Origin of the sequence: Azospirillum sp. Sh1, from assembly GCF_008365135.1 — a bacterium.
GTDB classification, from domain to species: Bacteria; Pseudomonadota; Alphaproteobacteria; order Azospirillales; family Azospirillaceae; genus Azospirillum; species Azospirillum oryzae.
On the sequence record NZ_VTTK01000029.1, the window covers coordinates 1 to 55,159 of the forward strand.

Annotated in this window: 55 protein-coding genes, 1 tRNA gene and 1 riboswitch (1 of these 57 cut by a window edge); of the genes, 21 read left to right on the forward strand and 35 right to left on the reverse strand. The window is 67.7% G+C overall.

All coding sequences use genetic code 11. From position 1 onward, the window contains the following. Positions 1 to 175 precede the first annotated feature (175 nt). The 13 genes from FZ029_RS23785 to FZ029_RS23845 form a co-directional block, all read right to left on the reverse strand. Entirely contained in the window at positions 176 to 1,018 is an 843-nt protein-coding gene (locus FZ029_RS23785) for a MoxR family ATPase (protein ID WP_149272216.1), read from the reverse strand. 28 nt (positions 1,019 to 1,046) lie between these two features. Further along, on the reverse strand, positions 1,047 to 1,379 hold the full coding sequence (locus tag FZ029_RS23790) for a DHCW motif cupin fold protein (protein ID WP_149272217.1): 333 nt from the start codon (positions 1,377 to 1,379) through the stop codon (positions 1,047 to 1,049). Positions 1,380 to 1,453: 74 nt separating this feature from the next. Next, positions 1,454 to 4,138 carry an alanine--tRNA ligase gene (alaS, locus tag FZ029_RS23795; protein WP_149272218.1) on the reverse strand — a complete coding sequence of 895 codons (2,685 nt, stop codon included), beginning with the start codon at positions 4,136 to 4,138 and terminating at the stop codon, positions 1,454 to 1,456. Between the two features lie 142 nt (positions 4,139 to 4,280). After that, complete coding sequence (gene tatC, locus FZ029_RS23800; RefSeq protein WP_109073029.1) at positions 4,281 to 5,072, reverse strand: twin-arginine translocase subunit TatC; 792 nt, start codon at positions 5,070 to 5,072, stop codon at positions 4,281 to 4,283. Between the two features lie 15 nt (positions 5,073 to 5,087). Next, complete coding sequence (gene tatB, locus FZ029_RS33975) at positions 5,088 to 5,618, reverse strand: Sec-independent protein translocase protein TatB (RefSeq protein WP_149272219.1); 531 nt, start codon at positions 5,616 to 5,618, stop codon at positions 5,088 to 5,090. A 75-nt stretch (positions 5,619 to 5,693) separates the two neighbouring features. Further along, on the reverse strand, positions 5,694 to 5,948 hold the full coding sequence (locus FZ029_RS23810) for a twin-arginine translocase TatA/TatE family subunit (RefSeq protein WP_149272220.1): 255 nt from the start codon (positions 5,946 to 5,948) through the stop codon (positions 5,694 to 5,696). A 160-nt stretch (positions 5,949 to 6,108) separates the two neighbouring features. Then, positions 6,109 to 6,726 carry an SMC-Scp complex subunit ScpB gene (gene scpB / locus FZ029_RS23815; protein WP_149272221.1) on the reverse strand — a complete coding sequence of 206 codons (618 nt, stop codon included), beginning with the start codon at positions 6,724 to 6,726 and terminating at the stop codon, positions 6,109 to 6,111. Beyond that, a complete protein-coding gene (locus tag FZ029_RS23820; protein WP_149272222.1) occupies positions 6,719 to 7,549 on the reverse strand; it encodes a ScpA family protein in 831 nt (276 codons plus the stop codon). The genes scpB and FZ029_RS23820 overlap by 8 nt, the downstream gene beginning before the upstream one ends. Positions 7,550 to 7,559: 10 nt before the next feature. After that, positions 7,560 to 8,237, reverse strand: a complete 678-nt coding sequence (locus FZ029_RS23825; RefSeq protein ID WP_149272223.1) for a site-2 protease family protein — start codon at positions 8,235 to 8,237, stop codon at positions 7,560 to 7,562. A 16-nt stretch (positions 8,238 to 8,253) separates the two neighbouring features. Continuing rightward, positions 8,254 to 9,339, reverse strand: a complete 1,086-nt coding sequence (nagZ, locus tag FZ029_RS23830; protein ID WP_348771136.1) for a beta-N-acetylhexosaminidase — start codon at positions 9,337 to 9,339, stop codon at positions 8,254 to 8,256. After that, the gene (locus FZ029_RS23835; RefSeq protein WP_188052034.1) at positions 9,320 to 10,393 is read right to left on the reverse strand and encodes an SPOR domain-containing protein; all 1,074 of its coding nucleotides are present in this window, start codon (positions 10,391 to 10,393) and stop codon (positions 9,320 to 9,322) included. Before FZ029_RS23835 ends, nagZ begins: the two co-directional genes overlap by 20 nt. Next, positions 10,390 to 12,150: an arginine--tRNA ligase gene (gene argS / locus FZ029_RS23840; protein ID WP_149272225.1), complete on the reverse strand. Its 1,761-nt coding sequence runs from the start codon at positions 12,148 to 12,150 to the stop codon at positions 10,390 to 10,392. Before argS ends, FZ029_RS23835 begins: the two co-directional genes overlap by 4 nt. Positions 12,151 to 12,193: 43 nt before the next feature. Then, positions 12,194 to 13,405 (reverse strand): deoxyguanosinetriphosphate triphosphohydrolase, encoded by a 1,212-nt coding sequence (locus FZ029_RS23845; protein WP_149272226.1) that lies wholly within the window; start codon positions 13,403 to 13,405, stop codon positions 12,194 to 12,196. A gap of 192 nt (positions 13,406 to 13,597) precedes the next feature. On the opposite strand from FZ029_RS23845, the gene erpA reads away from it, so the two are divergent. From erpA to pepN, 10 genes are all read left to right on the forward strand, one after another. After that, a complete protein-coding gene (gene erpA / locus FZ029_RS23850) occupies positions 13,598 to 13,954 on the forward strand; it encodes an iron-sulfur cluster insertion protein ErpA (RefSeq protein WP_149272227.1) in 357 nt (118 codons plus the stop codon). A 49-nt stretch (positions 13,955 to 14,003) separates the two neighbouring features. After that, a complete protein-coding gene (gene xth, locus FZ029_RS23855; RefSeq protein ID WP_149272228.1) occupies positions 14,004 to 14,777 on the forward strand; it encodes an exodeoxyribonuclease III in 774 nt (257 codons plus the stop codon). Positions 14,778 to 14,897: 120 nt separating this feature from the next. Beyond that, complete coding sequence (locus FZ029_RS23860; RefSeq protein ID WP_149272229.1) at positions 14,898 to 15,470, forward strand: hypothetical protein; 573 nt, start codon at positions 14,898 to 14,900, stop codon at positions 15,468 to 15,470. Positions 15,471 to 15,541: 71 nt separating this feature from the next. Next, positions 15,542 to 15,631, forward strand: a tRNA-Ser gene (locus FZ029_RS23865). A 500-nt stretch (positions 15,632 to 16,131) separates the two neighbouring features. Continuing rightward, entirely contained in the window at positions 16,132 to 16,830 is a 699-nt protein-coding gene (locus FZ029_RS23875) for a hypothetical protein (protein WP_149272231.1), read from the forward strand. Further along, complete coding sequence (locus tag FZ029_RS23880; RefSeq protein ID WP_149272232.1) at positions 16,827 to 17,441, forward strand: hypothetical protein; 615 nt, start codon at positions 16,827 to 16,829, stop codon at positions 17,439 to 17,441. Before FZ029_RS23875 ends, FZ029_RS23880 begins: the two co-directional genes overlap by 4 nt. Continuing rightward, positions 17,438 to 18,076, forward strand: a complete 639-nt coding sequence (locus tag FZ029_RS23885; protein WP_149272233.1) for a hypothetical protein — start codon at positions 17,438 to 17,440, stop codon at positions 18,074 to 18,076. The genes FZ029_RS23880 and FZ029_RS23885 overlap by 4 nt, the downstream gene beginning before the upstream one ends. A gap of 166 nt (positions 18,077 to 18,242) precedes the next feature. Further along, positions 18,243 to 18,683: a hypothetical protein gene (locus FZ029_RS23890; RefSeq protein ID WP_149272234.1), complete on the forward strand. Its 441-nt coding sequence runs from the start codon at positions 18,243 to 18,245 to the stop codon at positions 18,681 to 18,683. Between the two features lie 25 nt (positions 18,684 to 18,708). Further along, on the forward strand, positions 18,709 to 19,326 hold the full coding sequence (locus FZ029_RS23895) for a hypothetical protein (protein WP_149272235.1): 618 nt from the start codon (positions 18,709 to 18,711) through the stop codon (positions 19,324 to 19,326). A 138-nt stretch (positions 19,327 to 19,464) separates the two neighbouring features. Next, positions 19,465 to 22,122 (forward strand): aminopeptidase N, encoded by a 2,658-nt coding sequence (gene pepN, locus FZ029_RS23900; protein WP_149272236.1) that lies wholly within the window; start codon positions 19,465 to 19,467, stop codon positions 22,120 to 22,122. Positions 22,123 to 22,239: 117 nt separating this feature from the next. Here the strand turns inward: pepN and FZ029_RS23905 are convergent, their stop codons facing one another. From FZ029_RS23905 to FZ029_RS23915, 3 genes are all read right to left on the reverse strand, one after another. Continuing rightward, positions 22,240 to 22,620 carry a cytochrome c family protein gene (locus FZ029_RS23905; RefSeq protein WP_149200032.1) on the reverse strand — a complete coding sequence of 127 codons (381 nt, stop codon included), beginning with the start codon at positions 22,618 to 22,620 and terminating at the stop codon, positions 22,240 to 22,242. Between the two features lie 130 nt (positions 22,621 to 22,750). Then, positions 22,751 to 23,467 carry a carbon monoxide dehydrogenase subunit G gene (locus tag FZ029_RS23910; protein WP_149272237.1) on the reverse strand — a complete coding sequence of 239 codons (717 nt, stop codon included), beginning with the start codon at positions 23,465 to 23,467 and terminating at the stop codon, positions 22,751 to 22,753. 168 nt (positions 23,468 to 23,635) lie between these two features. Beyond that, a complete protein-coding gene (locus FZ029_RS23915; RefSeq protein WP_149272238.1) occupies positions 23,636 to 24,094 on the reverse strand; it encodes a hypothetical protein in 459 nt (152 codons plus the stop codon). A gap of 187 nt (positions 24,095 to 24,281) precedes the next feature. Between FZ029_RS23915 and folK the strand changes: the two genes are divergently transcribed. The 3 genes from folK (at position 24,282) to FZ029_RS33120 (ending at position 25,776) form a co-directional block, all read left to right on the forward strand. Further along, entirely contained in the window at positions 24,282 to 24,815 is a 534-nt protein-coding gene (folK, locus tag FZ029_RS23920; RefSeq protein WP_149272239.1) for a 2-amino-4-hydroxy-6-hydroxymethyldihydropteridine diphosphokinase, read from the forward strand. Between the two features lie 98 nt (positions 24,816 to 24,913). Beyond that, a complete protein-coding gene (locus FZ029_RS23925; RefSeq protein ID WP_247892466.1) occupies positions 24,914 to 25,321 on the forward strand; it encodes a dihydroneopterin aldolase in 408 nt (135 codons plus the stop codon). A gap of 296 nt (positions 25,322 to 25,617) precedes the next feature. Next, a complete protein-coding gene (locus FZ029_RS33120) occupies positions 25,618 to 25,776 on the forward strand; it encodes a hypothetical protein (protein WP_188052035.1) in 159 nt (52 codons plus the stop codon). A gap of 121 nt (positions 25,777 to 25,897) precedes the next feature. Here FZ029_RS33120 and FZ029_RS23930 read toward each other — a convergent pair whose 3' ends face one another. The 5 genes from FZ029_RS23930 to FZ029_RS23950 form a co-directional block, all read right to left on the reverse strand. Next, positions 25,898 to 26,278 carry a response regulator gene (locus FZ029_RS23930; protein WP_149272240.1) on the reverse strand — a complete coding sequence of 127 codons (381 nt, stop codon included), beginning with the start codon at positions 26,276 to 26,278 and terminating at the stop codon, positions 25,898 to 25,900. A gap of 16 nt (positions 26,279 to 26,294) precedes the next feature. After that, positions 26,295 to 29,408: an efflux RND transporter permease subunit gene (locus FZ029_RS23935; protein ID WP_149272241.1), complete on the reverse strand. Its 3,114-nt coding sequence runs from the start codon at positions 29,406 to 29,408 to the stop codon at positions 26,295 to 26,297. Positions 29,409 to 29,412: 4 nt separating this feature from the next. Next, positions 29,413 to 30,555 (reverse strand): efflux RND transporter periplasmic adaptor subunit, encoded by a 1,143-nt coding sequence (locus FZ029_RS23940; RefSeq protein WP_149272242.1) that lies wholly within the window; start codon positions 30,553 to 30,555, stop codon positions 29,413 to 29,415. A 103-nt stretch (positions 30,556 to 30,658) separates the two neighbouring features. Further along, positions 30,659 to 31,006, reverse strand: coding sequence for a hypothetical protein (locus FZ029_RS23945; protein WP_149200039.1), 348 nt, complete (start codon positions 31,004 to 31,006; stop codon positions 30,659 to 30,661). A 227-nt stretch (positions 31,007 to 31,233) separates the two neighbouring features. Next, entirely contained in the window at positions 31,234 to 32,088 is an 855-nt protein-coding gene (locus FZ029_RS23950; RefSeq protein WP_247892467.1) for a glycosyltransferase, read from the reverse strand. Positions 32,089 to 32,500: 412 nt separating this feature from the next. On the opposite strand from FZ029_RS23950, the gene FZ029_RS23955 reads away from it, so the two are divergent. Then, complete coding sequence (locus FZ029_RS23955; protein ID WP_149272243.1) at positions 32,501 to 33,127, forward strand: ATP-dependent Clp protease proteolytic subunit; 627 nt, start codon at positions 32,501 to 32,503, stop codon at positions 33,125 to 33,127. Positions 33,128 to 33,236: 109 nt separating this feature from the next. On the opposite strand, the gene FZ029_RS23960 is transcribed toward FZ029_RS23955, so the two are convergent. From FZ029_RS23960 to FZ029_RS23970, 3 genes are all read right to left on the reverse strand, one after another. Continuing rightward, positions 33,237 to 33,533 carry a hypothetical protein gene (locus FZ029_RS23960; RefSeq protein WP_149272244.1) on the reverse strand — a complete coding sequence of 99 codons (297 nt, stop codon included), beginning with the start codon at positions 33,531 to 33,533 and terminating at the stop codon, positions 33,237 to 33,239. Positions 33,534 to 33,586: 53 nt separating this feature from the next. Next, positions 33,587 to 34,030 (reverse strand): aspartate 1-decarboxylase, encoded by a 444-nt coding sequence (gene panD / locus FZ029_RS23965; protein WP_149200044.1) that lies wholly within the window; start codon positions 34,028 to 34,030, stop codon positions 33,587 to 33,589. Positions 34,031 to 34,127: 97 nt separating this feature from the next. Further along, entirely contained in the window at positions 34,128 to 35,321 is a 1,194-nt protein-coding gene (locus tag FZ029_RS23970; protein WP_149272245.1) for an OpgC domain-containing protein, read from the reverse strand. Positions 35,322 to 35,883: 562 nt separating this feature from the next. On the opposite strand from FZ029_RS23970, the gene FZ029_RS23975 reads away from it, so the two are divergent. The 3 genes from FZ029_RS23975 (at position 35,884) to FZ029_RS23985 (ending at position 38,707) form a co-directional block, all read left to right on the forward strand. After that, positions 35,884 to 36,723, forward strand: coding sequence for a cytochrome c oxidase assembly protein (locus FZ029_RS23975; protein ID WP_149272246.1), 840 nt, complete (start codon positions 35,884 to 35,886; stop codon positions 36,721 to 36,723). A 4-nt stretch (positions 36,724 to 36,727) separates the two neighbouring features. Further along, positions 36,728 to 37,897, forward strand: a complete 1,170-nt coding sequence (locus tag FZ029_RS23980) for a c-type cytochrome (RefSeq protein ID WP_149272247.1) — start codon at positions 36,728 to 36,730, stop codon at positions 37,895 to 37,897. Positions 37,898 to 38,038: 141 nt separating this feature from the next. Beyond that, positions 38,039 to 38,707 (forward strand): peptidoglycan-binding domain-containing protein, encoded by a 669-nt coding sequence (locus FZ029_RS23985; protein WP_149272248.1) that lies wholly within the window; start codon positions 38,039 to 38,041, stop codon positions 38,705 to 38,707. Positions 38,708 to 38,823: 116 nt separating this feature from the next. Here the strand turns inward: FZ029_RS23985 and FZ029_RS23990 are convergent, their stop codons facing one another. Genes FZ029_RS23990 through coxB form a run of 3 tightly spaced genes read right to left on the reverse strand, consistent with a single transcriptional unit; the run spans position 38,824 to position 42,764 of the window. After that, positions 38,824 to 39,186 (reverse strand): hypothetical protein, encoded by a 363-nt coding sequence (locus FZ029_RS23990; RefSeq protein ID WP_149272249.1) that lies wholly within the window; start codon positions 39,184 to 39,186, stop codon positions 38,824 to 38,826. A 12-nt stretch (positions 39,187 to 39,198) separates the two neighbouring features. Continuing rightward, the gene (ctaD, locus tag FZ029_RS23995; RefSeq protein ID WP_149272250.1) at positions 39,199 to 41,748 is read right to left on the reverse strand and encodes a cytochrome c oxidase subunit I; all 2,550 of its coding nucleotides are present in this window, start codon (positions 41,746 to 41,748) and stop codon (positions 39,199 to 39,201) included. Continuing rightward, the gene (gene coxB, locus FZ029_RS24000) at positions 41,745 to 42,764 is read right to left on the reverse strand and encodes a cytochrome c oxidase subunit II (protein WP_149272251.1); all 1,020 of its coding nucleotides are present in this window, start codon (positions 42,762 to 42,764) and stop codon (positions 41,745 to 41,747) included. The genes ctaD and coxB overlap by 4 nt, the downstream gene beginning before the upstream one ends. A 196-nt stretch (positions 42,765 to 42,960) precedes the next feature. On the opposite strand from coxB, the gene FZ029_RS24005 reads away from it, so the two are divergent. Both FZ029_RS24005 and FZ029_RS24010 read left to right on the forward strand, forming a co-directional pair. Beyond that, complete coding sequence (locus FZ029_RS24005) at positions 42,961 to 43,827, forward strand: TIGR02587 family membrane protein (protein WP_149272252.1); 867 nt, start codon at positions 42,961 to 42,963, stop codon at positions 43,825 to 43,827. 30 nt (positions 43,828 to 43,857) lie between these two features. Then, positions 43,858 to 44,304: a TIGR02588 family protein gene (locus FZ029_RS24010; RefSeq protein WP_149272253.1), complete on the forward strand. Its 447-nt coding sequence runs from the start codon at positions 43,858 to 43,860 to the stop codon at positions 44,302 to 44,304. Between the two features lie 16 nt (positions 44,305 to 44,320). On the opposite strand, the gene FZ029_RS24015 is transcribed toward FZ029_RS24010, so the two are convergent. The 8 genes from FZ029_RS24015 to FZ029_RS24050 all read right to left on the reverse strand — a co-directional run bounded on the left by FZ029_RS24015 (position 44,321) and on the right by FZ029_RS24050 (position 53,818). Continuing rightward, on the reverse strand, positions 44,321 to 46,162 hold the full coding sequence (locus FZ029_RS24015) for a chloride channel protein (protein WP_149272254.1): 1,842 nt from the start codon (positions 46,160 to 46,162) through the stop codon (positions 44,321 to 44,323). 61 nt (positions 46,163 to 46,223) lie between these two features. Further along, positions 46,224 to 47,540, reverse strand: a complete 1,317-nt coding sequence (locus FZ029_RS24020) for a hypothetical protein (protein WP_149272255.1) — start codon at positions 47,538 to 47,540, stop codon at positions 46,224 to 46,226. A gap of 127 nt (positions 47,541 to 47,667) precedes the next feature. After that, positions 47,668 to 48,369, reverse strand: a complete 702-nt coding sequence (locus tag FZ029_RS24025) for an ABC transporter ATP-binding protein (protein ID WP_149272256.1) — start codon at positions 48,367 to 48,369, stop codon at positions 47,668 to 47,670. Then, positions 48,366 to 50,081, reverse strand: coding sequence for an ATP-binding cassette domain-containing protein (locus tag FZ029_RS24030; RefSeq protein ID WP_149272257.1), 1,716 nt, complete (start codon positions 50,079 to 50,081; stop codon positions 48,366 to 48,368). The genes FZ029_RS24025 and FZ029_RS24030 overlap by 4 nt, the downstream gene beginning before the upstream one ends. After that, positions 50,074 to 50,946 carry a branched-chain amino acid ABC transporter permease gene (locus FZ029_RS24035; protein WP_149272258.1) on the reverse strand — a complete coding sequence of 291 codons (873 nt, stop codon included), beginning with the start codon at positions 50,944 to 50,946 and terminating at the stop codon, positions 50,074 to 50,076. The genes FZ029_RS24030 and FZ029_RS24035 overlap by 8 nt, the downstream gene beginning before the upstream one ends. A gap of 4 nt (positions 50,947 to 50,950) precedes the next feature. After that, positions 50,951 to 52,087 (reverse strand): ABC transporter substrate-binding protein, encoded by a 1,137-nt coding sequence (locus tag FZ029_RS24040; protein WP_149272259.1) that lies wholly within the window; start codon positions 52,085 to 52,087, stop codon positions 50,951 to 50,953. A 71-nt stretch (positions 52,088 to 52,158) separates the two neighbouring features. After that, positions 52,159 to 52,274, reverse strand: a riboswitch (TPP riboswitch). 33 nt (positions 52,275 to 52,307) lie between these two features. Then, a complete protein-coding gene (locus FZ029_RS24045) occupies positions 52,308 to 53,222 on the reverse strand; it encodes a DMT family transporter (protein WP_149272260.1) in 915 nt (304 codons plus the stop codon). Positions 53,223 to 53,485: 263 nt separating this feature from the next. Next, positions 53,486 to 53,818, reverse strand: a complete 333-nt coding sequence (locus FZ029_RS24050) for a (2Fe-2S) ferredoxin domain-containing protein (RefSeq protein WP_149272261.1) — start codon at positions 53,816 to 53,818, stop codon at positions 53,486 to 53,488. 186 nt (positions 53,819 to 54,004) lie between these two features. Here FZ029_RS24050 and FZ029_RS24055 point away from each other — a divergent pair, with 186 nt between their 5' ends. Both FZ029_RS24055 and FZ029_RS24060 read left to right on the forward strand, forming a co-directional pair. Then, positions 54,005 to 55,144, forward strand: a complete 1,140-nt coding sequence (locus FZ029_RS24055; RefSeq protein WP_149272262.1) for an ABC transporter permease — start codon at positions 54,005 to 54,007, stop codon at positions 55,142 to 55,144. Positions 55,145 to 55,147: 3 nt separating this feature from the next. Beyond that, positions 55,148 to 55,159, forward strand: partial view of an ABC transporter permease gene (locus tag FZ029_RS24060; protein WP_149272263.1) — the 5' portion only. It continues 963 nt past the right edge of the window; the window shows 12 of its 975 coding nt (coding positions 1–12); its start codon is at positions 55,148 to 55,150; its stop codon lies off the right edge, out of view.

The window sequence follows — 55,159 nt, forward strand, 5'->3', positions numbered from 1 at the left end:
CAGCGCAATTCGTCACGCCCGACCCGTCTATCGCTTCCCTCTCATGTTAGCGCCTATGCCCCATCCCTCCCCCGCTTCGCGGGAGAGGGTGCCTTATGAGAAGTGGCGGCAGTCCCCTCTCCCGCGTGAGCGGGGGAGGGTTAGGGAGGGGGCAACCGCCTCATGAACTCCTGAACTACCGCCCCCGCTTGGCCAGAAACGCCAGCCGCTCCAGCGTGTGCACGTCCTGCTCGTTCTTCAGCAGCGCGCCGCACAGCGGCGGGATCAGCGTACGGGCATCCTTGGCGCGCAAGGTCTCGGGATCGACGTCCTCGACCATCAGCAGCTTGATCCAGTCCAGCAGTTCCGACGTGGACGGCTTCTTCTTCAGGCCCGGAACCTCGCGCAGGTCGTAGAACAGGTTCAGCGCCTCGCGCAGCAGGGCGGACTTCAAGCCTGGATAATGGACCTCGACGATGCGTTCCATCGTCTCGCGCTCGGGGAAGCGGATGTAGTGGAAGAAGCAGCGGCGCAGGAAAGCGTCCGGCAGCTCCTTCTCGTTGTTGGAGGTGATGATGACGATGGGGCGCTTCGCCGCCTTGACCGTCTGGCGGGTCTCATAAACGTGGAACTCCATGCGATCGAGTTCCAGCAGCAGGTCGTTGGGGAACTCGATGTCGGCCTTGTCGATCTCGTCGATCAGCAGGACCGGAGACTCCGGCGCCTCGAAGGCTTCCCACAGCTTGCCGCGGACGATGTAGTTGGCGATGTCGTGGACCTTCGCCTCGCCCAACTGGCTGTCGCGCAGGCGGCTGACCGCGTCATACTCGTAAAGTCCCTGCTGAGCCTTGGTGGTCGACTTCACATGCCAGGACAAGAGCGGCTTGTTCAGCGCGCGGGCGATCTCCACCGCCAGCACGGTCTTGCCGGTGCCGGGTTCGCCCTTCACCAGAAGCGGCCGCTCCAGCGTGATGGCGGCATTGACCGCCACCATCAGGTCGTCGGTGGCGACATAGCGGTCGGTTCCGGTGAAGCGCATGGATGGGCTCCCTCAAAGCGAGAAGGTTTCAGTCCACGATAAACAGGGTGGCACCGGTTTCGGTCGAGGACCGATGCGGATGGTCGCCGAAATCCGACACCTGATAGCTCATGCTGGCGGTCAGGACGAAGCGGCGGCCATCCTTCAACTCGGTGATCAGTTCGCCGCTGACGACGAACAGCACATGGCCGCGGTCGCACCAATGGTCGGCGAGATAGCCCGGCGTGTATTCGACCAGCCGCACCCGCAGATCCCCGGCGTGGAAGCTGCGCCACAGCGCCTTGCCGGTTTCCCCCGGATGTTCGGTGACCGGGACAGCGGCCCAGTCGGTCACGGTGAAGGGAAGAGTCGGGAGTTCCATCGCCGGACCTTATGAAAACGGCACGAACAGAAAAACGGCCCCCGGAGCGAACCGGGGGCCGGGTTTCGGTACGATCAGGAGGCCGTCTTGGCCGCGATCGCCTTTTCGATGGCCTCGATCGCAGCAGGGGCCAGCGAGGCGTCGGGGCCGCCGGCCTGCGCCATGTCCGGCCGGCCGCCGCCGCCCTTGCCGCCCAGCGCCTCGGCGCCGACGCGGACCAGATCGACGGCGCTCAAAGACCCGGTCAGGTCGTCGGTCACGCCGATGACGATGGAAGCCTTGCCCTCGTTCGACGCGATCAGCACCACGACGCCGGAACCGACCTGCTTCTTCAGCTCGTCGGCCATCGGCTTCAGGTCCTTGGCCGGCAGTCCTTCGACCACGCGGGCCGCGACCTTGACGCCGGCGACATCCTTTGCCTCGTTGCCGCCGTCGGCCTTGGCACCGCCGCCCCCCATCGCTCCACTAAGGGCAACCTGACGGCGCAGATCGGCCAGTTCGCGCTCCATCTTGCGGCGCTCCTCGACCAGGACCGCCACGCGGGCGGGGACCTCGTCGGGCTTGACCTTCAGGACGCTCGCCGTCTCGGTCAGCAGATGGTCACGCTCGGACAGCCACGCCTTGGCCCCGGTGCCGGTCAGCGCCTCGATGCGGCGGACGCCGGCGGCAACCGCCCCTTCCGAGACGATCTTGAACACACCGATGTCGCCGGTGCGGCGGACATGGGTGCCGCCGCACAGCTCGATCGAGTAATCGCGGTCCATCTCGCCATGCGGACCGCCCATGGAGACGACGCGGACCTCGTCGCCGTACTTCTCGCCGAAAAGGGCCATGGCGCCCTGGGCGCGGGCCTCGTCCGGGGACATCAGGCGGGTGATGACCTCGCTGTTGGCCAGCACGCGGCGGTTCACCTCGTCCTCGATGGCGGCGATGTCGGCGGCGGACAGGCCGGTCGGCTGGCTGATGTCGAAGCGCAGACGCTCCGGCGCCACCAGCGAGCCCTTCTGGGTGACATGGTCGCCCAGGCGATGGCGCAGCGCCTCGTGCAACAGGTGGGTGGCGGAGTGGTTGGCGCGGATGGCGGCGCGGCGCTCGCTGTCCACGCGCAGTTCCACCACGTCGCCAACCTTGAGCGTGCCCTTGGTGACGGTGCCGACATGGGCCCACACGGCGCCCAGCTTCTTCAGCGTGTCGGAAACCGCGACCTCGGCCCCGTTGGCGGAGAAGATCACGCCGGCATCGCCGACCTGACCGCCCGATTCGCCATAAAAGGGCGTCTGGTTGACGACGACCATCACCTGATCGCCGATGGTGGCGGCCTCGACGCGGGCATCGCCCTTGACGATGGCGGTCACCTTGCCCTCGGCCACTTCGGTGTCGTAGCCGAAGAACTCGGTGGCGCCCAGCTCGTCCTTGATCTCGTACCACAGCTTCTCGGTGCCGACCTCGCCCGAGCCGGCCCAGGATTCGCGGGCCTTGCGGCGCTGCTCGTCCATCGCCGCCTTGAAGCCGGCCTCGTCGACGCCACGGCCCTGGCCGCGCAAAACGTCCTGGGTCAGGTCGAGCGGGAAGCCGTAGGTGTCGTACAGCTTGAAGGCGACGTCGCCGGCCAGCGGCTGGCCTTCGCCCAGATGGCCGACCTCGTCCTCCAGCAGGCGCAGGCCGCGCTCCAACGTCTGCTTGAAGCGGGTCTCCTCCAGCTTCAGCGTCTCGACGATCAGGGCGCGGGCGCGGTTCAGCTCCGGATAGGCGTCGCCCATCTGCTGGATCAGCGCCGGGACCAGACGGTGCATCAGCGGCTCGCGCGCGCCGATCATGTGGGCGTGGCGCATGGCGCGGCGCATGATGCGGCGCAGCACGTAACCACGGCCCTCGTTCGACGGCAGCACGCCGTCGGCGATCAGGAAGGAGGTGGAGCGCAGATGGTCGGCGATGACGCGGTGCGACACGGCATGCGCACCGTCCGGCGAGGTCTTGGTCGCCTCGGCCGACGCCATGATCAGCGCCCGCATCAGGTCGATGTCGTAATTGTCGTGCTTGCCCTGCAGCACGGCGGCCAGACGCTCCAGCCCCATGCCGGTGTCGATCGACGGCTTGGGCAGTGGCACCAGATTGTCCGGACCCAGCTGTTCATACTGCATGAACACGAGGTTCCAGATCTCGATGAAGCGGTCGCCATCCTCGTCCGGGCTGCCCGGCGGGCCGCCGGCGATGGACGGGCCGTGATCGAAGAAGATCTCGGAGCACGGGCCGCAGGGGCCGGTGTCGCCCATGCGCCAGAAATTGTCGTCGGTCGGGATGCGGATGATGCGGTCGTCCGACAGGCCGGCGACCTTGCGCCAGATCGCCGCCGCATCCTCGTCGGAGGTGTGGACCGTCACCAGCAGCTTGTCGGCCGGCAGACCATATTCCTTGGTGATCAGGTTCCAGGCGAACGCGATGGCGTCGTCCTTGAAATAATCGCCGAAGGAGAAGTTCCCCAGCATCTCGAAGAAGGTGTGGTGCCGCGCGGTGTAGCCGACATTGTCCAGGTCGTTGTGCTTGCCGCCGGCGCGCACGCATTTCTGCGAGGTGACAGCGCGCTTGTACGGCCGCGTCTCGGCACCGGTGAAGACGTTCTTGAACTGGACCATGCCGGCGTTGGTGAACATCAGCGTCGGGTCGTTGCGCGGCACGAGCGGCGACGAGTCGACTTTCTGATGGCCCTGCTTGGCGAAGAAATCCAGGAACGTGCGACGGATGTCGTTGGCGGTCTGCATACGGTCAAGGCTCCGGGTGCGCGGCTGCGGCCTTCCATTGGCCGAACCGTGCTTTTAGCGCGAGAATGGCGGCATGTCCACGACGGACGGATTATTACCCTGCGTCACGGCAGACAAAAGGGGCTTAAGACTGCCCGGCCGACTATTGGGCTTCCGTCTCGGCCCGCGCCTTTTCGATCCGGCGGCCGATGATGATCGCGATTTCGTAGAGCGCGATCAGCGGCAGCGCCAGACTGACCTGGCTGATGACGTCCGGCGGGGTCAGCACAGCCGCGGCGATGAAGGCGCCGACGATGGCATAGCGCCGTTTCGACGCCAGCGCGTCGGTGCTGATGATGCCGACGCGGACCAGCAGGGTCAGCAGGACCGGCAGTTGGAAGGCGATGCCGAAGGCGAAGATCAGCGACATCACCAGATGCAGGTATTCGCCGACGCGCGCTTCGAACTCGATGGGCAGGGCGTTGCCGTCGCCGCCGGGATGGAACTCGAATCCCAGGAAGAAGCGCCAGGCCATCGGGAAGATGAAGTAATAGACGATGCCGGCGCCGGTCAGGAACATCACCGGCGTCGCCACCAGGAAGGGCAGGAAGGCCTTGCGCTCGTGCTTGTACAGCCCCGGCGCCACGAACATCCAGATCTGGCTGGCGATGATCGGGAAGGAGATGAAGCAGCCGGCCCAGAACGCCACCTTCACATAGGTGAAGAAGGCTTCCGTCAGGCCGGTGTAGATCATCCGCCGCCCCTGCCCCGCCAGCAGGTCGGCCAGCGGCTGGACCAGGAAGTTGTAGATTTTGTCAGACACCGCATAACACAGCAGGAAGGCGATCAGGATTGCACCGATCGACCACATCAGCCGGTTCCGCAGCTCGATCAGGTGATCGATCAGCGGCATCTTGCTGTCTTCGAGTTCGTCCTGCTGGGTTTCGCCGGTCATGGCCCGTCTTTATCTTCAGGTCTGCTTGTCGGTCGGCTGGGCGGACGCCACGGCATCCGGCCGCGGGGCCGGAGCGGGCTGCGGCGCCGGTGCCGGAACCGGTTGCGGCGGCTCGGCACTAATAGGCGTAGTGGTGATCGGAGAGGGGGCAGCCGAAGGAGCCACGCTGTCGGTCACCGCCGGAGCAGCCGGAGCAGGCGCCTGGGGCAGATCCGGCTCCGGGGTGCTGCCGTGATGGCCGTTCAGCCCGACATCGAAGCTCTTGGGATCGAAAGCCTTGCCCACCTCCCCCTTCGGGTCGATGGTGTCCTCCATCATCTTCTTTATGTTCAGGTCGCGGGTCTTCAGCGCTTCCTTGCGAAGCTCGTCCAACTCGGTTTCCCGCATCATGTCGTCGATGTGGGTCTGGAACTCGCGCGCGACGCCTCTGGCCTTACGCACCCATTTGCCGAGCGTGAAGATCGCCTTGGGCAAATCCTTGGGCCCGATGACCACAAGGGCGATGACGGCGATCACCATCAGTTCGGACCAAGCGATGTCGAACATGTTCTTCCGGCTTCACGAATGCGGTGGGCAGGGTCGGCGCGCGGCGTTCCGAAAGGGCGCCCGCGCGCCCGCCGGTCAGCTGCGGACCGCCTCGTCCTTCTTGGCCGCGGTATCGGCCGTGTTGGCCGGCTGGTTCGGGATGGTCTTGGCGTTTGCACCAGGGGCGTTCACGCCGGATGCGGCATCGTCGCTGTCGTCCTGCAGGCCCGCCTTGAAGGACTTCACGCCCTTGGCGAGATCGCCCATCACCTTCGGCAACTTTCCAGCGCCGAACAGCAGAAGAACGATCAGAAGAACGATGATCCAGTGCCAGATGCTGAAAGAACCCATGGCGCGCCTATCACGTTTGAACGGCCTTAGCGGCGGGGCGGCACTATGGCAGAAAGGCCGTTGGGCCGCAACGTTCGCCCCACCATCCTTAAACGGTTGTCATTGAGCATTCACGGGAATTCGCTCGGCAGCTCCCTAAAAACGCGGGTACGGCCGGAAGTCACGCGTCGTCGTCGGTCCCCAGTGCGCTGTCGTCGCCGGTGGTCCCCAGCCCAAGCAGCACCGGGCGGCTGTCGAGCAGGCCGGCGGCGCGCAGGTCGTCGACGCTGGGCAGGTCGCGCAAGCTTTCCAGCCCGAAATGATCGAGGAAATGGTCGGTGGTGATCCAGGTCAGCGGCCGGCCCGGCGTCTCCCGCCGCTTGCCCGGCCGGATCCAGCCATGTTCCATCAGCAGGTCCAGCGTGCCCTTGCTGGTCGCCACGCCGCGGATGGATTCGATCTCGGCCCTGGTCACCGGCTGGTGATAGGCGATGATCGCCAGCGTTTCGATGGCCGCGCGGGAAAGCTTGCGCGACACCTCCTCCTCCCGCCGCAACTCCGGTGCCAGATCGACCGCCGTGCGGAAGGCCCAGCCGCCGCCGGTGCGCACCAGATTGACCCCGCGCGGGGCGTAATGGGCGCGCAGTTCCTCCAGCAGCGGGCCGACCTCCGGCCCGATCCGTCCGGCCAGCGTCTCCTCGTCCAGCGGCTCGGCGGAGGCGAACAGCAACGCCTCCAGCAGGCGCAGCCTGCCGATGCGGGCCTCCGCCTCGTGGGCGTCGGTGACTTCCTTAATCATGCGAATGCGCTTCTTCCGAAATGTCGCCGTCCTGCGGGTTTTTGGCGCGCCCGCGGACATAGAGCGGGGCGAAGGCGCCCTCCTGGCGCAACTCCACCCGGCCGGCCTTGGCCAGTTCCAGCGTCGCCGCGAAATGGGCGGCCAGGGCGGAGCGGGTCAGCAGCCCGCCGCCCTCCCCGCCGGGCAGGAAGCTTGCCAGCGTCGCCCAGTCCGGCATGCGGCCCAGCAGCGACGACAGGCGCTGCACCGCCTCCTCCATCGAATAGAGGCGGATCGGGGCGATGTGGAGGATGCCGGCGTCCTTGCGGGCGCGCTGCTGGCCATAGGCGCGCAGCAGGTCGAACAGCGTGACCTCGTAGACCGACTTGCGCTGCAGGTCCAAATCCTCCGGCGCGCCGCGCGGGTGGACGTCGATGCCAAGGCGCGGACGGGCGAACAGCTTCTCCGCCGCCCCCTTCATCGCCTCCAGCCTTTGAAGTTGGAAGGCAAGCGCCGCCGCCATGTCCTCGCCGGACGGCTCCTCCCCCTCCGGTTCGGGCAGCAGCAGGCGCGACTTCAGATAGGCCAGCCACGCCGCCATCACCAGATAGTCGGCCGCCAGTTCCAGCCGCACCTTCCGCGCCTCCGCCACGAAGGCGAGGTACTGGTCGGCCAGCTCAAGGATGGAGATGCGCGTCAGGTCGACCTTCTGGTCGCGCCCCAGCGCCAGCAGCATGTCGAGCGGTCCCTCGAAGCCGTCCAGCACCAGCAGAAGCTGCTCCGACGGCGATGCCTCCGCGGCGGCAGGAGTTTCGCCCACACGCTCGGCCACCAGATCAGCCATATGATCGCTTTCAGTCGTTGCCGGTCAGGATGCGGATGAAGTCGATCACCGCGTCCACGGGCGGGCCCAGCACCCAATGCATGACGCTGAGGTCCATGCCGATCTGCCGCCCCAGCATCGGCAGCAGGAAGAAGGCCGCCATCAGGATCAGCAGTCCGAAGCGCTCCAGCTTCGCCAGCGGCACCGCCAGGAAGTCCGGCAGGATGCCGACCGCGACCCGCCCGCCGTCCAGCGGCGGCAGCGGGATCAGGTTGAACACCATCAGGATGACGTTGACCAGCACCGACACCTCGGCGGCGGAGCGGATCCACAGCTCGATATAGCTGTTCTCCGGATTGACCAGCCGCCAGATCACCGCCGACGCCACCGCCAGCAGGAAGTTGGTCCCCGGACCGGCCAGCGCCACCCAGACCATGTCGCGGCGCGGATGGTCCAGCCGGGCGAAGTTGACCGGCACCGGCTTGGCCCAGCCGAAGACGAATCCGGTGGTGAAATACATCAGCGCCGGCAGCAGGATCGTCCCGAACGGGTCGATGTGGCGGATCGGGTTGAAGGTGACGCGCCCCAGCCGATAGGCGGTGTCGTCGCCCAGTCTCCAGGCGACGAAGCCGTGCGCCGCCTCGTGAAAGGTGATGGCGAGGATGGCCGGCAGGGCCACGGCCGTCACCTGGAAGATCCATTCCTCCATCGTCCGCTCCCGTCCGTCAGACTTGGGCCGTGCCGAGAAGCTCGGCCAGCCGGGTCGTCAATGCCGCGATGTCCGCCGGTTCCGGCGCGTGGCGCATCGCCTCGGCCCGCGCCCAGCGCTCGGCCGCCGCGCCGCTCAGCCTCGGCACGGCATCGACCAGAGACCGCATCTCGGCCAGATCGCCGTTGCAGTGGAGCACGACATCCATGCCGGCCGCCAGCACCGCTTCCGCCCGCGCCCTCGGGTCGCCCTGCAGCGCGTTCATAGACAGATCGTCGCTGAACAACAGCCCGCCGAAGCCGATCGACGGCCCCCGCACCACCTCGCGCACCACGATGGCGGAGGTGCTGGCCGGAGCGGTCGGGTCGATCGCCTTCAGCACAACATGGGCCACCATCGCCAGCGGCAGGTCGGCCAGGGCGCGGAAGGGGGCGAAGTCGGTGGCTTCCAGGGTGGCGCGATCGGCCTCCACGACCGGCAGCTCGGCATGGCTGTCGGCGAAGGCGCGTCCGTGGCCGGGGATATGCTTGATCACCGGCAACACACCGCCGGCCAGCAGCCCGTCGGCGGTGGCGCGGGCCAGCGCGATCACAAGGGCGGGGTCGCGCGAGAAGGCGCGGTCGCCGATGATGTCATGCGCGCCCTCCACCGGCACGTCGCAGACCGGCGCGCAATCCACCGTGATGCCGACCTCCGCCAGCATGTGGGCGAGCAGCCGGCCGTTGATCCAAGCGGCCTCTCGGGCGGCCTTTTGGGCGCCTTCGCGCCCGGCGGCGTCGCGCGCGGCAAGCGTGCCGAACACGCCCATCGGCGGGTGGGCCGGCCAGTGCGGCGGGCGCATGCGCGCGACCCGGCCGCCCTCCTGGTCGATCAGGACCGGGGCATCGGGCCGGCCGACGCTGGCGCGCAGATCGTCCACCAGCCGGCGCATCTGGTCGCGGCTGTCGCAGTTGCGGCGAAACAGGATGAAACCGAGCGGATCGGCATCGCGGAAGAAGGCGGCCTCGTCGGGCGTCACCTCCAGACCGGCGCAGCCGAAGACGACCGCACGCGGACGGGCAAGCGGGGTGGAACTCACCGATTCAGGGACGGACAACCACACACCCCACATTTTGCGCGCGCAGCTGGGTGCAGGCCGACTTGGCCCGCGCCTCGTCGGCGCCGGCGCCCTGCACCCGATAGAAGATGCCTTTCTCGCCGAGATCGACCTTGGCGACCTGCATCGACAGACCGCCGAGCGCGTCGGGATGACGACCGGCGAGACGGCGCCATTCGGCCGCGGCCTCGCCCTCGCTGCGCACCGACGCCAGCTGGACGCGCCAGCCGCCGCTGCCGCCAGCCGCCGGAGCGGGAGCCGCCGCGGACTTTACCGGCTGCGGCGCCGCCTTTGCCGATGCGGCCGGCAGGGAGGCGGCCTCCAGCTTGGCGATCAGCTGTCCCATCGACGGGGCGGCGTTCTGCTGCGCCGGCGGTGCGGCCGGCGGCGCAGGGGGCTTGGCGGCGGAGGCGACCTGCTGCTGGGGAGCCGGGGCCGGCTTGGCCGGAGCGGCCGGGGGCTGCTGCGGTTTGGCGGCGACACTGGCCGGAGCCTGGACGGAAGGCACCTGCGCCGCCGGAACCTGGGCGGCCGGCGCCGCCGTTGCAGGCAGGCCGGGTGCCGGCTCCGGAGCGGCCAGCGGAGCCGCCGCCGCGACCGCCGCGGCAAGGTTGTCGCGCGGAACGGTGGCGGTGGAGCCCGGCGGCAGCTGGGCCACCGACGGCACCGACGGCAGCGGCACGACGGCCGGCATCTGCGGCGTCACCACCGGACGCGGCAGCGGCACCTCCGGCGGCGGCAGCAGCCGTTCCACCTGATTGCCGCGCCCGCCGTCATGGTCGCGCAGCCGCTCATAGGCCAGGATGTCCTGGTGCGGCACCTCCATCCCGCCGGGCTGGTCGGGACGCGACTTGGCCGGGGTGGCATCGGCGCTCAACAGCGGCGGGCCGTCGCCGGACAGCCGGTCGTGCCCGCGCAAGGCCACCACCGCCGTACCGGCGAAGGCAACGACGCCGACCACGGCAAAGCCGAGCGCCAGCAGCCCGCGCTTGCTCGCGGCCTGTCGGGGCGGCATCCCATAGGGGTCGGCCGCGTAGTTGACGTCGCCGTCGTACCTCATGAACGCAGTTCCTCCACAGGTTCGACACCCATCACCTTGAGACCCGACGCGATGACCGTCGCCACCGCGGCGATCAGCGCCAGACGGGCCGTCGTCAGCTCCGCATCGCCGTCGATCAGGAAGCGCAGCGAGGCATCGTCGCGGCCCCGGTTCCACAGCGCGTGGAAGTCGCTGGCGAGATCGTAGAGGAAGAAGGCGATGCGGTGCGGCTCATGCGCCTCGGCCGCCGCCTCGACCACGCGCGGCCAGGTGGCCATGCGCTTGGCCAGCGCCATCTCCTCTTCCGCGTCCAGCCGGGCGAGGTTCGCCGAGGCCGCAAGCGCCGCCGGCGACTGGTCCAGCTGCGGCAGCGCCGTCACGGCATGGCGCAGCACCGAGCGGCAGCGGGCGTGGGCGTACTGCACGTAGAAGACCGGATTGTCCTTCGACTGCTCCGTCACCTTGGCGAAGTCGAAATCCAGCGTCTGGTCGTTGCGCCGGGTCAGCATGATGAAGCGGACGACGTCCCGGCCGACCTGGTCGATGACGTCACGCAACGTCACGAAGGTGCCGGCGCGCTTGGACATCTTCACCGGCTGGCCGTTCTGCATCAGATGAACCAGCTGGCAGAGCTTGACGTCCAGCGAGGCCTTGCCCTCGGTCACGGCGGTGGTCGCCGACTGCATGCGCTTGACGTAGCCGCCATGGTCGGCGCCCCACACGTCGATCAGGCTGCCGAAGCCGCGCTTGTACTTGTCGAAGTGATAGGCGATGTCGTTCGAGAAGTAGGTGAAGGACCCGTCCGACTTCTTCAGCGGCCGGTCGACGTCGTCGCCGAAGTCGGTCGACTTGAACAGGGTCTGCGGGCGCGGCTCCCAATCGTCGGGCTTCTTGCCCTTCGGCGGCTCCAGCACGCCGGTGTAGATCAGGCCGCGCTCCTCCAGCGCCGTCAGCGCCTTGTCGACCGCACCGGCGGTGACCAGCGCGCGCTCGCTGCTGTAGACGTCCATGGTGACGCCGAGGACGCCGAGATCCTCCTTGATCCAGCCCATGATCATGGCGATGGCGAAGTCGCGGCAGGCCGGCAGCCATTCGGACTCGTCGGTACCGACCCAGCGGTTGCCGTCGCGCTCGGCCAGGGCCTGACCGACCTCCTTCAGATACTCGCCGGGATAGAGGCCGGCCGGGATTTCGCCCACCTCCTCGCCCAGCGCCTCGCGGTAGCGGATGAAGGTGGACCGCCCCAGCACGTCGACCTGGGCGCCGGCATCGTTGATGTAATATTCGCGGGTGACGGCGTAGCCGGCCTTTTCCAGCAGCGACGCCAGCGCATCGCCGAACACCGCGCCGCGGCCATGGGCGGCATGCAGCGGGCCGGTCGGGTTGGCCGACACATATTCCACATTGACCGGCGTCCGGCCGCCCAGCTCGCTGTCGCCATAGGCGGTGCCGGCGTTGAGCACGTCGCGGATGCGGTCGCGCCAGACGTCCGGCGTCAGGCGCAGGTTGACGAAGCCCGGACCGGCGATCTCGACCGACGCCACGTCGGCGCGGCCCTTCAGCTTGGCGACCAGCAGCTCCGCCAGCGCGCGCGGCGCCATTTTCGCCGGCTTCGCCAGGATCATGGCGGCGTTGGTGGACAGGTCGCCATGCGAGGCCTCGCGCGGCGGCTCGACCGTCAGACGGCTGCTGTCCAGCCCGGCGGGGATGGCACCCTCCGCGGCCAGTTCTTCCAGCAGCTTGCGAATATCGGTCTCGAAGGCCTTGAAAATATTCATCGTCTCAGGTCGTCTTTTCAGGAGGTCACAGGAGCCTCACGGCTCAGGTCTTCACATGCAGGTCGAACAGCCGGTCATGTTCGGCCAGCGCGTAGCGGTCGGTCATGCCGGCGATATAGTCGGCCACATGGCGGGCGCGCACCGCAAGGTCGGCGTCGCCGCCATGCTTGGCGCCAACCTTGGCGATATCGCGCTGCCATTCGGTCGGCAGGGTGTTGGGCTCGTCCATGAACAGCTCGAACAGGGCGCGCACCACGCGCTTGCACTTGCTCATCTCGCGGTTCACGCGGTAGTGCCGGTACATGCGCTGGCGCAGGAAGGCGCGCAACGGCCGCTGCGCCTCCAGCATCCCATCGGAGAAGCTGACCATCGCCAGCGGCAGGGCGCGCAGCTCGGCGGCGCTGCCCGGCTTGTGCTCCGCCAGCCGCCGCCGCGTCTCCGTCACCAGATCGACCACCATGGCGTTGATCATCCGCCGCACCGTCTCGTGGATCAGGCGGGAGCGTTCCAGCCCCGGATAGCGGTCGCAGACCTCGCGGATGATCGGGCCGACCAGCGGCAGTTCCGCCACCTCCTCGACCGTGAACAGGCCGGCACGCAGCCCGTCGTCGATGTCGTGGTTGTTGTAGGCGATGTCGTCGGCCAGTGCCGCCACCTGCGCCTCGGCGCCCGGATTGGTGTGCAGTTCCAGATCCCACTCGCCCTGGAAGGCGGCGATCGTCGTCGGCAGACGGTGGCCGGAAAGCAGCGGCAGCAGCGGGCCGTTGTGCTTGACCACGCCCTCCACCGCTTCCCAGGTCAGGTTCAGCCCGTCGAACTCGGCATAGCGCCGTTCCAGCCGCGTCAGGATGCGCAGGGTCTGGTCGTTGTGGGCGAAGCCGCCGAACGGCTCCATGCAGGCGTTCAGCGCCTCTTCGCCGGCATGGCCGAAGGGGGTGTGGCCAAGGTCGTGGGCCAGCGCCACCGCCTCCGCCAGATCCTCGTTCAGGCAGAGCGTGCGGCTGATCGAGCGCGCGATCTGCGCCACCTCCAGGCTGTGGGTCAGCCGGGTGCGGTAATAGTCGCCCTCGTGATAGACGAAGACCTGCGTCTTGTGCTTCAGCCGGCGGAAGGCCCCGGAATGCACGATGCGGTCGCGGTCGCGCTGAAAGCACGAGCGCGTCGGGCTTTCAGGCTCCGCCGCCAGCCGCCCGCGCGTGTCCGCCGGGTTGCAGGCATAGGGAGCCAGCCGATCGTGGGAACAGTCCGCCGTCATGGGGCGGACACTACCGGCGGGGAAACGCAGGCGCAACGGCGAAGGCGTGCTATGCCCCGCCCCCCGGCGCTGGCGGCGGACAAGCGTGCCAGAAGCGCAACGGTTTGGCGCAATGGAGCCCATACTTTGACGAAGCCTCCGATCCCCCTTACATTTGTGGCAACTTCCGCACCGCACCAGAGGGGCCATCCCATGCCCGACACCGCACTGCCCACAGAAACCCGCGTCCTCGGCGTCAGTGAAAGCGCCGCCAGGCGCGTCGCCTTCCTGATCGCGCAGGAGGGCAATCCCAACCTGATGCTGCGCCTGACCGTCTCCGGCGGCGGCTGTTCCGGCTTCCAGTACGGCTTCACCTTCGACGAGACCACGTCCGACGAGGACCATGTCTTCGAGAAGGACGGCACCAAGGTGGTCACCGACGACGCCTCGCTCGACCTGCTGGCCGGCGCGACGCTGGATTATGTCGAGGACCTGATGGGCGCCGCCTTCCAGATCAAGAACCCGAACGCCACCGCGTCCTGCGGCTGCGGCAACTCATTCGCGGTCTAAGGCCGCCGTCCGACCTCACAAGACCAAGAAAAGAAGGCAGGCCTTTTTCGTGAAGATCGCCACCTGGAACGTCAACTCGGCGAAGGCCCGCCTTCCGCTGATCACCGACTGGCTGCGCGCGGCGTCCCCGGACGTCGTGCTCTTCCAGGAAATCAAATGCGAGACCGCCGCCTTCCCCACCGCGGCCTTCGAGGATCTCGGCTACCACGTCAATGCCGTCGGGCAGAAAGCCTACAATGGCGTCGCCTTGCTGTCCAAGGCCCCGGCGGAGGACGTGCTGACCCGCCTGCCCGGCGAGCCGGAGGACGAGCAGGCCCGCTATGTCGAGGCCACCGTGTCGGGCGTTCGCATCGCCTCGCTCTACCTGCCCAACGGCAACCCTGTGCCGGGCGAGAAATTCGCCTACAAGCTGCGCTGGATGGACCGGCTGTACGAGCATGCCCGGACCCTGCTGGCGCAGGAAATCCCGGTGGTTCTGGGCGGCGACTACAACATCATCCCCGAGGCGCGCGACGTCTACTCGCCGCAGGCCTTCGCCGGCGACGCGCTGTTCCGCCCGGAATCGCGGGCCAAGTTCCGCGCCCTGCTGAATCTCGGCCTGACCGAGGCGTACCGCGCCCTGCATGACGACGACCGCGCCTATACCTTCTGGGATTATCAGGCCGGCGGCTGGCCGCGCGACAACGGCCTGCGCATCGACCATTTCCTGCTGTCGCCGCAGGCCGCCGACCGTCTGGCCGGCTGCACCATCGACCGCGGCCCGCGCGGCCTGGAAAAGGCCTCCGATCACACCCCGGTCATCCTGGATCTGCGCGACGCCTGACCACAGCCGTGGAATCCGCGTAACAAAAAAGCATTTTGTTAAAACTTTCGCTTCTAGGATGACTGCGCGTCCCGGACGACAACCGGGCGGGCGCGGTCATCGGGGGAGCGACGGGCAGGCATGGCGTGGGGGCGCGACAACGGCCGGGAACGGGTGAAGTCTCTGCTGGCGGCATTGGAGCGTCAGGCGACCGAGGCCTCGCAGCTTGCCGAGCGCGCCCAGCGCGACATGGGCGACGACCGCTTCGCCTCCTTCCTCGACTTCCGCCGCAAGGTGGAGGAGATCCGCGCCCTGTTCGCCCTGACCGAGGAGCATCTGCACGGCGTCGACGAGTCGCGCCTGTCCGACCTGCGCGCCGAGTTCGAGCGGATGGATCTGCTGCTGACCCGCATGCTGGTGCGGGCGATGCGCAATTACTTCTCCGGCATGCGCGAGGATCAGGTCCTTCCCATCGGCGCCCGCGAACTGTTCGAGCCGGAACTGCGCAGCATCGACCAGACCCGCACCCGCCTGCTGAGCCCCCGCTACGCCGACCGCGTGGCGCCGGACATTCTCGACGATCTGGACGCCACGGCGGAGTTGATCCGCAAGACGATAGCCCGCGCCCCCAGCCTGCCCGACTTCTCCGACAGCCCCAGCCCGCCCAAACCGACCCGCCGCCTGCGCACCCTGGGCCGCCCGATCCGGAATTGAGGGGTAAATCGCGGCAGCCTTCGCGCGACACTTGACCCACCGCCACGCATTCGCTACTCCCGTGGGCCGAAGGATGGGTGGCCGAGTGGTTTAAGGCTCCAGTCTTGAAAACTGGCGTAGGTGCAAGCCTACCGTGGGTTCGAATCCCACCCCATCCGCCAACACCACGAAAAAGCAAAAACCGACTTTTCGCCGCACGGCGGCGTTAGTTGTGGTTCGCTACGGCCGCAGGACGAATTTGCCCGTCGACAGTGATCTTGCTCCCATCGCATTCACATTCCAGCTACAGAAGAAGGGAGTAAAATCTTGACGTCAACCTCGCAAAAGGAATATATGCTTATCCGGTAATCCTACCGGACGAGGCATCCATGCACCAACCCCCAGTGCGTAGCCGCCAAACCTCCAACCTCAGTGACCGCGCCGGCAACGGCCTACCCAACAATCCGAAGGACATTCTCTGGGTGAAGGAGGCACTCCGCCGCCTTGGCCGCTACAATCACAGCAGCGCACCCAATCCATACATTGACCGCTCGTTGAACGAGGCGATCTTGAACTATCAGCGGGATCGTGGATTACGTCGCGACGGCGTCTTAATACCTGGCGGAGAGACCGAATGCGCGCTGTGCGTTGAACTCGCCCGCTTGTTCGGGAGGGCCCGCCGATGAGTCCCATCTACAATCTGTACGGCGTTTCAGACGACGAGTTCAATCAATCGGCGGAAGACAGCGCCAAAGAATTCATGGACATCGCGGAGGGGCTTTTTGATCTGTTTGGATATGACACCGCCGCTGACAACCTGCGCCGCTACCGGTCGGGCGAAGGTGGAACGGAGTCCTATTCGGCGGAGGAGATGATCAAACATCCAGCCTACGACGACGCCATCGACCACAACCGCACCATGTTCGAAAGCAGGACCTTTACAGGAAGCACTGATAATAAAGATGCAAAGAAAGCATTATTTGGATTGGAAGACGGAAAGACCATCAGTTTCCAAGATGATTGGGACAGAAACATAAACTCGTTCAATACATACAATTTCAGTCGACCCTCAACCTATTTTGCTTTTGGTCGTAGCGGCGTTCGGTCGGAGGGAGACTTCACGGCCACCCGGAATGGCGACAACCTGACGATCTCCGGCAACGTGCTCAACCGACTGGGCGATAATAAGAGCGATACCGAGAAGTTCGACTTCAATCCAGGACAAATCGGCAGTTCCGAAGCGCGCATCCTTGAAAGAGCGGGAACGGCGAAACCGTTTGATATGGATTACCGGCGGCGGCAGAGTGTCGAAGCACAAGCGCGGTACGAGCCTGATGGAACGATCACCCTGCTGAAGACCCTTTGGGGAATTCTCGAATGAAGCTGTGGGGCGGCCGGCGGCGGCTGGCGATCGGCCTTCCGGTCGCCCTTCTCCTTGTCCTTGTCTATGCGCCGATCGAGCGTTATCGCCCCTCCTGTGGGGGGCGGATCATCCGTTATTACTTCGATGGCCCGATGCGTGAGGTGTTTGTCGATAATATGGCGGAGGCGATGGCGCGACACGGCTTTCCCTACGTCCGATTAGGGAACGAGCTGTTTATCCGGTTGTTCGATCCTGACGACTTTATCATCAACACCGATTGGAGGGTCGCCCAGTCCATTGGCTTTGGCTATGGTCCGGGCACCACCCGCATCAGCCCCCCGCCGGTGCTGACGGCGTTGATGGGCAAGGCCAAGCAAATTATTGAACAAGATCAATCATTTTCTGAAAAGGAGAAGAAGCTGAAAACAACTGTGCTATTCGATGGCGACTGCGAACTGATTAGAGCGGCGGCCATCCGGATCGAGGACATGGCACCGGCAGATCTGCTTCGCTATGTCCCCAAGTCACCACTCCCGCCACAATGCACGCCCTACAACATGCAGGGGTGGCGTCGGGACTGTGGCGCGGTGGTCCGGGGCGACACAGTCATTACGCCGGCTTCCCGGTGAACGGACTGAATCCTTCGGTGAAACGGTGGGGCGGCCGGCGGTGGCTGGTGGTCGTCGGATTTCCGGTCGCCCTTGTCCTTACGCTGATCTATGCGCCGATCGAGCGCTATCGGCCCTCTTGTGGAGGCTGGAAAGTCCGCCATTACTTCGATGGACCGATGCGGCAGGTGTTCGTCGACAAAATGACGGAGGCAATGGCGGAGGATGGCTTTCCCCATATTCGTGTTGGGGATAGCGTCTTCATCAGATTTCATGATGTTGATGACTTTATCATCAACAATGACTGGAAAATCGCCGAGGCGATTGGTCTGGGTTACGGTCCAGGCAATAGCAGGTTTACTCCCCCACCCATCCTTATAGATATCATGGATAAGGCACGACAGGCAGTGGAAGGTGACCCGTCACTTTCTGAGACAAAAAAGAAAAGGGAGGCGAATTTTCTTTTCAGAGATGACTGCGAACTGATTAGAGCCGCAGCGATCCGGATCGAGGATATGGCGCCAGAAGATCTCCTTCGCTATGTCCCCAAGTCACCACTCCCGCCGCAATGCACGCCCTACAACATGCGGGGGTGGCGCAGGGACTGTGGCGCGGTGGTCCGCGGCAACACGGTCATTACGCCGGCGTCGCGTTGACTGGACAGAAGATCGGAAAAGCGCGGCAAGACGTTTGAATTCCGTTTTCCTCAGCCCTCTCCCAACCTTGCCGCCAAACCGCATACCTTCATATGACCCCCGCCCTTTTGCGCCTCCCCGATTGCTCTGCTAGCGTCCAATCCGGGTTACGGAAGGGGTGCGGATCATGGGGCTCATCAGCTTTCTGAAAAAGGCGGCAGCCGGTCATACCGACCGGCAGAAGCAGGCGCGGTACGACCGTGCGAACGCGCGGGCCAACGAGTACATGGAGGTGGCGCAGTGGTATGCCGAGGAAGGCGACGGCAACCCGCGCATCCTGCAGAATTATCAGGAACTTGCGGCGCTGTCCTTCCGTCAGGGCCATGCGGCGGTGCTGGTCGGCTACCGCAACGACATTACGCGCAAGCTGGGCCATGCCGCCCACATCGGCACCCGGCAGAATCCGTGGATCTCCGCCTTCCTGCGGCCGGACGACGGCACCGTCTATTGCGCCTATGTGCTGCTGCGTGACGACAACCAGCAATTCGCGCTGATGAAGGCCTATTGGTTCCTGTCCGGCAACGAGACGGAGGCCGGGTTCAAGCGGTCCGTGACCGGCGTCATCTGATCCATTCCGCAGGAAAGTCGCGCACATGCCGAACATCGCCGATCTGGTCGCGAACCCGGAAAGCTTCCTCAAGAACAACCTGATCTGGATCCAGTATCAGTCCTACCAGCCCAACTACCGCGTCGGCGGCGTCAAGAGCTTCAGCCTCAGCGACGACGGCATGACCTGCTCCCGCAAGGGCACCGGCATCATCTCGCAATTCTCGACCAAGAACGTCGATGTCTGGTCGGTGCGCTACGACCAGGGCAACCGGCCGGGCAGCTGGAACGCCTATTGGCTGCCCTACGACCAGGATTTCAAGCATCTCGTCGTGCTGGAGGATGACGCCGACGTGATGTTCACGCCGACGATGGACGGCTGTTCGTTCGGTTTCAGCGATCATGGCGGCGGCACCTACTCCGCCTCCCACGGCAATCTCCAGACCGCCCAGGGACGGATCGACGAAGCCGGGCTGCGCCAGGGCATGCGCATGCACGCCACCACCCTGCACAAGTCGCAATACATGAATGTGCCGGGCACCGACGGGGTCAAGGTCACGCTGGTGGGCGTGCGCAACGGCAAGAAATGGCGCTTCTTCTATCAGCAATACATCGACCAGATGGGCGCCTTCACCCTGCTGAAGGTCGCGCAGGTCACGAGGTAGGGCATTCCGGGGGCGCGCCGCGCCCCTCCCCCATTCCCACTCAAGACAGCCCGGTCCCGCCTTGCTACAGTCCTTGTCCCTCGGACCTGTCCCGAACGGCTTGATCCGCAAGACAGACACAGACCAGAGACAAGGCACATGGACAAAGGCACGCCGAAGGCCATCCGGCTTCAGGACTATCGCCCGCCGGCGCATCTGATCGACACGGTCGACCTGTTCGTCGATCTGGGCGAGGATGTCACCACCGTCCGCGCGGTGCTGGCGATCCGCCGCAACCCGGCCCGCCCCGATGCCGCGACGGAGCCGCTGTCGCTCGACGGGCAGAGGCTGGATCTGGTGTCGGTGGCGCTGGACGGCCGGACTCTGGGGCCGGATGAATTCACCGTCACCCCCGATCACCTGATCGTGCTGGAGGTGCCGGACGGCTTCACCCTGGAAACCATCGTCCGCATCAAGCCGCAGGAGAACACGGCGCTGGAAGGGCTCTACAAGTCCTCCGGCAACTTCTGCACGCAATGCGAGGCGGAGGGCTTCCGCAAGATCACCTATTTCGCCGACAGGCCGGACGTGATGGCGCGCTACAGCACCACCATCACCGCGGACAAGGCGCGCTATCCGGTGCTGCTGTCCAACGGCAATCTCGCCGATTCGGGCGATCTGGAGGGCGGGCGCCATTGGGCGCGCTGGGAGGATCCCTTCCCCAAGCCCTGCTACCTGTTCGCGCTGGTCGCCGGCAAGCTCGTCCATGGCGAGGACCATTTCCGCACCGCGTCCGGCCGCGACGTCACCCTGCGCATCTATGTGGAGCCGGGGAACGAGGACAAGATCGACCACGCCATGCGCTCGCTCATCAAGTCGATGCGCTGGGATGAGGAGGTCTATGGTCTGGAATACGACCTCGACATCTTCAACATCGTCGCGGTCGGCGACTTCAACATGGGGGCGATGGAAAACAAGTCGCTCAACGTCTTCAACACCAAATACATCCTGGCCAAGCCGGAGACCGCGACCGACACCGATTTCCTCAACATCGAGGCGGTGGTCGCGCACGAGTATTTCCACAACTGGACCGGCAACCGCGTCACCTGCCGCGACTGGTTCCAGCTGTCGCTGAAGGAAGGGCTGACCGTCTTCCGCGACCAGGAATTCTCGTCCGACATGCATTCCCGCGCGGTGAAGCGCATCGCCGACGTCCAGGGGCTGCGAACCGTGCAGTTCCAGGAGGATGCCGGCGCCATGGCCCATCCGGTGCGCCCGGACAGCTATGTCGAGATCAACAACTTCTACACCCCCACCGTCTACAACAAGGGTGCGGAAGTCATCCGCATGATCCACACCCTGCTGGGGCCGGAAAAATACCGCAAGGGAACCGACCTCTATTTCCAGCGTCATGACGGGCAGGCCGTGACCTGCGACGATTTCGTCGCCGCCATGGCCGATGCCAGCGGCGTCGACCTGACCCAGTTCCAGCTTTGGTACCGCCAGTCCGGCACGCCGGAGCTGGACATCGCCGGCAGCCACGATTCGGCGGCGAAGACCTATACCCTGACGGTGAAGCAGACGGTGCCGCCGACGCCGGGCCAGCCGACCAAGCAGCCGATGCACATCCCGCTGGTGGTCGGACTGCTCGGCCCCGACGGCCAGGATCTGCCGCTGCGTCTGGAGGGCGAGGAAAGCGCCGCCGGCACCAGCCGGATCCTGCACGTCACGGCGGAAAGCCAGAGCTTCACCTTCCGCGACATCCCCGCCCGGCCGGTGCCGTCGCTGCTGCGCGGCTTCTCGGCCCCGGTGAAGCTGAAGACCGACCTGACCGACGCCGACCTCACCTTCCTGATGGCGCATGACAGCGACGCCTTCAACCGGTGGGAGGCCGGGCAGATTCTCGGCACCCGTATCCTGCTGAACCTCGTCGCCGACCAGCAGGCCGGGCGTGATCTCGTGCTGCCGGAGGGCTATGCCGACGCCTTCGCCAGGATCCTGGACGACGCGCAGCGCGACCCCGCCTTCGCCGCCCAGGCGCTGGTGCTGCCGACGGAGGCCTATCTCGGCACCCAGATGGCGGTGGTCGATCCCGACGCCATCCATGCGGTGCGGGAATACGCCCGCAAGACGCTGGCCGGGCGCCTGCGGCCCGAGTTCCTCGACCTCTACCGCCGCAACAGCAGCCAGGAACCCTTCTCCGTCGATGCCGAGGCCATCGGCAAGCGGGCGCTGAAGAACCTGTGCCTTGCCTATCTGATGGCGTTGGAGGACGCGGAGGCGCTGGATCTGTGCCTGACGCAGTACCGCGGCGCCCAGGGCATGACCGACGAGATTGCGGCGCTGCAGTTCCTGTCCAACGCCGCCTCGCCGGAAGGAGAGAAGGCGCTGGCCGACTTCTACGAGCGCTGGAAGGGCGAGGCGCTGGTGGTCGACAAGTGGTTCAGCGTGCAGGCGATGTCGCACCGCGCCGACACGCTGGATCGCGTCACCGCCCTGCTCGGCCATCCGGCTTTCGAGATCCGGAACCCGAACAAGGTCTATGCGCTGATCGGCGGCTTCGCCAACGGCAACCCGGTCCGCTTCCATGACGCGACTGGCGCCGGCTATCGCTTCCTGGCCGATCAGGTCCTGCGTCTGGACCCGATGAACCCGCAGGTTGCGGCCCGTCTGATGGGGCCCTTCTCCCGCCTGCGGCGCTATGACGCGGCCCGTCAGGGGCTGATGAAAGCGGAGTTGCAGCGGATCGTCGCGACGCCGGGCCTGTCCCCGGACGTCTACGAGGTCGCGAGCAAGAGCCTGGAGGCCGCCGGCTGAGACTCGGGACCGAAGGACCGGTCACATAAACAAAGGGCCGGCGGCATCGCCACCGGCCCTTTCGCCGTCCGTGATCTTGGCCGCTGTCCCCCTACCGCCGGGCGGGGGGATGCGGTCTTACTTCTGCTCGGACAGGAAGGCGATCAGGTCGGCGCGCTTGGCGTCGTCCTTCAGGCCGGCGAAGGCCATCGTGCCGCCCGGGACAATTTCCTTCGGCGCCTTGATGTAGGCGTCCAGGTTCTCGGCGGTCCAGACCAGGCCGCCGGCGCCCTTTTCCTTCATCGGGGCCGAGTACTTGAAGCCTTCGACCGAGCCGGCCGGACGGCCGACGACGCCGAACAGCGACGGGCCGACCTTGTTCTTGCCCTGCTCTGCGGTGTGGCAGGCCATGCAGACCTTGAAGACTTCCTTGCCGGCCGCGGCATCGGCCGCCTGGGCGGCACCGGCACCCATCACGACCGCGGCGATGGCGGCAACGCCCATCAACAGCTTCTTCATTCTTCGGCTTCCCTTCCGATGGATCCACCGGCCGACGGCGCCGGCCGGAATCGCGCGGCAGCATACACATTCCGCAAGGGGCTCGAACCCCCTTTGATGCCGCCGTACGACCAATGAACAATTTGCCGCGCTAATTCATCCAGGCAAGCGCTGCGAACAGAACCACAACCACAAGAATTGCCGCCCACGGCACGTAGAAATTGCCGGCTCCGCCCCCCTTGCCGCGTCCGACCGGCAGCGGCAGCGGGATCTCCGGCGGCGGTTCCGCCACGCGGGTGGCGGGCTTCGTCGCAGGCTCGGAATAGACCGCGGGCCGGACGGCAGGCTGGGGCGCGGGGGCGGCACCGGCCGCCTCGCCCGCCACCGGTTCCGCCGCCGGTTCCGCCGCAAGGGCCGCCTCCACAGGTGCCGGGCCGACGATCCGGGTGAAGCGGGCGAAGAACTCCTCCGCCATCTTGCGGGCGGTGGCGTCGACCAGCCGGGAGCCGATCTGCGCCAGCTTGCCGCCGACCTGGGCCTTGGCGGTGTAGGTCAGCAGCGTGGCGCCGCCATCGTCGGCCAGCGTCACGGTGGCGCCGCCCTTGCCGAAGCCGGCGGCACCGCCAGACCCTTCGCCGGTGATGGTGTAGCCGTTGGGCGGGTCCAGGTCGGACAGGGTGACCTTGCCGGCGAATTTCGCGCTGACCGGGCCGACCTTGGCGACGACCTTGGCCGTCATCTCGGTGTCGGACTGCCGGACGACCTCCTCGCAGCCGGGGATGCACTGCCGCAGGATCTCCGGATCGTTCAGCGCCGCCCACACCGCGTCGCGGCTGGCCTCGATCCGGTGGCTTCCGCTCATATCCATGGTTCGTGGTTCCTCCAACCCTGTTGGCAACCCTGTTGGCAACCCAGATGCGGCCCTTTGCGGGCGTCTCCCGCCCCGGCTTGCGGCCGGGGTTACGGTCGAGGATATGGCATTACCGGGCGCTGCGACAGCCCCGGCCGCCTCATCTCAAAGTCTTACTGCGGGCCCTCACCCGCGCGGCGCCATGCAGTTGCTGACGATCGGCGTGCAGGCGGACAGCGAGGCGCCGGCCGGGTAGCTGACCTGCTCCACCGTGCCGCGCGTGCCGATCACCACCGTCGCCTCGCAACCGGTCGAGGTGCTGCCGCCGACCGGCACCCCGAAGCCGAGCCCGAGCCCCACCCCGCCGCTGCCGCCGAAGCTGCCGGCACCGATGCCGATGCTGCTGCCGGGGCTGTAGGCCACCGCCGGACGGGCGACATAGGTATAGTATTCGCGCCCCGCCGCCGTCGCCTGACGGTCCGGCACGCCGGCGCAGGCCAGCAGGTCGGCCTTGGGCATGCCGACCATGGCGGTCTGGGCGCGGCGCGCAATCTCCGGATCGGGGCCGGTGGCACAGCCGGCAAGGAGGACGGCCGTGCCGCCGAGAAGGATCATCGCAGCGCCCGCGGTCCTTGCCTTACCCATGTCTCGTCCTCCACCAGAATATCGTGTCATCGCCGGGTTCTTCTCAACCGGTTGATACAGTGCTGAAACCCCGCCGCCGCCCGTCCGTTCCCCGAAGGGTCGCTGCGGCCCGGAAGTGACGGACGGGCCTGGATTTGCTAGGAGTTCCCTCCACTGCCCATACCAGCATATCGGAACCGCCGACGCCATGGCCGAGCTTACGCCACCCCTTTCGCCCTCATCGACCTCCGCCGTGACGGTGTATCTCGCGCTCGGCGGCAACATGGGCGACCGCGCCGCCAATCTTGCCGAGGCGATCCGGCGGCTGGGCGAGGCGGTGGAGATCGACGCGCAGTCCGCCCTGTACGAGACGGCGCCGATGTACGTGACCGACCAGCCGGCCTTCCTGAACATGGCGGTGCGCGGCACCACCCGCCTCGGCCCATTGGGTCTGCTGCGCTTCCTGAAGGAGATCGAGGCGACGCTGGGACGCGATCTCGGCGGCCTGCGCTTCGGTCCGCGCCCCATCGACGTCGACATCCTGCTCTATGCCGACCGCGTGGTGGCGGAGCCTGATCTGGAAATCCCCCACCCCCGCATGGCGGAGCGCGCCTTCGTCCTCTGCCCGCTGGCCGACATCGCGGCCGACATCATCCACCCGGTGCTGAACCGGCGGATCGACGCCCTGCGCGACGAGGTTCCCGGCCGCGAGACCGTCGTCCGCATCGCCGACAGGCTTTGACGGGTGGCTCCCGAGTGCGGTGGCATGCGGCCGCCGCACCGCTTATAGTGCCGGCCTGAACGCAACGCCGGCGCCCGTCCGCCGGCCGGGAGAGTGTGTTGTCGGACGATAGCGTGAAACGGACCATGCTGGTCCAGCCGGGCGGCGCGCCGCTCACCTACACCATTCTGGTGCGCGGGTTCGCCGCCGCGGTGGATCTTGCCGGCCGCACCGACCGGCCGGACGTCCGCTTCGACCTGACGCTGACCGTCACCCATCCCGGTCCCGGCTTTCCCGACGACATCGCCGCGGTGATGTCTTACGAGGACATCGTCGAAGACTTGCGTCGTCTTTGTGCCGAATCCAACGTATCGGGCGCCGAATACTTGGCAGACCGTGCCGCCGATCTCTGCCTGTCCCATGCCAAAGTGCGCCGCGTCCAGGTCGACGTCACCATTCCCGCGGCCGACTCGGACGATTCTTCGGCCGGCGCCAGCCTGACGCGCGGCCGGCCCGGATTGGCCTGACCACGTCCGTGGCCGCCGCGCGGCTGATCATTACTGCATTGAACAAAGATATAGCGCCTGTTGACAAAAGGACGGGTGACAATACCACCTGGTCTGAGTTATGGTCGCCATATTGTATTTTAGACCCACAATCCGGACCGGACGGGGTATATCCCCGGCGCCGATCCGGATACCGAAAGCCGAGACGAGAGCGCAGCAGGGATTAGGCCAATCGCCATTGCCGGCTTCGACCGTCCGCCGATCCCCCTTCCGGGACGGCAACGGCCCCCGGAAGCCGGACTCCAAGGGAGGGACGCATGGACCGCAGCACGACGCCGACCCTTTCCGAACTGCTCGAAGATCCGATCGTGATCGCCGTGATGACGCGCGATGGGATCAGCCCCGACAGCGTCCAGCAGCTTTTCGAACGCCTTCGCCGGAGCCGCCGAGTACAGGAAGAACGGCTCGCCGCCTGACCTGCGGGCAACCTGACCCTGGCATTGAATAAGGCCCGGTCAGGCCAATCGGCTGGAACACCACAAAACGAAGCGCCGCCTTCCACCGGAGGGCGGCGCTTCGCAATTCGGGGAGAGAGGGTCACCCCTCCAGAACCTCGCGCACGACTTCCATCACCTCCGCCGGGGTGAAGGGCTTGCGCAGGGTGCGGTGCGCGCCCAGCGCCTCCGCCACTGGCAGCACATCCAGCGAGGCGCGGGCGCCGCCGCCGGAAATCGCGATGATCTTCAGCGACGGCGCGCCGCGCCGCAGCTCCATGATCGTCGCCAGCCCTTCCTGGTTCGGCATGAAGATGTCGGTGATGACCAGATCGACGGGGTCGCCGGCCGGGCGGTCGCGGAACCGCAACATCCCCTCCACCCCGTCGCGGGCACCGACCGCCTCATGGCCGGCCATCGTCAGCGTGCGCAGCAGCACCGCGCGGGCGACGTCGTCGTCATCGATGATCAGCACGTTGGCCATGGCGCCGGTCCCCTCCTCACTCCGCCGGATGGGGCACGCCGTGGGCTGAGCCTCCATCCGCACCCTGCTCCGCAGCCTCATCCTGCATCGGCTTCTTGCGGGCGAGATAGCTGTAGACCGTCGGCACGACGAACAGGGTCAGCAGCGTGCCCAGCGTCATGCCGCCGACGATGACGGCGCCGATGGCCTGCCGGCTTTCCGCACCGGCCCCCTTGGCATAGGCCAGCGGCACGGCACCCAGCACCATGGCGCCGGTGGTCATCAGGATCGGGCGCAGGCGCAGCACGGCCGCCTCCTCCACCGCCTTGCGGATGTCGGTCCCGGCACGCTGGAGCTGGTTGGCGAACTCCACGATCAGGATGCCGTGCTTGGTGATGAGGCCGACCAGGGTGACGAGGCCGATCTGGCTGTAGACGTTCATCGTCCCGCCGCTGAACTGCAGGGCGGCCAGCGCGCCGGTCATCGACAGCGGCACCGTCAGCATGATGACGAAGGGGTCGATGAAGCTTTCGAACTGCGCCGCCAGCACCAGATAGATGAAGGCCAGCGCCAACACGAACACGAAATACAGCCCGGTCGCCGATTCGCGGAATTCGCGGCTCTGGCCGGCATAGTCGGTCTGCGCGGTGGCCGGCAGCACCTTGTTCGCCGCCGCCTGCATCACCGCCAGCGCCTCGCCCAGCGAGGTCCCCGGCGCCAGCGTCGCAGTGATGGTGGCGGAGCGCAGCTTGTTGAAGTGGTTCAACTCCTTCGGCGCCACCCGCTCCTCGACCTTCACCAGATTGGCGAGCGAGATCATCTGCCCCGGCCCGCCCGTCGCGCTGGTGCCGCCGCGGACATAGATGCCGGCGATGTCGTCCGGGTTGCGGCGGTCGACATTGGCGACCTGGACGATCACGTCATACTGCTTGCCGTCCTTCTTGAATCGCGTCACCTGCCGGCCGCCCAGCAGCGTTTCCAGCGTGCGGCCGACGGTGTCGACATCCACCCCCAGATCGGCCGACTTGTCGCGGTCCAGCGACACCCGCAATTCCGGCTTGTTCAGCTTCAGGTCGGTGTCGAGGTTGGTCAGGCCGGGGAAGTTGCGCGCCTCCGCCATCATGGCGTTGACCATCGTCTGCAGTTCCTCGAACGGCAGCGAGGTCTGGATGACGAAGTTGACCGGCTTGTCGATCGGGCTCTGCCCCAGCGAGGGCGGGTTGGTGACGAAGCCCAAAATGCCGGGAATGCCGAACATCTTGGGGAACAGCTGGGCGGTGATCGCCTGCTGCTTCACGTCGCGCTCGTCCCAGTCGATCAGGCGGACGAAGGCGATGCCCTGGTTCACCACGGGGAAGCCGACGACGACGAAGAACTTCTCCAGCACCGGGATCTGGCGGAACAGCGCCTCCATGCGCTGGGCGTAGCCCATGGTGTAGTCGAGCGTCGAGCCTTCCGGCGCGATGGCGATGCCGACGATGGTGCCGCGGTCCTCAACCGGCGACAGCTCCGACTTCAGCCCGGTGAACAGCACATAGCTGGCCGCCGCGACGCCCAGCCCGATCAGCAGCACCAGCGGCCGCGCCCGCAAGGACAGGCGCAGCAGCCGGCGGTAGCCGTTGGTCATCCCCTCCAGAAGACGCTCGATGGCGCGGTACAGCAGGCCGTGCTTGGTCTCGTGCTTCAGCAGCTTGGAGCACATCATCGGCGACAGCGTCAGCGCCACGAAGCCCGACACGATGACGGCTCCGGCCAGCGTCAGCGCGAATTCGGTGAACAGCCGCCCGGTGCGGCCCGTCATGAAGCCGATGGGCGCGTACACCGCCGCCAGCGTGATGGTCATGGCGATGACGGCGAAGCCGATCTCGCGCGATCCCTTCAGCGCCGCCTGGAAGGGGTTCATCCCCTCTTCCACGTAACGGAAGATGTTCTCCAGCATGACGATGGCGTCGTCGACGACGAGGCCGATGGCCAGCACCATCGACAGCAGGGTCAGCGTGTTGATGGAGAAGCCGAAGGCGTACATCAGGGCGAAGCCGCCGATCAGCGACACCGGGATGGTCACCAACGGCACCAGCGTCGCCCGCAGCGAGCGCAGGAAGAAGAAGATGACCAGCACGACCAGGATGATCGCTTCGAAGATCGTGTGGAACACCGCGTCGATCGACTTGGCGATGAAGACGGAGCTGTCGTAACCGACATCCACCCCCATGCCCTCGGGCACCGCCGCGCGGATCTTAGGCAGCGCCTCGTTGACCGCCTTCGACACGTCCAGGGGATTGGCGGTGGATTGCTTCACCACGCCAATGGCGACGGCGCCGCGGCCGTTGAAGCGGGCGCTGACCCGCTCGTCCAGTGCACCAAGTTCCGCCCGGCCGACTTCGCGCAGCCGGACCAGATAGCCCGAATCGTCGCGCAGGATGATGTTCTCGAACTCGGCCGGGGTTCGCAGGTCGGTTTCCGACACCACGGTGAACTCGCGCGCCACGCTTTCGACGCGGCCGGCCGGGATCTCGACGTTCTGCTTGCGCAGCGCATTCTCGACATCCTGCGGCGTCACCCGGTAGGCGGCCATCCGCTGCGGGTCGAGCCACAACCGCATGGCGAAGCGGCGCTCGCCGAAGATGCGGACCTGCGCCACGCCGGGCAGGTTCTGCAGCCGGTCCTTGACGTAGCGGTCGGCGAAGTCCGTCACCTCCAGCGGCGAATGCCGGTCGGAGGAGAAGGCCAGATAGATGATCGGCTGTGCGTCGGCCTCCACCTTGGCGATGACCGGCTCGTCGATCTCCGACGGCAGGGCGGCGCGGACGCGGCCCACCCGGTCGCGCACGTCGCTGGCGGCGACATCGACGTTGCGGTCCAGCCGGAAGCGCAGGGTGATCTGCGACTTCTCCGCCCGGCTGATCGAGGACATCACGTCGATGCCCTCGATGCCGGCGAGGCTGTCCTCCAGCGTCTGGGTGACCTGGCTTTCGATGATCTGGGCCGAGGCGCCCTTGTAGGTCGTCTCCACCGTGACGACCGGCTCGTCGATCTTGGGATATTCGCGCACCGACAGGCGCTGATACGACACGATGCCGATCAGCATCAGGGCGAGGCTCATCACCGTGGCCAGGACGGGACGGCGGACGGAAATGTCGGACAGGACCATGGATTCAGCTCCCGGCCGGCTTGTTCGGAACCACCGCCACCGGCGCGCCGTCGCGGATTTTCAGCTGGCCGGCGGTGACCACCATGTCGCCAGGGGCAAGCCCCTTGGAAATCTCCACCTCCGCATTGCGGCGTTCGCCCAGCGTGACGCGGGTCTGCGCCACCTTGCCGTCCACCACCTTGAAGACATACTGGTCCTTGCCGAAGGCGACGATGGCCTGTTCCGGCACCAGCACCGCGTCGGGCACCGTGGTCAGCGTCAGCGACACCCGCGCGAACAGGCCGGGGCGCAGCGAGCCGTCCGGATTCGGCACGCGGGCGCGGATCGCCAGGGCGCGGCCGTTCACGTCCACCAGCGGGTCGATGGCATAGACGGTGCCGTCGAAGCTGCGCCCGCCGAAGGCATCCACCGCCACCTTCACCGTCTGACCCACCTTCACCGCCGGCAGGAACATCTCCGGCACGCGGAAGTCCAGCTTCAGCGTGTCGATGTCCTCCAGGTTGACGATGTCCTTGCCGGCCTGGACGAAATCGCCGACCGACACCTTGCGCAGCCCCAGCACGCCGTCGAAGGGCGCGGTGATGACCTGCTTGTCGAGCTGCGCCTTGGCCAGTTGCACCGCCGCCTCGTCGGCCAGCAGCTTGGCGGCCGCCTGTTCACGATTGCGCATGGGACCGGTGTTCTGGCGCAGCAACTGGTCGGCGCGCGACAGCTCGGCACGGGAAAAGGCGATGCTCGCCTGCGCCTGGGCCAGCGTGGCGCGGGCGATGGCGTCGTCCAGCCGGACCAGCACGGTGCCCTTGGCGACGCGCTGCCCTTCCTTGAAGGCGATCTCGCTGATGCGTCCGGCGATCTCCGGCCGGATCACCACCGATTCGTTGGACAGCAGCGACCCGACGGCGGTCACCGTCCGCTCCACCATCCCGATGCGGACCGCAACGGCCTCCACCGGCATCGGCGGCGCGCCGCCCGGCGGCTTCGCTCCCCCCGAGGCGCCTCCTGGAGCGGGCGCACCGCCGGACACGGCACCAGTCACCATCGTGGTCAGCCCGGCGACGGTTCCCCCCTGCTTCACGAAATACCAGTAGGCCCCGCCGGCGACAGCCGCCAGGACGAGGAGTGCAGCGATGCGAAGCGTGTGGCGCATGGAACCGGAATCCGGACGGGTTTCGTTCTACCGCAGCGCAACCGAAAGGGGCGCCGGGCAAACTGAACTATATCGTTCAGTTCACATCCGGAGTCGAGAAGGTTCAGCGATCAGAACCGTCCGCCGGTCCGTTTGTGGCGGCCACGTCCTGAGGCCCACCGCTCTCCAGCCGGCCGGCCCGCATCGGCACCGTCCGGCCGCCGCACAGCGTCACCCAGAGATCGGCGGAATCGCCGGCCGCCACCGGGCCGTCGCCGTCCATCCGGCGGACTTCTCCACCCTCCAGATCGAGTCCCGGCGCGCAGCAGGGCGACTCGCCGGCCGCCACCAGGGCACGGACCCGGCCATTCTCGATCCGGATGTCACGAAATCCGTCATGGACCCGCGCGTTCTTCAACCAGAACTTCCCATTGGCGGGGATGCGGGCGAGGCAGCAGGTCGGGGCGTTCATGGAATTTACCCGTGTCCGGTCCGGCTATGTGCGACGCACCAAAACTGACACAAAATGGTAAAGCAAAACCAGCGGGAGCTTGGTCGTCCGTAACGCGGTTCAGCACTTTCTCTGCCGTCGTTCCCGCGAAGGCGGGAATCCAGCCATTTCAGCTTCTCGATTGCGGAGTCTCCTGGATCCCCGCCTGCGCGGGGATGACGCGAAGCCCACTGATTCTGATACGCTTTCTACACCTGGGCTTGGTCATTCAGCGCCAGGAACTCCTGGAAATTGGCGCAGCGGCCGGCCTTGAAGGCGTCCTCATAGGCGGCGTTGCGGGCGCGCTTGGCGGCGATGGCCTGCGTGAAGCGATGGCGCAGTTCCGCATCGCGAATGCCCAGCCCGTCGCCGGCCAGCCGGTCCAGCACATGGCGGTAACAGCGCTCCGCCCGCTCGCCGCTGTCGGCGGAGAAGGTGATGGAGCCGGCGCGCTGGCGATATTCGTAGAAGGGCGTCGCCACCAGCGGCACCGGGCCGGTGGCGTCGAGCACCCGGACATTGAAGACCACGTCGTCGCAGAAATTCACATCCTCGTCCCAGCCCGGCACCAGATCGCGCCGCACCAGCGGAAACATCGGGACGGAGGTCGCCATGAACCCCTCGCCATCCAGCAGGGCCGGGGCCTGTCCATCCTCGAACAGGCGCAGCAGCGGCGTATCGTCCTCGTCACGCACCACCGCGACATTGTCGAAAGCCGCGCCCCGCGCCAGCGCGAGCGGAGCCAGCGCGGACAGCCGGCCGGGGCGGAAACGGTCGTCGGCGTCCAGCGGCGCCACCAGCGCCAGCCGCGCAGCATCCAGCCCGGCATTGCGCGCGGCGGGCGCCCCGGCGCCGATCCGGCCGGTGCTTGCGAAGACCAGCCGCGAATCGTCGATCCCGGCGGCCCGCAGCGTCGGGCGGTAATCGGTACCGTCGTCGCTGACGATCACCGCCTCCCACGCCGTCCAATCCTGGTCCAGCAGGCTCTGCACCGCCCGGACGATGGTGCCGTGGGCATGGTGGGCGGCGATGATGACCGATACGCCCGTTTCGTTCCCGCGCATTCCGCCGCACTCCCCATCCATTCGCGCGGCGGAGTTTGGCTGCGGGCGGCGAATGGCGTCAATGCCGCGCAACCATGCCGCCCGCCGCTCATGCCCGGTTTTGGAACCGCCCCTTACCCGCCGGGGCGCCCCATGGTAGGAAAGGACATCGTGCCGCCCCAACCGGAAGGACGCCCGCGTGTTCGGTGAATGATACAGTGGAACATCTCCGGAAAACTGTTTCACGCCGTTCCATTCGGCCGCGGCCCCACCCTTCGATTTTGGCCTGCCGGACGTTGAACATGAAGGCCGGACGGGCTATGTGGTGAAGCAGGCAAGGCGCATGCGGCAGCGGGACGGCAGCCGGGGGACTTCTCCGGCGGCGTATCCCGGTCCCGATACCCCGCTTCCGATACCAGGGAGAAGAACATCAATGGCGCAGGTCGGATACACCCGGTTCGACGACGAACCTGAAAAGGAACCGGACGAGAAGTCGAAGGAAAGCGCCCAGCCGCAGTTCGCCGCCGTGCAGCAGAGCCTGTACAAGGCGCGTACGGTCCTGATCTTCGGCCAGATCGACATGAAGCTGGCGCAGGTCGTGTCGGCCCAGCTGCTGGCGCTCGCGCATGAGAATGACGACGACATCACCGTCGTGGTCAACTCGCCGGGCGGCCATGTCGAGGCGGGCGACACCATCCACGACATGATCCGCTTCATCAAGCCGCGGGTGAAGATGCTGGGCACGGGCTGGGTCGCCAGCGCCGGCTGCCACATCTATCTGGCGGCGAAGAAGGAAGACCGTTTCTGCCTGCCCAACACCCGCTTCCTAATCCACCAGCCGCTGGGCGGAACGGGCGGCCGGGCGACGGACATCGCCATCGAGGCGAAGGAAATCATCCGCATGCGCGAGCGTCTGAACAAGATCATCGCGCGTGAGACCGGGCAGCCGTACGAAAAGGTCGCCAAGGACACCGATCGCAATTATTGGATGTTCGCCGAAGAGGCGAAGGACTACGGCATCGTCAGCCAGGTCATCAACACGATGGACGAGCTGAAGTAACGGCTTCGTCCATCCAATGAAAAAGGGCACTTTCTCCTTCCCGGAAAAGTGCCCTTTTTCATTTCCGATCACATCCTCTAAGCCGAAAAGATAACGGCAAAACGCTCCCTCAGACCGACACGTCCAGCAGCGACCCGCGCTGGCGGTATCCCTGCGCATTCACCCGGGCGGCGAGCGCGCCGGCAGTGGTGTCGACCGCCTGATTGTTCTGGGTGGCCGTGCGGGTATCGCGGGACTGGTCGGACTTTCCGATGGCCGGGGGCGCGGCCACCGTCTGGGTACGCACCGGCGCCGCCACCTGTTGCGCCGCCTGGACCGCCGGGGACATGGCGATCTGCGCCGCGGGCGTCAGCTGCGGCGTTGGCTTCAGCGTCTGGTAGGACGGTATGGCCGGATTGAATTGCATTCCAAAAATATGCGCCTACCCGGCGCAGGATTCAAGAAGCGCCGCCGTAGCCGTCATTCGGCCGGTTCCAGCGCTTCCGACGGGACGAGGCCGTCACGGATGGCAAAGCCGTAGCGCCCTTCCTCCAGGGCCGTCACATCGTAGTGCAGGGTCCTGGCGATGCTGTTGTCGGCGTTGAAGGTCAGCACGCGCGGCTTCAGCGCCGCGATCTCGGTCGGCTGGCAGTACCAGGACGCGGCGATGATCACTTCGTCGCCGGGCTGGCAACTGCGCGCCGCCGAACCGTTCAGCACACAGGCGCGCGACCCGCGCTCGCCATAGATCACATAGGTGCTGATGCGGGTGCCGGAATTCTTGTTCCAGATTTCGACGAACTCCAGCGGGACGATGCCCACCGCCTCGCAGTGTTCCGGGTCCAGGGTGATGGAGCCCTGATAGTTCAGATTGGCGTCCGTCACGCGGATGCCATGCAGCTTCGCCCGTACCACCTTGATCATCGCCCAGCCCCCCTGGAAAACGGTTCCGCCCGTCGCGCTCGTTTGTAGCGGCAATGATGGAAAGGGCAAGCAGAGTCTCGCTGCACCGCGGGATGTCTCAGGGGGTCTCCGGCAAGGCGGCCCCCGGCTGCGACGGGGTAGGAGAAGAGACGAGCGATGGCGCCTGTTTCGCCATCTGACGGCGGGTCCGCCGCCGCTCCAGAACCATCGCCATCGCCAGCAGCACGGCAATCCCCGCCAGATTGACCGTCAGCACCGTTACGGAGCTCCGCTCGGCCAGCAGCACGGCGGTGCCGGCGATGGACAGCACGACGCCGACGCAGAAGACCGGCAGCGAATGCCGGCCGCAGGCGATCAGCAGCCCGGCGGGGGCGGAGCGCAGCCACCCCGCATCGCGCGGCACCAGCAGCGCCGCCGCACAGGCCAGCGCCAGGAAATGCAGAAGCCGCATCGGCCCCAGCGTGTCCTTGTCGGCCCAGGGAATGCTCTGCTCCGGCAGCCAGCCTTGCAGAGCCGCCGGCGTCAGCGCATGGCCGATGTCCGATGCCGCGAACTTCCACAGCGCCATGCCGACCAGCAGCGCCAGCGACCCGGCCAGCAGCCAGCCTGACTGCGGCAGCCGGACCCGGCCGCTGCGCACCACCAGCGCCAGACTGGTGCCGAGAAAGAACACGCATTGCCAGGCCAGCGGGCTGAAGTTCCAGTCCTCGTCCCACAGGTTGGGGGGAATCAGTCCAGGCATTGCCTGCGCGACCAGATAGAGCACCAGCGACAACGCCACAGCCGCATAGCCGAAACGGGCATAGGTCCACAGGAACAGCGGCGCCAGCGCCACCAACAGGATGTAAAGCGCCAGGATGTCGAAGGCGAAGGGCAGATACATCAGCACCAGATGCCACGCGATGGCGGTCACCGGGGTTTCGAACAGCGGCTCGAAGCTCTCCAGCCGGTTCGACGCCTCCATCGGCAGATCGCCGACATGGACGGCGAGCGCGACGACCAGCGCGCTGACCAGCATGGTCATGATGTTGGCCGTCCACAGTTGCCGGCAACGGCCGAGCGCCTTGCGCTGGCAGGCGGTGAACCCGCTCTCCGCCAGCACCGGACCATAGGCCAGCGCGATGGCGTAGCCGGAGATGAAGACGAAGATCTCGGCGGAATCGGATGGGCCGAAACGGGCGGGCATCAGCTTTGCCAGCGGGTTCCCGCCGACATGGTTGATGAAGATGATCAGAAGGGCCACGCCCTTGAAGAGATCGAGACGTGCGTCGCGTGCCTGACGTTGCTGCATGCAGCCGTGCCTCTCCTGCTGTGGCGGGATCCCCGACGGGACTGATGCCGCCCTGAAGGGGGTCAGCAGACGAATCGCGGTGGCGCCGGACCACCGAAGGTTCGGCACCGCCACGGCGGATGTAGCCCACCATGGACATTTTCGCCGGCCGGGTGTCCAACGCGATGGGGGAATCCTTCCAACGCGGCGCCTGAGGGGAAAAGCGTTAAGCCCTTCTCATGGGGGCTGTGGTAACCACCCCGTTATCGGAGGGGTGCAAGGATAGTCCGGCCACGCTTCAGGCATGCTTGCTCTCCGCCTGGACGGCGCGGAGGCGAACAGCCCCGACAGCACGGCCACGCAGACGGCGGAAAGGGCGCCGCGCGGCGGGGCAAGGCGGCGGGCATGGCGGTCTCCGGCGGCGATTCCGATTGGCCGGTGCGGTTCAACACCCCGGCGGCCGATCGGCTCCCCGCCTTTCGGGTCATTCACCGCCTGAAACGTTGCCTTTTCCGGGAACCTCCCGTCATTCCGGTTATTGGACAGCATGCAAAGTCCCCACCGGAACCCGCGAGGCCGCGCCATGGCGACAGACAGCGTTCCCTTCGTTCCCTACTGCGGTGTCCCGCCGGTGCCGGGCGAGCTGTCGACCGCCTGGAACGGCGATCCGGTGCTGCTGGCCGCCTTTGCCCTGGCCGCGATCGGATTGACGGTGTTGGTGCGCCGGCCGGCCGGCCACGGCGGACATGCCCGTCATCGGTCCATCTGTCTGGCCGCCGGCTGGCTGGTTCTGGGCATCGCCTTCGTCTCCCCGTTGTGCAGCCTGACCTCCGCCCTGTTCTCCGCCCGCGTGGCCCAGCATCTGCTGACCATCCAGGTCGCGGCGCCGCTGTTCGTGCTCGGCTGGCCGGCCGGGACGGTGCGGTGGCCGGAGCCAATGCGCAGGATGGCGAAACCCCTGGGCAAGCCGGAGTTGGCCTGGGGTCTGTTCGGCATCACGCTGTGGGTCTGGCATTTGCCGGGGCCGTACATGGCGGCGCTGGCGAACGGCGCCGTGCTGTGGCTGATGCACGGCACGCTGTTCGCCGGGGCGGTGGCGGCTTGGCGGACCGTCCTGGCCCCGACCGACACCGCCATGCGCCTGCGCGGCCTGCTGGCGGCCTTCGGCACCTCGGTCCATCTGGCGATGCTGGCGGCGCTGCTGATCTTCGCCGGAACGCCGCTGTTTCCATACCACCTGACGACCACCGCACCCTGGGGCCTGTCGCCGCTGGCCGACCAGCAACTGGGCGGCCTGATCATGGGGGTCGTCGGGGCGCTGGCCTATATCGCGCTGGTGCTGGCCGGCGCGGCCCGCTGGCTGCGCCAGGGAGAGGACGGTCAGGGGGACGACGGACAACTCTCCAGCGGAAAGGCCGGTTGAGGGCATGTGGCGGACCCTGAAGACACTCGCCATCGCAGGCGTGGCGGCCGGGATCGGCGGGCTCCTGTTCGCCTGGTCCGGCCTGTACAGCGTGGCGGCGAGCAAGGCGCACTGGACGCCGGTCGAGATGTTCTTCGAAATGGCGATGCGCCGTTCGGTGGAGACGCATGCCGCATCCGTCGGCGAGCCGCCCGACCTGAACGACCCGGCGCTGGTCCGCCGCGGCGCCGGCCATTACGAGGACGGCTGCGCACCCTGCCACGGCGCCCCCGACACGACGCGCAACCCGATCTCCCGCCACATGATGCCGGAGCCGCCCTATTTGCCCGACAAGGTGGCGGAGTGGAAGCCGCAGGAGTTGTATTGGATCACGCTGCACGGCATCAAATATGCCGGCATGCCGGCTTGGCCGGCGCAGCAGCGCAAGGACGAACCCTGGGCGGTTACCGCCTTTCTCCTGCGGCTCAAAGGGATGAGCGCGGAAGAATATCACAGCCTCGCTTTCGGTCGGACGCGGGCCGACGACCATGCCCGGGTGACCGAGCTGACCGGCCCGGCCAGTGGTCCGATGAGCAGAGGTTTGGGAGAGACCCTGCAGGATTGCGCCCGCTGCCATGGTCATGACGGGAACGGCGACAGCATCGGCGCCTTCCCACGGATCGCCGGACAGTCGGCTGAGTATCTGCGGGAGACGCTGCAGGCCTACGCCGACGGCAACCGTTTCAGCGGCATCATGCAGCCGGTGGCGGCCGGATTGGACGATGACGCGATCCGCGCATTGGCCGGGCATTACGCGGCACAAAAGCCAGCAACGGCAACGGTTAAGACCGCCGATCCCGCGCCGGAACTGCTTGAGTCGGGCCGGCGGATCGCGGAGTCCGGCGCCCCGGACGATGGCGTCGCCGCCTGTTCCGGCTGCCATGGGGGAACGGCAGGCGACACCCGGCATGCCCGCGATCCCCGGTATCCGTCCCTGGACGGACAGCATGCGTCGTACCTCGCCGCCCAGTTGCGGCTGTGGCGTGACGGGGCGCGGGGCAACACGGCGCTGTCCCGAATCATGGAGGCCGCCGTCCGCCGCATGACCGACGAACAGATCGATGCAGTGGCGGAGTATTACTCCCGCCGCGCCCCCGAACGCGCCATGGTGAAGGGCGACGACGGAAAATCCTGAAGGGACGTCAGGGAACAAGAAGGCCCGCTGCTGATTGTTCATCACATGACCCAGCTGTCGCTTGCCGTGCGGCAGGACAGTACAGGCCGCACCGGGCGGCGGGTCGCCAACATCGAATCGTAATCGAGAAGGATGGCAACCATGCGTGGGATTTCCAAGATCGTCATGACCGCCACCGCGGCCGGCGCCCTGTTCGCCCTCAGCGCCTGCGGCAGCACCGATACCTCGCGGACGGCGACGGGTGCAGGCACCGGTGCCGTGGCCGGCGCCGTCGTCGGCGGCCCGGTCGGCGCGGTGGTGGGCGGCGTCGGCGGTGCGGTCGCCGGCAACAGCATGGACGAAAGCCTGAGCAAGAAGACCGACCGCGTGACCGACCGCGCCACCCGCGAAGTCCGCGAGGAGGTGTCGGACGATTCGTCCTCCAAGCGCTCGTCCTCCCGTCACGGCATGGCCTCCACCACCAGCATGAGCCATGAGCAGGTGCGCGAGATCCAGCAGGCGCTGAACGACCGCAACGACGGCCGCGACATCACCGTCGACGGCGTCTGGGGCGCCAACACCCGCAGCGCCCTGATGAAGTTCCAGCGCGACAACGGTCTGCGCGCCACCGGCCGCGCCGACCAGCAGACCATGGCCGCGCTGAAGCTGAGCGGCCACACCACGGGCACGTCCGGCAGCACCGGCGGGACCAGCAACACCAACAACATGGGCAACACCGGCACCCCGCGGGGCAACGCGATGCCCAGCGACACCCCGCAGAACCAGACCACCCCGCAGGGCTCGATGGGTCAGACCGGCACCAAGAACTAACCCCGGCTTGACAGCTGACTGAAGGCCGGTCCCCTACGCCGGTTCCGGGACATCGCGACGGCACCTCAGGCCGCCGTGGCGTCCGGGAACCGGCGTAGTTCGTTTGAGGCGCCCCCTCAGCCGCAGGCGGGGACCATCAGGGCGGGCATGCCGACCCACAGGATCGCGACCAGCGCCGCACCCGATCCGGCAATGGCGAACCAGCGGGCGAAGCGGCGCGGGTCGGCGGCGCCCACATGCTTCCCCGGCCCGGCACCGCGCCACGCCTTCACCAGCAGGACCGCGACCCAGCCCAGGGCGAGCAGTGTCGCGATGCCGACCAGCGCCACGGACATTGGAAAGCCCAACAGTTGCGCGTCCTCCGCCCTGCGGGCACAGACCATCCCGTTGATGCCGTAGACCACGCCGAAATGCGCCGCCCAGATCAGGAAGGGCGCCAGCATCCCGATGAAGAAGCCGGGAAAGCTGCGGCTTGCCATGGCGCTCCTCCCTCAGATCGCCAGACGGGGGAACAGGTGCAGAAGCAGCAGGGCGGTTCCACCCTGTGCCGCGCTGTACCATCCCATCAGCATGGTGTTGTCGAAGGTCACCCGCCGCTCAGAATGCAGCAGCCCGGCGGCGGAGCGCGCCAGCGTATAGCCCAGCATCAGCGTCATCACCGCGACGTGGAAGCCCTGCCACGCCACCAGCATATAGGTGATGGCGCCATAGGCGCTGGCCGCACCGACGAGGCCGGTCTGCATCTGCGCAGTGGTGTCCAGCAGGATGCCGCCGACCATCGCCGCCCAGGCCAGGATCAGCCCGAGACGGACCCGGCCATGCCGGTTGCGGTCCACGGCGGAGCGCGCCCAGCCGATGCCCAGCGCCGCCAGCCCCCACAGCGCCAACCCGCCGGCCAGCCAGGGAAGGCCGGGCAATCCGTCCCCATCCGTCGGCCAGACATCCGGGCTGACCGTCCACAGGAACAGATAGGTGAAGATCAGACAGGCGAAGGCGGTGCCGTCCACCAGCAGAAGCACCACCGTGCCCCACCAGCTATGGTTCTTCGGCCCCTGCACATAGACCGGCACGCGCCAGCCGCCGCCGACATCCTGCGGCGGGTGGTCGGCCCCCTTGTCGAGGCCCCACAGCCACCAGATCACCAGCCCGACCGCCAGCACCGCGGGAACCAGGGAAAAATAGTAGAACTTCAGCGTCAGGCAGATGAAATGGGTGGCGGTGAACAGCCCGGCCAGGAAGGGCGCCCAATGCGGCCCCGGCAGCGGCATCAGATATTGCGGCTTCGCCTCGATCGGGCTGGTGACGATGGTCTCCCGCCTGTCGGTGGGCGCGCCGGGCAGGAAATGGGCGCCCTCGCGGACCTCGCGCGGCAGGACGGGATTGTCCCACAGGGGATAAAGGCCGGTGACGTGCGGGATGCTGCGGACGGCGTAAAGCTCGTTGGGCAGCCATTCCAAGGTCCCGGCATTCCACGGGTTGTCGGACGCCTTCTCCCCCCAGCCCAGCGCGCTGCGCGCCATGTCGACCAGAACCAGCAGCACGCCCAGCGCCAGCACGAAGGCGCCCACCGTCGACACCATGTTCAGCAGGTTCCAGCCGAGATCGCCGGGATAGGTGTAGACCCGCCGCGGCATGCCCAGCAGGCCGCTGATGTGCATGGGGAAGAAGGCGACGTTGAAGCCGATGAACATCAGCCAGAAGGCCCCGTTTCCCAACCGCTCCGACAGCAGCCGGCCGTTCAGCGTCGGCCACCAGTGATAAAGCCCGGCGAAGACCGGGAACACCATGCCGCCGATCAGCACGTAATGCAGATGCGCGACGATGAAGTAGCTGTCATGGCCCTGCCAGTCGAAGGGCACCACCGCCACCATCACGCCGGTCAGCCCGCCCAGGACGAAGATGAACAGGAAGCCGAATAGGAAGCGGGTCGCCACCGTCCATTGCACCCGCCCGGCCCCCAGCGTGGCGATCCAGGCGAAGACCTGGATGCCGCTCGGCACCGCCACCGCCATGCTGGCGGCGGAGAAGAAGCTGAGCGACAGCGACGGGATGCCGGTGGCGAACATGTGGTGGACCCACAGCCCGAAACTGAAGAACCCCGTCCCGACCAGCGCCAGCACCACGAAATCGTGGCCGATCAGCGGACGGCGGGCCAGGGTCGGCACCATCATCGACACCAGCCCGGCGGCCGGCAGGAAGATGATGTAGACCTCCGGATGGCCGAAGAACCAGAACAGGTGCTGCCACAGCAGCGGGTCGCCGCCCTTGTCCGCGATGAAGAAGGGCCAGTGGAAGGCGCGTTCTATCTCCAGCAGCGCGGTGGCGACGATCACGGCGGGAAAGGCGAAGATGATCATCCCCGCCATCACCAGCATCGACCACGCATAGATCGGCAGCTTGTCCAGCGTCATGCCGGGCGGGCGCGTGCGCAGGATGCCGACCACGATCTCGATGGCGCCGGCGATGGCCGAGATCTCGATGAAGCCGATGCCGAGCAGCCAGAAATCGGCGTTGATGCCCGGCGAATGCTCGTAACTGGTCAGCGGCGGATACATGAACCAGCCGCCGTCGGGCGCCGCCCCGAAGATCAGCGAGCAGAAGAAGGATATGCCGCCGAAGAAATAGGCCCAGAAGGCGAAGGCCGACAGCCGGGGAAAGGGCAGGTCGCGCGCCGCCAGGAAGGAGGGCAGCAGATAGACGCCGATGGCCTCCACGATCGGCACGGCGAACAGGAACATCATGCCGGTGCCGTGGACGGTGAAGAACTGGTTGTAGGTGTCGTGGTCGAGCAGGTCGTTGTCGGGCACAGCCAGCTGCAGGCGCATCACCAGTGCCAGCACCCCGGCGATCAGGAAGAACAGCAGCGCCGTGGCGATGTACCAGACGCCGACGCTGGAATTGTTCACCGCCGTCAGCCGCGCGATCCCCGGCGGCAGCCGCCAGACGCGGCGCAGCGTCTCCTCCTCCCCCTTGGGGCGCGGGGTAGGGCTCGGAAGGCCGCCGGAGAACTCGTCGCGGGGCTCGTCGGTGCGCAGCGTCATTTCAGGCTCTCCAGCCAGGCGGCCATGGCGTCCAGGGTCTCGCCGTCCATCACGTCGAAGGACGGCATGCGATTCTCGGGCTTGATGTGCTGGGCGCCCTGGATCCAGGCGGCGAGGGTCTCCACCCGTGTCGGCAGCGTCCCGGCGGCGAGCGACGGCCGGGCGCCGACGCGGCTCAGGTCCGGACCGACCAGCCCCGCCGCCTCCGTCCCGCGGATCGCGTGGCAGGACTGGCAGCCGAAGGAGAAGAAGGCGTCGCGGCCACGCGCAAGCTGCGGCGTCTCCGGTTCGGCGGGCGGGCGCCGCTGCGCCGTCATCCAGGCGTCGAACTCGTCCGCCGGCAGGACCCGGATGTCGAAGGCCATCAGCGCATGCTGCGCCCCGCAATATTCGGCGCATTGGCCGCGATAGAGCCCCGGCCGCTGCGCCACGATCGGCAGCCGGTTCACATGGCCGGGGATCATGTCGATCTTGCCGGCGAGGCTCGGCGCCCAGAAGCTGTGGATGACGTCGGCGCTGGCGACCCGCAGTTCCACCTGCCGTCCGGCCGGCAGCACGAGTTCGTTGGCCCCGCGTAGCGGCACCTGCCCCTCCACATGATAGCGGACGTCCCACCACCACATGTAGCCGGTGACCTCGACCACCAGTTCCGGTTTTGGCGTCAGGGTCGCCAGACGGCGGGCCAGCGCGAACTCATGGATCTGGAGCGCCGTCAGCGTGACGAGCGGGAACAGGATGCCGCCGCCGATCACCCAGGCGCGGCGGCCGGGAAACCGCTCCGGCCGGACCAGCGCGGCATAGAGCGCCAGCGCCATCACCAGCACAAAAATCACCCCGGCGCCGATGAACAGGATCCAGTTGGTGGCCAGGATTTCCTGCGCGCTGACGCCGGCGGCATCCAGCGCCGACTGCCGCCCCTCGCATCCGGCCAGAGCGAATCCGGCAAGGGCAAGCGCCGCAATGGGCAAGCCGGGCCGCAGAAAGGCTCTCTCAGTTCGCCGGTTCGCCCGGTTCATGTCAGTCGCCTCCCCTTCGCCGGTCCACGCCCATTTCCCCCTCACGGTCAACACAGCCGAGGCTCGACGGTTTCGTGGGCAATCCGAAGTTCCCGGACGAAATCACGAAACCTGTGCGTGGCTATAAGCGTTGAAGGGGGAAATACGGCTCCGGCAATCGCGGCGGGGTTGGAAAGGGTGCTTGAGGAGACGATGCATGACCGTCGACACAGGCCGGGCGGAGGCGACGTTGCCGGACAGGCCCGTCTACGAGGACAATCGCTCCTTCCTCGTCGGACTGGCGCGGGCCTTTGCCGGGGCGCTGATCTTCTCGCTGCCGATGCTGATGACGATGGAGATGTGGTGGATCGGCTTCACCATGGCCTCCTGGCGGCTGGTCCTGCTGCTGGTGCTGCTGATCCCGCTGCTGGTCGGGCTGTCGGTGGTCAGCGGCTTCAAATCCACCGCCAGCCTGCGCGACGACATCGCCGACGCCTTCGTCGCCATCGCCGTGGCGGTGGTGATGTCGGTCGTCATCCTCGGCATCTTCAAGGTGCTGTCCGTCGACATGCCGGCCCGCGAGGTGATCGGCAAGATCGCGCTACAGAGCTTCCCCGCCGCCATCGGCGCCATGCTGGCCCGCGACCAGTTGGGCGAGAAGAGCAGCGAGAGCATGCAGCGTCAGACCGCGATGACCTATCCGCAGGAGCTGTTCCTGATGGGGGTGGGCGCGCTGTTCCTCGGCCTCAACGTCGCCCCGACGGAGGAGATGGTGCTGCTGTCCTACATGATGGATCCGTGGCGGGAGATCGCGTTGCTGCTGCTGTCGCTGGTGCTGATGCACGCCTTCGTCTACGCCGTGGAGTTCCCCGGCGGGTCGAAGCCGCCGGGCGGCGTCGGGTTCTGGAGCCTGTTCCTGCGCTTCACCGTCGTCGGCTATGTGATCGTGCTGGCGATCTGCCTTTACCTGCTGTGGACCTTCGGCCGGACCGACGGCACCGGTTTGGCGGAGATCATCAGCGCCACCGTGGTCCTGGGCTTCCCCTGCGCCATCGGCGCGGCGGCGGCCCGCCTGATCCTGTGACCCTGATCCTGTGAAGGGGGAGAGAGGCCGATGGCGACGACCGGCGACGATCCGCGGGCGAATGAGGGGTCACGGGGGAATGGCGGGGCGGAGCACGCACCGCCGACCTCCCCCCTCGAATGGGTGGCGGCGGGGCTCGGCGCGCTGCTGATCGCCGCGATGATCGTCTACATGGTGCAATACGCCCTCAAGGAACACAGTTCGGTCCCCGGCGAGATGGACGTGACCGTGATGGAAACGCGAACCGGCGGTCACGGCCACACCGTGCGTTTCCAGGTTCGCAACCGGACCGCCGCGACCGCCGCAACGCTGATCGTGCGCGGAGAGCTGCGGTCCGGCGACCGCGTGGTGGAGACGGCGGAGGCGCAGTTCGACTATCTGCCGCCCTATTCCGAACGCTTCGGTGGCCTGATCTTCCAGCACGACCCGGCCCGCTACGAATTGCGGATCGTCCCCACCGGCTACAGCGAACCCTGACGGAGAGCCAGGCCGCTCAGTCGCGTCCCCAAAGCCCCCGCTCGCCCAGATCCTCGCCGCGCTGCCGTTCCAGCGCCTGGGAATAGCGGCGGAGCGCGAAGGACTCCGTCACATAGCCGATGATCCGCCGGTCGGTGGGAGAGGACAGCACCGGCAGGGCCTCCACCTCCTCGCTGCCGAAGCGGTTCAGCACGGTGCGGGCGTCGTCGCCCGGCATCAGGACCGCGTCGGCCTTGCAGGCCAGCGATCCGACCCGCGTCTCGGTCGCAGCCGCGTCCTGGTCCGGATCGTGGATCATCGACATGTCGACGATCCCGGCATAGCGCCCCATCTCGTCCACCGCAAAGACCGCCTTGGTCGACCCCAGCGGGTAGAGGCGGCGCAGCGCCTCCACCGTCAGGGTGGCCGGCACCGTCTTGGCGTCGCGGCGCATCAGCCGGAAGGCCGTCAGCTCCGACAGCCAGCCGATGTCGTAGGCGCCGCGGATCGGCACGCCGCGCAGGTGGAAGCGCCAAGTGGCGAAGGAATAGCCGAAGGCCTGACGCACCACGGTCGTCGACAGCACCACCCCGATCAGCACGCCCGACGCCGCCCACAGATCCTGCGTCGTCTCCAGCACCAGCAGCACCATGGTGACCGGCGCGCCGACGATGCCGGCGGCGACCGATCCCATGCCGACCAGCAGCAGCAGGCCGCTGTCGATCCCCAGCCCCGGCAGGAAGGCGGAGGTCGTCTGCCCCAGCAGGCCGCCGAACAGCCCGCCGATGAACAGCGAGGCGCTGAACAGGCCGCCGCGGAAGCCCGAGCCCAGCGACAACGCCGATGCCAGGATCTTCGCCACCAGCGTCAAGGCCAGCGCCAGCGCGCCACCCGCCAGCTCCGGCGGAACGGCGCCGGGGCCGCTGCCCATCACCGCCGGCACGGCCAGCGCCAGCGCGCCCACCATCACCCCGCCGATGGCCGGCCTCATCCAACGCGGGACCGGCAGCCGGTTGAATCCACGCTCCGCCACCGTCACCGCCTGCATGGCGAGGATGCTGAGCCAGCCGGCAAGGAAGCCGACGACGCCGCAGGCGGCATAATCCCAACTGGCGATCTCAACCGGGCGGCCGAGCGCCAGCGGCACCTCGCCGCCCGTCAGCAGGGCCGACGCCGCCACCGCCATCGCCGCCGCCGCCCCGACCGGGGCCAGCACCGCCAGCGTATAGCCGCCTAGCACCAGTTCGAAGGCGTAGAAGGCGCCGGCCAACGGCGCGTGGTAGGCCGCGGCGATGGCCGCCGCCGCCCCACAGCCGACCATGGTGCGCAGATCGGCCCGGCGCAACCGCAGCCGCTGGCCCAACGAGGACGCCAACCCGGCGCCGGCCTGGGTGTAGGCGGCCTCCATGCCGACCGACGCGCCGGAAGCGTTGGACAACGCCGTCGTCACCGTCAGCCGCAGGCTGTCGATCAGCGACATCTTGCCGCCATAGAGCGCGTTCGCCTCCACCGCGTCGACGATGGCGTTGGGGCGCCAGCGACGCACCAGCATCGACAGGATGCCCAGCAGCAGCCCGCCGGCGGCCGGTACGCCCAGCGTCCGCAGCAGGTCGGGCGTGCCCTGCCCCAGCCGCTCGCCCTCCGGCAGGTCGAAGACCAGCGCCTGCATCAGCAGCACCGCTTCGTGGAGAAGACCGACCGCCAGCCCGACCACCCCGCCGAGCAGCGCGGCAAGCACCACCACCGCCAGCACGCTGTTGCGGACGCTCCAGCGGTCGGACACGGTTGTGGCCGCGGACGCATCGAGCGTCGCATAGGGATCGGTGCCGGCGCGGGCGTTGTCGCCCACACCGTCGAGGGAAGCCGAGTTGTCAGGCATGATCACGCTGATTGGTAGCCCTTCCGTAAGGGGACAATGGGCCGGAAGGGCGTGAGTTCCGTCAGGGCTTCGCCTGTTGCGGCTTCGATTGCGGCTTCACCGTCGCCGGAGCGGGCGCCGACGGAGCGGATGGGGCCGGTGCGGGGGTCTGCGTCGCAGGGGCCGCCTGAACGGGCGCAGGCTGAACCGGCGCCGCGTCGGTGGTGGCCGGCGCCGGCGCGGTTCCGGCGCGGCGCAGCACCTGGGCGAGGTTGTCGCGCACCTTGTCGGCCAGCGCAACGTCGGGTTCGCCGGCCTCATGGAAGATCACGGTGAACAGCCGGCGCTGCGACAGCAGGAAGTTCAGCGTGACGTGCAGCTTCCCCTGCGGCATCGCGCAATCGACCGATCCCGTGCGCAGCCAGACCGCACCGGCCTGTTCGGACGGGTTCAGGCTGACCGTCGGCGTGCCTTCACAGCGCTGCTTCATGGCGTCGGCGAAGCTGTCCGACAGTTCGTCGATCTTGGCGCCCTCGCCCACCGCGCGCTCGCGGATGCCGCCGACGATGGGTCCGAAACGCCAGGCGACATCGGCCGGGCGCCGCTCCTGCGGGACCTTGTCCATCGGCACCAGTTCGGCGTCGTGCACCCCGGCCGCCGTCAGCAGGCTGTCCAGCCCTTCCGGCAGTCGGTTCTTCTTTTCCGCCGGGCGGCCGGCGGCGACCTTGATCGGCGGGACGTTGCCGCCCTTGTCGACGCAGGTCTTCAGGTCGCCCAGAACCTTCTTGGTGCCGTCCAGTTTGAAAGCGATGCGGTCGGAAGCCGACGACACCACCAGCTCGTTGCCGCCCATCAGGGCAGTGACCAGTTCCTCGTCCTTGCCGTTGGAGACCACCAGCATGTCCGGCTGGGAAGCGATGGCGGTCCGTTCCCGCTTCAGCTTCTTGTCGACCTCGATGGTCACCGGCCATTCGCCGCCCTTCGGCAGATCGGCGCCGGGAATGCCGATGCCGATGTTGATTTCCCCCTTCGGGCTGCGGGCGAACATCAGCACATGGCCGGAGGTAAATTCCCCCTCCGCCACGCAATAGGCGAAGCTGCCGTCCTTCTTCTTGGCGGCGCCGCCGTCCCAGCTCTCGATCAGTTCGCCCGGCCCGTCCGGCTTGGGCGGAGCGGCGGCCTTGTCGCCGCCGGGGGCGCCGGCGGCAGGCGGATTCGCCGGTTTGCCGCCCTGCTGCGGCGCGGCAGGAGTCAGGATCTCTTCTTCCGGCTCGGGCAGCCCGTAATAGGCGGCCGGCGGCATGTTCGGCTCGACCGGCACCAGCTCCGCCACCGCCGGAGTCGACGCCACCCCCAGCAGGAGAAGCGCGGACAGCGAAGCGGCAAGGCGGGCGGTCATCACGAGGTAATCCATAGATGGTTGTGGCGGCGAAGCTATCCGCGACCGCCCCCATCCGCAAGCCCAACCGCCCTTCCGGTTGCGGGAGGCTGACACCTGTTGCACGGGACACGCAGGGGGAATGCTCCTACCCCCCGAAGAACGCCCCGCGCAGCGCCTCGTCGGACAGCGACGCCACCGCCCCATCGCCGACCACGCGGCCCAGCCGCAGGAGGACGGCGCGCGGCGCGACCGCCAGGGCACGTGCCGCGCTCTGTTCGGCCAGCAGCACGGCCGTGCCCGCGGCGGCGATGCGGCCGACGGCGGAGAAGACCTCGTCGGCCAGCTTGGGCGACAGGCCGAGCGACGGTTCGTCGAGCAGCAGCAGGCGCGGCCGGCCCATCAGCGCGCGGCCCAGGCTCAGCATCTGCTGCTGGCCGCCGGACAGGCGCCAGGCGCTCTCACCGCTCTTGACGGCAAGGTCGGGGAACAGGGCGAAGACGCGCTCGACATCGTGCGCGCGGTCGCGGGCGGCGGGCAGGCCGGCGACCTCCAGATTGTCGCGCACGCTCATGCCGGGGAAGACCCGCCGCCCCTCCGGCACATAGCCGATGCCGCGCCTCACCCGCACCTCGGTCGCCAGCGGGCCGAGATCGGCGCCGTCGAAACGAAGGTCGCCCCGCGCCGGCACAAGGCCGAGCAGAGCCTTTAACAGCGTCGACTTCCCCGCCCCGTTGGCTCCGAGCAGCGCCACCGTCTCCCCCGCCGCGACGGCCAGAGAAACGTCGTCGAGCGCGCTCGCCCCGCCATAGCCGGCGGTCAGGTTGCCGATGGACAGCAGCGGGCTCATGCCGACCCCGCCCGGCCCAGGTATGCCGTCGCGACCGCCGAATCCCGGCGCACCTCGCCGGCCGGACCGTCATAGATCACCCGCCCGCGGTCGAGGCACAGCACGCGGCCGGCCAGCGGCAGCAGGAATCCCATGTCATGCTCCACCAGCAGGATCGCCATCCCCTCCCCGGCCAGTTCGCGCAACAGGTCCGCCAGATCCGCCTTCTCTCCATCGGTCAGGCCGGCGGCGGGCTCGTCCAGCAGCAGGACCACCGGGCGGCGGACCAGGGCGCGGGCCAGTTCCACCCTCCGCCGCAGTGCCGCCGGCAGGCCGTCGCAGGATTGCCCGGCAAGATCGCCGACACCCAGCCGGTCGAGCGCCCAGCGCGCGTGCGCCTCGGTCGTCGCGGCGTCCGGATCGAAGGCCAGACGGGCGGCGGCCACCGCCTCAAGCACCCCCGCTCCGGTGGGCAGCAGGGCCGCCTGAAAACTGCGGGCCAGTCCGGCACGGGCCAGCCGGTCGGCGCGGGCGCCGGTGACCTCCAGCCCGCCGAGGCGCACGCGCCCGGCATCCGGCCGCTCCAGCCCCGACAGCAGGTTGATGACCGTGGATTTGCCCGACCCGTTCGGCCCGATCAGCCCGGTGATGGTGCCCGGCCGCAGGTCCAGCGACACACGGTCCACCGCCCGCACGCCGCCGAAGGACTTCCGCAAGCCCTCGACCACCAGCCCCTCCGGCAGGGCGGGTGGCGTCGGCGGCTCCCTCGCCTCCGCCAGCGCACGGGGCTTGCCGCCGCCCAAGCGGGCCGTGAGGCGGTGGAGGAGCCCGGTCAGCCCGTCCGGCGCCAGCACGACGGTCAGCAGAAGCGCGGCGCCGTAGATCACCAGATAGCCGCGCTCCAGGAAGCGGAACCATTCCGGCAGGTGCAGCAGCAGCACGGCGCCCAGCACCGCCCCGGCCATCCGCCCCCGCCCGCCGACGATGGATATCGTGAGGATGGAGACCATGACCGGGAATTCCAGCACCTCCGGCGACACGACGCGCTGGGTGTGGACCGCCAGCGCTCCGGCGGCCCCGGCGAACAGCGCGCTGATGCCGAAGGCGGCCAGCCGCAGCCGGCCGACATCCAGCCCCAGCGTTCCCGCAGCCAGCGGATCGTCACGCAGCATGGTCAGCGCCCGGCCAAGGCGCCCGCGCGCCACCCGCCAGCCGATCAGCCCGCCGAGCGCCACCAGCCCCCAGACCAGCCCGGCCATCGGCAGCCCGCGCGGCACCGCCCAGCCGAACAGCACCACCGCCGGCACGCCGGCCAGCCCGTTGGAGCCGCCGGTCAGCTCCGGCAGGTTCACGGCAAGCAGATGCAGCACCTGCGCGATCCCCAGCGTCGCAAGGGCGAAGTAATGCGACTCCAGCCGCAGCACCGCCAAACCAACCGGCAACGCCAGCAGAAACGGAACCAGCATCGACAGCGGAAAAGTCGCCTCGAAGCCGAGCCCATGGCGGCTGCCGAGGATGCCAGTCACATAGGCGCCGACGCCGAAGAAGGCACCCTGCGCCAGCGACAGCGCGCCACCGAGGCCGAAGACGATCTGGAAGCCGAAGGCCGCCAGCGCATAGACCCCGGCGACGGTCAGGACGCGCAGGCCGTAGGGCGAGGCGAAGGCGAGCGCGTATACCAGCAGGGCGAGGGCGCCGGCGGTGAGAATGACGGCAGACCGACGCTCAGCCACGGCGGCGCGCCGCTTCGCCGAACAGCCCTTGCGGCCGCAGGACCAGGATCGCCAGCAGCGTCAGGTACAAGGCCCCCAGCGCCACCGGGTAGGAGAGCACCGACGATACCCCCACCTCGAACAGCGCGATCAGCAGCGCCCCCACCACCGCCCCCGGCACTGACCCCCAGCCGCCCACCGTCACCGCGATGTAGGCCTTCAGGATCAGGTCCCCGCCCGATGTCGGCGTGACGAAATAGCGGTTGGCCAGCAACAGCCCCGCCGCCCCGGCACAGGCGGCGCCGATGGCGAAGGTCACCAGGATCATGGCGGTGACCGGCACGCCGCAGGCACGCGCCATCTCCGGATCCTGCGCCGTCGCGCGCAGCCGGCGGCCAAGCTGGGTGCGCGCGAAAACCCATTGCTGCGCGCCGATCAGCAGGGCCGCCACCGCGACGATGGCGAGCGACTGCTCCGGCACCGCCAGCCCGGCGATATGAAGGGTATCGTCGCCGAACAGCGGCGGTGCGGCGCGCGGCTCCGGCCCGAAGAGGATGGCGGCCCCGTTCTGCAGGATGATGCCGACCGCGATGGTGCTGATGAAGACCGACACCGGCGGCCGGCGCCGCAGCGGCAGATAGGCCGCCAGCGCCATCAGCAACCCCAGCGCGGCCATCAGCACCAGCACCACCGGCAGCAGGACGATGCCCGGCAACGGGATCAGGGGCGCCAGCGCCACCGCCAGCAGCCCGCCGGCCATCACGAGGTCGCCCTGGGCGAAGTTCACCGCCGAGGTGGCGTTCAGCACCAGCACGAAGCCCAACGCCACCAGGGCATAGGCCGCCCCCAGCGCCACCCCGTTGACCAGCAGTTGAAACGCCGCCATCCGCTCACTTCGCCGCGAGTGTCGGGTCGTCGTACCGCTTCACCAGCGTCGGCACGCGGCTGGTCCCGTCATAGCAGACGATGACGGCGGAATGGGCCATGTTGCCCTTGCCGTCGGACTTGTAGGTCATGGCAAGACCCTTGAACGTCTCCGACGACAGTGCTTTCCGGATGGCGTCCGGCGTCCGGGCGCCGGCCTTCACCGCCTCCAGCACCATCGTCATGCCGTCATACTGGCCGAGCGCGAAGGCGTCCGGTTCCTTGCCGAAGGCGGTGCGGTAGGCGTCGGTGAAGGCCTTGACCTCCGGCGTGTCGCCTGAAATCGGCGAGGCCGCGGTCTCGGCGCAGACGCCCTTCAGTTCCGCCGGTTCCAGCAGGGCCGCGGTGCTCGGCTGATGCATGGCGGAACCGGCGACGATCGGCAGGGTCACGCCGCTGGACGCCGCCTGCCGCAGCAGCAGCGCGGTCGGACCGGAATGCAGATGCAGCACCAGCACGTCCGGCTTGGCGGCCAGCGCCTTGGTCAGCACCGGCAGCAGGTCCTTGGCCGCCGGGTCCACCCCCTCCTCGAACACCGGGGTCACGCCCAGCGCTTTGAAGGCGGCGTCGAGATGGGTCTTGCCGCTCTGGCCATAGGCGGTGGTCTGATAGATGATCGCCGGCTGCCGCTTGCCCAACTCCTCCACCACATAGCGGGCGTGGGCGGACTTGGTCACGGCGTCGCCGGGGAAGAAGCGGAAGACCCAGGGGTTGCCCTGCTCGGTGATCGACGCGGTGCCCGACACGGTGACCAGCGGCAGCTTCAACTCCTGCGCCAGCGGCAGCATCGCCAGCATCTGGGTGCCGAGCATGCTGGCGGCGACCGCCCCGACCGTGCCGCTGCCGGCCGCCCGCTCCAGCGCCGTCACCGCCGCCTCGGGCGAGGTGCCGGTGTCGACGACCTCCGACGCGATGGCGACGCCGGCCGGCGTCTGCTTCAGCGCCAGGACGGCACCATTGCGCTGGCTGGTGCCTTCCAGCGACAGGAAGCCGGTCAGCGGCACCAGCACCGGAAAGGACAGCGTGTCGTCGGCCCGCGCCGCCGGAGACAGGCAGGACGTGGCCGCCAGCAGGCCGATCAGAAGGGGAAGCGCGCGCCGCATGACCGAAAACTCCTCAACTCGCGCCGGCAACCGGAGCGACGCGGAGGGGACGGGGCGTCTGTGGCTGATCCGTCGGGTTCCGGTCGGCTCCCTTCGCCGGCATGACCCGGATCAGGTTCGATGGGTGTTGTCTCAGCCCCCGCATCCGCCGATCCGGCGAAAGGCAGGGGCACCCCAGCCGTGAACAGGCGGCGAGAGTGTCGCCGCCGGCCCCGTCCTGTCAAGAACCCAACCGGCGGCGCGCCACCAGCGTTTCACGATGCAGGATGTAGAGCCCGCTGCCGATGATGACCATGGCGCCGGCCAGAACCGGCGCCGTCGGCAGGTCGCCGAACACCAGCCAGCCGAACAGGCTGGCCCAGACCATGCCGGTGTACTCGAAGGGCGCCACCACCGCCGGAGGCGCACGGCGGAAGGCCTGGGTCAGCAGCACCTGTGCGCCGGCGCCGATCGCGCCGACCAGCGCCATCAGCCCCAGCGCAAAGCCGGTCGGCGCCGTCCACACCGGCACTGCCAGCGCACCGCTGACCACAGTCGTCGTCAGCAGCAGATAGAGCACGATGGACGCGCTGGTCTCCGTCCGCGACAGGCCGCGCACGGCCAGCGCCGCCAGCGCATAGAACAGGGCGGCGCACAGCCCGACCAGGACCGGCACCAGCGGCGCCCCGGCCGATGGCTGGGCCATCACCACCACGCCGCCGAACCCGACCACCACCGCGGCCCAGCGCCGCCAGCCCACCGGCTCTCCCAGCAGCGGAGCGGACAGGGCGGTGATGAACAGCGGCCCGGCGAAGCTCAGCACATAGACGTCGGCCAGCGGCAGTTCGCGGAACGCATAGAAGAAGCAGCCCATCGAGATCAGCCCGGCGAAGGCCCGCCAGACATGGCCCCAGGGCCGCCGCGTCCGCATCGCCGCGATCCCGCCGCCGCGCCACAGGGTGTAGCCGCCCACCAGCAGGAAGGCGACCAGCGAGCGCACGAACATCAGCTGCGGCACCGGGTAATCGGCGGTCAGGAACTTGATGAGCGTATCCATCGCCGCGAACAGCAGGATCGCCCCCAGGAAGCAGCCGACGGCATAGGGAACCGAATCGGCCTCGGCAGGTAGCAGGTCGGCGGTCTCGGCGTCGGTCATGGAATTGGTTCGGAACGGCAATGGCGGAGGTTGCCCACATTATGGGCAAATCCGCCTGCGTCCCAATGCCGCAACCGCAGGTCTGGTAGGCGTGAGGTTTTGGCAGAGTTCAGTCTTCGGATGCCCCCTCCCCATCCCTCCCCCGCCTTTGGCGGGAGAGGGTGCCGTATGCGAAGTGGCGGCAGTCCCCTCTCCCGCGTGAGCGGGGGAGGGTTAGGGTGGGGGCACCGTCAGCCGACACTCAACGGTGAGCAAACATCCCCTCACCGCGTCAAAACCATCACCAGCCGCTCCACCGGCGCATCATTGATTAGATGCGACTCGACGATCTCGTCGATGTCCTCCGCCGTTTCCGGCCGGTACCAGATGCCCTCCGGATAGACCACCATCAGCGGCCCGGCGGAGCAGAAGCCGAGGCAGCCCGTCATCGCCATGCCGACATCGGCCAGACCCCTCGCCTGGATTTTCTGGTCGAGCCGCTGCCACAGCGGGTGGGCGCCCTTGGCGGCACAGCTGCCGCGCGGATGGCCGGGCGGGCGCTGCTGGGCGCAGCAAAAGACGTGGTGGCGAAAGGTCTGCGGAATGTCGAGCGGCATCGGGCATGCTCCATAACCATAAATTTCCTATGGTTTAGAAGCATGCCAGATTGCTGCGCTGCGGCAAGAGTTTTTATAATCCTTCTAACCCACGGCAGCCGCAGTGATTCCGGCGTGATGAAATGCTTGGTCGGCAGAGCATTGGCGGTTAAGAATCCCCGCCAAGGGGCAATCCAGGAGACGCCGGTGCTGCTGAGCGGGTCGGGGAAGGGTCAGCCGGGCGCCGTGCCGGGCTGGGTCGGGTATGCGCTGCTGCCGGTCCTCAACCTCGTCGCGGCCTTCGTGCTGTCGGGGCTGGTGATCCTGGTGATCGGCGAGAATCCGGTCGACGTGCTGTCGCTGCTGCTGTCGGAGGCTCTGGGATACCCGGAGGCTATCGGCTACACCCTTTATTACACCACCGACTACATCTTCACCGGGCTGGCGGTCGCAATCGCCTTCCATTGCGGGCTGTTCAACATCGGCGGCGAGGGGCAGGCCTATCTGGGCGGGCTGGGCGCCGGGCTGGTCGCGCTGGCGCTGACCGGCTGGCCGTGGCCGGTGGTGGCCTTGCTGGCGGTGCTGGCGTCCGCGCTGTTCGGCGCCGCCTGGGCCTTCATCCCGGCCTGGCTGCAGGCCAAGCGCGGCAGCCACATCGTCATCACGACGATCATGTTCAACTTCATCGCCGCGTCGATCATGACCTGGCTGCTGGTGGACGTGCTGATCCGTCCCGGCAGCCAGTCGCCGGAAACCCGCGAGTTCGATCCCGGCGTCTGGCTGCCGTCGATGGACCGGGCGCTGGGCTGGTTCGGCATCACCATCCCGGCCTCGCCGCTGAACCTGTCCTTCCTGTGGGCGCTGGCCTGCTGCCTGCTGTTCCACATCTTCCTGCGCCGCACCCGCTGGGGCTACGAACTGCGCACGGTGGGCCGGAACGAGCGGGCGGCGGTCTATGCCGGCATCTCGCCGGCACGGAACATCGTCATCGCCATGCTGATCTCCGGCGCGCTGGCCGGCTTCGTGGGCGTGAACGAGATCCTGGGCGTGCAGCACCGGGTGATCCTGAACTTCACCGGCGGCGTCGGCTTCGTCGGCATCGCCGTGGCGCTGATGGGACGCAACCACCCGGTCGGGATCATTCTGGCCGCCTTGCTGTTCGGGGTTCTGGCGCAGGGCGGCGGCCAGCTGTCCTTCGACTATCCCACGATCAACCGCGAGCTGGTGATGGTCATCCAGGGTCTGGTCATCCTGTTCGCCGGTGCGATGGAGAACCTGTTCAAGCCGCAGGTGGAGGCGCTGTTCCGCCGCCGCGGCGCCGCCGCGGCAGATACGGGAAGGGGCTGAGCGATGGAGGACGCA

Excerpts from the sequence above, each read along its gene's own strand:
- FZ029_RS23785 (WP_149272216.1), bottom strand. The coding sequence starts at position 1,018 with ATGCGCTTCACCGGAACCGACCGCTATGTCGCCACCGACGACCTGATG.
- FZ029_RS23790 (WP_149272217.1), bottom strand. The coding sequence starts at position 1,379 with ATGGAACTCCCGACTCTTCCCTTCACCGTGACCGACTGGGCCGCTGTC.
- alaS (WP_149272218.1), bottom strand. The coding sequence starts at position 4,138 with ATGCAGACCGCCAACGACATCCGTCGCACGTTCCTGGATTTCTTCGCC.
- tatC (WP_109073029.1), bottom strand. The coding sequence starts at position 5,072 with ATGACCGGCGAAACCCAGCAGGACGAACTCGAAGACAGCAAGATGCCG.
- tatB (WP_149272219.1), bottom strand. The coding sequence starts at position 5,618 with ATGTTCGACATCGCTTGGTCCGAACTGATGGTGATCGCCGTCATCGCC.
- FZ029_RS23810 (WP_149272220.1), bottom strand. The coding sequence starts at position 5,948 with ATGGGTTCTTTCAGCATCTGGCACTGGATCATCGTTCTTCTGATCGTT.
- scpB (WP_149272221.1), bottom strand. The coding sequence starts at position 6,726 with ATGATTAAGGAAGTCACCGACGCCCACGAGGCGGAGGCCCGCATCGGC.
- FZ029_RS23820 (WP_149272222.1), bottom strand. The coding sequence starts at position 7,549 with ATGGCTGATCTGGTGGCCGAGCGTGTGGGCGAAACTCCTGCCGCCGCG.
- FZ029_RS23825 (WP_149272223.1), bottom strand. The coding sequence starts at position 8,237 with ATGGAGGAATGGATCTTCCAGGTGACGGCCGTGGCCCTGCCGGCCATC.
- FZ029_RS23835 (WP_188052034.1), bottom strand. The coding sequence starts at position 10,393 with ATGAGGTACGACGGCGACGTCAACTACGCGGCCGACCCCTATGGGATG.
- argS (WP_149272225.1), bottom strand. The coding sequence starts at position 12,150 with ATGAATATTTTCAAGGCCTTCGAGACCGATATTCGCAAGCTGCTGGAA.
- FZ029_RS23845 (WP_149272226.1), bottom strand. The coding sequence starts at position 13,405 with ATGACGGCGGACTGTTCCCACGATCGGCTGGCTCCCTATGCCTGCAAC.
- erpA (WP_149272227.1), top strand. The coding sequence starts at position 13,598 with ATGCCCGACACCGCACTGCCCACAGAAACCCGCGTCCTCGGCGTCAGT.
- FZ029_RS23860 (WP_149272229.1), top strand. The coding sequence starts at position 14,898 with ATGGCGTGGGGGCGCGACAACGGCCGGGAACGGGTGAAGTCTCTGCTG.
- FZ029_RS23875 (WP_149272231.1), top strand. The coding sequence starts at position 16,132 with ATGAGTCCCATCTACAATCTGTACGGCGTTTCAGACGACGAGTTCAAT.
- FZ029_RS23880 (WP_149272232.1), top strand. The coding sequence starts at position 16,827 with ATGAAGCTGTGGGGCGGCCGGCGGCGGCTGGCGATCGGCCTTCCGGTC.
- FZ029_RS23890 (WP_149272234.1), top strand. The coding sequence starts at position 18,243 with ATGGGGCTCATCAGCTTTCTGAAAAAGGCGGCAGCCGGTCATACCGAC.
- FZ029_RS23895 (WP_149272235.1), top strand. The coding sequence starts at position 18,709 with ATGCCGAACATCGCCGATCTGGTCGCGAACCCGGAAAGCTTCCTCAAG.
- pepN (WP_149272236.1), top strand. The coding sequence starts at position 19,465 with ATGGACAAAGGCACGCCGAAGGCCATCCGGCTTCAGGACTATCGCCCG.
- FZ029_RS23905 (WP_149200032.1), bottom strand. The coding sequence starts at position 22,620 with ATGAAGAAGCTGTTGATGGGCGTTGCCGCCATCGCCGCGGTCGTGATG.
- FZ029_RS23910 (WP_149272237.1), bottom strand. The coding sequence starts at position 23,467 with ATGGATATGAGCGGAAGCCACCGGATCGAGGCCAGCCGCGACGCGGTG.
- FZ029_RS23915 (WP_149272238.1), bottom strand. The coding sequence starts at position 24,094 with ATGGGTAAGGCAAGGACCGCGGGCGCTGCGATGATCCTTCTCGGCGGC.
- folK (WP_149272239.1), top strand. The coding sequence starts at position 24,282 with ATGGCCGAGCTTACGCCACCCCTTTCGCCCTCATCGACCTCCGCCGTG.
- FZ029_RS33120 (WP_188052035.1), top strand. The coding sequence starts at position 25,618 with ATGGACCGCAGCACGACGCCGACCCTTTCCGAACTGCTCGAAGATCCG.
- FZ029_RS23930 (WP_149272240.1), bottom strand. The coding sequence starts at position 26,278 with ATGGCCAACGTGCTGATCATCGATGACGACGACGTCGCCCGCGCGGTG.
- FZ029_RS23935 (WP_149272241.1), bottom strand. The coding sequence starts at position 29,408 with ATGGTCCTGTCCGACATTTCCGTCCGCCGTCCCGTCCTGGCCACGGTG.
- FZ029_RS23940 (WP_149272242.1), bottom strand. The coding sequence starts at position 30,555 with ATGCGCCACACGCTTCGCATCGCTGCACTCCTCGTCCTGGCGGCTGTC.
- FZ029_RS23945 (WP_149200039.1), bottom strand. The coding sequence starts at position 31,006 with ATGAACGCCCCGACCTGCTGCCTCGCCCGCATCCCCGCCAATGGGAAG.
- FZ029_RS23950 (WP_247892467.1), bottom strand. The coding sequence starts at position 32,088 with ATGCGCGGGAACGAAACGGGCGTATCGGTCATCATCGCCGCCCACCAT.
- FZ029_RS23955 (WP_149272243.1), top strand. The coding sequence starts at position 32,501 with ATGGCGCAGGTCGGATACACCCGGTTCGACGACGAACCTGAAAAGGAA.
- FZ029_RS23960 (WP_149272244.1), bottom strand. The coding sequence starts at position 33,533 with ATGCAATTCAATCCGGCCATACCGTCCTACCAGACGCTGAAGCCAACG.
- panD (WP_149200044.1), bottom strand. The coding sequence starts at position 34,030 with ATGATCAAGGTGGTACGGGCGAAGCTGCATGGCATCCGCGTGACGGAC.
- FZ029_RS23970 (WP_149272245.1), bottom strand. The coding sequence starts at position 35,321 with ATGCAGCAACGTCAGGCACGCGACGCACGTCTCGATCTCTTCAAGGGC.
- FZ029_RS23975 (WP_149272246.1), top strand. The coding sequence starts at position 35,884 with ATGGCGACAGACAGCGTTCCCTTCGTTCCCTACTGCGGTGTCCCGCCG.
- FZ029_RS23980 (WP_149272247.1), top strand. The coding sequence starts at position 36,728 with ATGTGGCGGACCCTGAAGACACTCGCCATCGCAGGCGTGGCGGCCGGG.
- FZ029_RS23985 (WP_149272248.1), top strand. The coding sequence starts at position 38,039 with ATGCGTGGGATTTCCAAGATCGTCATGACCGCCACCGCGGCCGGCGCC.
- FZ029_RS23990 (WP_149272249.1), bottom strand. The coding sequence starts at position 39,186 with ATGGCAAGCCGCAGCTTTCCCGGCTTCTTCATCGGGATGCTGGCGCCC.
- ctaD (WP_149272250.1), bottom strand. The coding sequence starts at position 41,748 with ATGACGCTGCGCACCGACGAGCCCCGCGACGAGTTCTCCGGCGGCCTT.
- coxB (WP_149272251.1), bottom strand. The coding sequence starts at position 42,764 with ATGAACCGGGCGAACCGGCGAACTGAGAGAGCCTTTCTGCGGCCCGGC.
- FZ029_RS24005 (WP_149272252.1), top strand. The coding sequence starts at position 42,961 with ATGACCGTCGACACAGGCCGGGCGGAGGCGACGTTGCCGGACAGGCCC.
- FZ029_RS24010 (WP_149272253.1), top strand. The coding sequence starts at position 43,858 with ATGGCGACGACCGGCGACGATCCGCGGGCGAATGAGGGGTCACGGGGG.
- FZ029_RS24015 (WP_149272254.1), bottom strand. The coding sequence starts at position 46,162 with ATGCCTGACAACTCGGCTTCCCTCGACGGTGTGGGCGACAACGCCCGC.
- FZ029_RS24020 (WP_149272255.1), bottom strand. The coding sequence starts at position 47,540 with ATGACCGCCCGCCTTGCCGCTTCGCTGTCCGCGCTTCTCCTGCTGGGG.
- FZ029_RS24025 (WP_149272256.1), bottom strand. The coding sequence starts at position 48,369 with ATGAGCCCGCTGCTGTCCATCGGCAACCTGACCGCCGGCTATGGCGGG.
- FZ029_RS24035 (WP_149272258.1), bottom strand. The coding sequence starts at position 50,946 with ATGGCGGCGTTTCAACTGCTGGTCAACGGGGTGGCGCTGGGGGCGGCC.
- FZ029_RS24040 (WP_149272259.1), bottom strand. The coding sequence starts at position 52,087 with ATGCGGCGCGCGCTTCCCCTTCTGATCGGCCTGCTGGCGGCCACGTCC.
- FZ029_RS24045 (WP_149272260.1), bottom strand. The coding sequence starts at position 53,222 with ATGACCGACGCCGAGACCGCCGACCTGCTACCTGCCGAGGCCGATTCG.
- FZ029_RS24050 (WP_149272261.1), bottom strand. The coding sequence starts at position 53,818 with ATGCCGCTCGACATTCCGCAGACCTTTCGCCACCACGTCTTTTGCTGC.